The 57,671-nt window shown below is 52.9% G+C and carries 51 protein-coding genes, 1 pseudogene and 1 riboswitch (2 of these 53 running past the window's edge); of the genes and pseudogenes, 8 read left to right on the forward strand and 44 right to left on the reverse strand.

Annotated elements, in window-relative coordinates; all coding sequences use genetic code 11:
* From purD to ACFQ0N_RS08220, 19 genes are all read right to left on the reverse strand, one after another.
* On the reverse strand, positions 1-255 hold the beginning of the coding sequence (gene purD / locus ACFQ0N_RS08130) for a phosphoribosylamine--glycine ligase (protein ID WP_379324694.1). Its footprint begins 1,011 nt before the window's first position; only the first 255 of its 1,266 coding nucleotides appear in the window; its start codon is at positions 253-255; the stop codon falls past the left edge of the window.
* 39 nt (positions 256-294) lie between these two features.
* On the reverse strand, positions 295-1,842 hold the full coding sequence (gene purH / locus ACFQ0N_RS08135) for a bifunctional phosphoribosylaminoimidazolecarboxamide formyltransferase/IMP cyclohydrolase (protein WP_379324696.1): 1,548 nt from the start codon (positions 1,840-1,842) through the stop codon (positions 295-297).
* Complete coding sequence (gene purN / locus ACFQ0N_RS08140; RefSeq protein WP_379324699.1) at positions 1,842-2,465, reverse strand: phosphoribosylglycinamide formyltransferase; 624 nt, start codon at positions 2,463-2,465, stop codon at positions 1,842-1,844. The genes purH and purN overlap by 1 nt, the downstream gene beginning before the upstream one ends.
* Complete coding sequence (gene purM, locus ACFQ0N_RS08145; RefSeq protein WP_379324701.1) at positions 2,465-3,508, reverse strand: phosphoribosylformylglycinamidine cyclo-ligase; 1,044 nt, start codon at positions 3,506-3,508, stop codon at positions 2,465-2,467. The genes purN and purM overlap by 1 nt, the downstream gene beginning before the upstream one ends.
* 27 nt (positions 3,509-3,535) lie before the next feature.
* Positions 3,536-5,002, reverse strand: a complete 1,467-nt coding sequence (purF, locus tag ACFQ0N_RS08150) for an amidophosphoribosyltransferase (RefSeq protein ID WP_379324703.1) — start codon at positions 5,000-5,002, stop codon at positions 3,536-3,538.
* Positions 4,987-7,230, reverse strand: a complete 2,244-nt coding sequence (gene purL, locus ACFQ0N_RS08155; protein WP_379324705.1) for a phosphoribosylformylglycinamidine synthase subunit PurL — start codon at positions 7,228-7,230, stop codon at positions 4,987-4,989. Before purL ends, purF begins: the two co-directional genes overlap by 16 nt.
* Complete coding sequence (gene purQ, locus ACFQ0N_RS08160; RefSeq protein WP_379324707.1) at positions 7,208-7,903, reverse strand: phosphoribosylformylglycinamidine synthase subunit PurQ; 696 nt, start codon at positions 7,901-7,903, stop codon at positions 7,208-7,210. The genes purL and purQ overlap by 23 nt, the downstream gene beginning before the upstream one ends.
* A gap of 3 nt (positions 7,904-7,906) precedes the next feature.
* Positions 7,907-8,149 carry a phosphoribosylformylglycinamidine synthase subunit PurS gene (gene purS / locus ACFQ0N_RS08165; protein WP_379324709.1) on the reverse strand — a complete coding sequence of 81 codons (243 nt, stop codon included), beginning with the start codon at positions 8,147-8,149 and terminating at the stop codon, positions 7,907-7,909.
* Between the two features lie 162 nt (positions 8,150-8,311).
* Positions 8,312-9,562, reverse strand: coding sequence for a 5-(carboxyamino)imidazole ribonucleotide synthase (gene purK / locus ACFQ0N_RS08170; RefSeq protein ID WP_379324711.1), 1,251 nt, complete (start codon positions 9,560-9,562; stop codon positions 8,312-8,314).
* Positions 9,559-10,044, reverse strand: a complete 486-nt coding sequence (gene purE / locus ACFQ0N_RS08175) for a 5-(carboxyamino)imidazole ribonucleotide mutase (protein WP_379324713.1) — start codon at positions 10,042-10,044, stop codon at positions 9,559-9,561. The genes purK and purE overlap by 4 nt, the downstream gene beginning before the upstream one ends.
* Positions 10,045-10,773: 729 nt before the next feature.
* Complete coding sequence (locus tag ACFQ0N_RS08180; RefSeq protein ID WP_379324715.1) at positions 10,774-12,153, reverse strand: NCS2 family permease; 1,380 nt, start codon at positions 12,151-12,153, stop codon at positions 10,774-10,776.
* 133 nt (positions 12,154-12,286) lie between these two features.
* A riboswitch (purine riboswitch) is annotated at positions 12,287-12,387 on the reverse strand.
* 121 nt (positions 12,388-12,508) lie between these two features.
* Positions 12,509-14,047: a glutamine-hydrolyzing GMP synthase gene (gene guaA / locus ACFQ0N_RS08185; protein WP_379324717.1), complete on the reverse strand. Its 1,539-nt coding sequence runs from the start codon at positions 14,045-14,047 to the stop codon at positions 12,509-12,511.
* A gap of 153 nt (positions 14,048-14,200) precedes the next feature.
* Positions 14,201-16,714 (reverse strand): transglutaminase-like domain-containing protein, encoded by a 2,514-nt coding sequence (locus ACFQ0N_RS08190; RefSeq protein ID WP_379324719.1) that lies wholly within the window; start codon positions 16,712-16,714, stop codon positions 14,201-14,203.
* Positions 16,650-17,999 carry a DUF58 domain-containing protein gene (locus ACFQ0N_RS08195; RefSeq protein ID WP_379324721.1) on the reverse strand — a complete coding sequence of 450 codons (1,350 nt, stop codon included), beginning with the start codon at positions 17,997-17,999 and terminating at the stop codon, positions 16,650-16,652. The genes ACFQ0N_RS08190 and ACFQ0N_RS08195 overlap by 65 nt, the downstream gene beginning before the upstream one ends.
* Before the next feature lie 46 nt (positions 18,000-18,045).
* Positions 18,046-18,966 carry an AAA family ATPase gene (locus tag ACFQ0N_RS08200; RefSeq protein ID WP_483874987.1) on the reverse strand — a complete coding sequence of 307 codons (921 nt, stop codon included), beginning with the start codon at positions 18,964-18,966 and terminating at the stop codon, positions 18,046-18,048.
* A gap of 262 nt (positions 18,967-19,228) precedes the next feature.
* Positions 19,229-19,699 (reverse strand): thioredoxin-dependent thiol peroxidase, encoded by a 471-nt coding sequence (gene bcp / locus ACFQ0N_RS08205; protein ID WP_379324726.1) that lies wholly within the window; start codon positions 19,697-19,699, stop codon positions 19,229-19,231.
* Between the two features lie 69 nt (positions 19,700-19,768).
* Entirely contained in the window at positions 19,769-20,563 is a 795-nt protein-coding gene (locus ACFQ0N_RS08210) for an ABC transporter permease (RefSeq protein WP_379324728.1), read from the reverse strand.
* 6 nt (positions 20,564-20,569) lie between these two features.
* Positions 20,570-21,364, reverse strand: a complete 795-nt coding sequence (locus ACFQ0N_RS08215) for an ABC transporter permease (RefSeq protein WP_379324730.1) — start codon at positions 21,362-21,364, stop codon at positions 20,570-20,572.
* On the reverse strand, positions 21,357-22,409 hold the full coding sequence (locus ACFQ0N_RS08220; protein ID WP_379324732.1) for an ABC transporter ATP-binding protein: 1,053 nt from the start codon (positions 22,407-22,409) through the stop codon (positions 21,357-21,359). The genes ACFQ0N_RS08215 and ACFQ0N_RS08220 overlap by 8 nt, the downstream gene beginning before the upstream one ends.
* 213 nt (positions 22,410-22,622) lie before the next feature.
* Here ACFQ0N_RS08220 and ACFQ0N_RS08225 point away from each other — a divergent pair, with 213 nt between their 5' ends.
* Positions 22,623-23,699, forward strand: a complete 1,077-nt coding sequence (locus tag ACFQ0N_RS08225; RefSeq protein WP_379324734.1) for an LCP family protein — start codon at positions 22,623-22,625, stop codon at positions 23,697-23,699.
* A 99-nt stretch (positions 23,700-23,798) separates the two neighbouring features.
* Complete coding sequence (locus tag ACFQ0N_RS08230) at positions 23,799-25,124, forward strand: glutamate-1-semialdehyde 2,1-aminomutase (RefSeq protein ID WP_379324736.1); 1,326 nt, start codon at positions 23,799-23,801, stop codon at positions 25,122-25,124.
* Between the two features lie 285 nt (positions 25,125-25,409).
* Here ACFQ0N_RS08230 and ACFQ0N_RS08235 read toward each other — a convergent pair whose 3' ends face one another.
* From ACFQ0N_RS08235 to ACFQ0N_RS08250, 4 genes are all read right to left on the reverse strand, one after another.
* On the reverse strand, positions 25,410-26,264 hold the full coding sequence (locus ACFQ0N_RS08235; protein ID WP_379324738.1) for an inositol monophosphatase family protein: 855 nt from the start codon (positions 26,262-26,264) through the stop codon (positions 25,410-25,412).
* Between the two features lie 244 nt (positions 26,265-26,508).
* Positions 26,509-26,820: a hypothetical protein gene (locus ACFQ0N_RS08240; RefSeq protein WP_379325383.1), complete on the reverse strand. Its 312-nt coding sequence runs from the start codon at positions 26,818-26,820 to the stop codon at positions 26,509-26,511.
* Positions 26,821-26,894: 74 nt separating this feature from the next.
* The gene (locus ACFQ0N_RS08245) at positions 26,895-27,992 is read right to left on the reverse strand and encodes a D-alanine--D-alanine ligase (RefSeq protein ID WP_379324740.1); all 1,098 of its coding nucleotides are present in this window, start codon (positions 27,990-27,992) and stop codon (positions 26,895-26,897) included.
* Between the two features lie 52 nt (positions 27,993-28,044).
* Complete coding sequence (locus ACFQ0N_RS08250) at positions 28,045-29,232, reverse strand: amidase domain-containing protein (protein ID WP_379324742.1); 1,188 nt, start codon at positions 29,230-29,232, stop codon at positions 28,045-28,047.
* Between the two features lie 214 nt (positions 29,233-29,446).
* On the opposite strand from ACFQ0N_RS08250, the gene acnA reads away from it, so the two are divergent.
* Complete coding sequence (gene acnA, locus ACFQ0N_RS08255; RefSeq protein WP_379324744.1) at positions 29,447-32,164, forward strand: aconitate hydratase AcnA; 2,718 nt, start codon at positions 29,447-29,449, stop codon at positions 32,162-32,164.
* A gap of 68 nt (positions 32,165-32,232) precedes the next feature.
* Here acnA and ACFQ0N_RS08260 read toward each other — a convergent pair whose 3' ends face one another.
* The gene (locus ACFQ0N_RS08260) at positions 32,233-33,210 is read right to left on the reverse strand and encodes a BadF/BadG/BcrA/BcrD ATPase family protein (protein ID WP_379324746.1); all 978 of its coding nucleotides are present in this window, start codon (positions 33,208-33,210) and stop codon (positions 32,233-32,235) included.
* A 40-nt stretch (positions 33,211-33,250) separates the two neighbouring features.
* Entirely contained in the window at positions 33,251-34,012 is a 762-nt protein-coding gene (locus tag ACFQ0N_RS08265; protein WP_379324748.1) for an IclR family transcriptional regulator, read from the reverse strand.
* Between the two features lie 234 nt (positions 34,013-34,246).
* On the opposite strand from ACFQ0N_RS08265, the gene ACFQ0N_RS08270 reads away from it, so the two are divergent.
* Entirely contained in the window at positions 34,247-35,395 is a 1,149-nt protein-coding gene (locus ACFQ0N_RS08270) for an alpha/beta hydrolase (RefSeq protein ID WP_379324750.1), read from the forward strand.
* 70 nt (positions 35,396-35,465) lie between these two features.
* Here the strand turns inward: ACFQ0N_RS08270 and folE are convergent, their stop codons facing one another.
* The 6 genes from folE to ACFQ0N_RS08300 form a co-directional block, all read right to left on the reverse strand.
* Positions 35,466-36,059 carry a GTP cyclohydrolase I FolE gene (gene folE / locus ACFQ0N_RS08275; protein WP_379324752.1) on the reverse strand — a complete coding sequence of 198 codons (594 nt, stop codon included), beginning with the start codon at positions 36,057-36,059 and terminating at the stop codon, positions 35,466-35,468.
* A 46-nt stretch (positions 36,060-36,105) separates the two neighbouring features.
* A complete protein-coding gene (locus tag ACFQ0N_RS08280) occupies positions 36,106-36,324 on the reverse strand; it encodes a YneF family protein (RefSeq protein WP_379324754.1) in 219 nt (72 codons plus the stop codon).
* Positions 36,325-36,406: 82 nt separating this feature from the next.
* Positions 36,407-37,582 (reverse strand): tRNA epoxyqueuosine(34) reductase QueG, encoded by a 1,176-nt coding sequence (gene queG / locus ACFQ0N_RS08285; RefSeq protein ID WP_379324756.1) that lies wholly within the window; start codon positions 37,580-37,582, stop codon positions 36,407-36,409.
* Positions 37,583-37,603: 21 nt separating this feature from the next.
* Complete coding sequence (rnhA, locus tag ACFQ0N_RS08290) at positions 37,604-38,038, reverse strand: ribonuclease HI (protein WP_379324758.1); 435 nt, start codon at positions 38,036-38,038, stop codon at positions 37,604-37,606.
* A gap of 30 nt (positions 38,039-38,068) precedes the next feature.
* On the reverse strand, positions 38,069-38,644 hold the full coding sequence (gene lepB / locus ACFQ0N_RS08295) for a signal peptidase I (protein WP_379324760.1): 576 nt from the start codon (positions 38,642-38,644) through the stop codon (positions 38,069-38,071).
* 175 nt (positions 38,645-38,819) lie between these two features.
* A complete protein-coding gene (locus ACFQ0N_RS08300) occupies positions 38,820-39,242 on the reverse strand; it encodes a GNAT family N-acetyltransferase (protein ID WP_379324762.1) in 423 nt (140 codons plus the stop codon).
* Between the two features lie 345 nt (positions 39,243-39,587).
* On the opposite strand from ACFQ0N_RS08300, the gene ACFQ0N_RS08305 reads away from it, so the two are divergent.
* Positions 39,588-40,199: a superoxide dismutase gene (locus ACFQ0N_RS08305; protein ID WP_379324764.1), complete on the forward strand. Its 612-nt coding sequence runs from the start codon at positions 39,588-39,590 to the stop codon at positions 40,197-40,199.
* An 87-nt stretch (positions 40,200-40,286) separates the two neighbouring features.
* On the opposite strand, the gene galU is transcribed toward ACFQ0N_RS08305, so the two are convergent.
* From galU to pyk, 3 genes and pseudogenes are all read right to left on the reverse strand, one after another.
* A complete protein-coding gene (galU, locus tag ACFQ0N_RS08310) occupies positions 40,287-41,156 on the reverse strand; it encodes a UTP--glucose-1-phosphate uridylyltransferase GalU (protein WP_379324766.1) in 870 nt (289 codons plus the stop codon).
* Between the two features lie 121 nt (positions 41,157-41,277).
* The gene (locus tag ACFQ0N_RS08315; RefSeq protein WP_379324768.1) at positions 41,278-43,209 is read right to left on the reverse strand and encodes an ABC-F family ATP-binding cassette domain-containing protein; all 1,932 of its coding nucleotides are present in this window, start codon (positions 43,207-43,209) and stop codon (positions 41,278-41,280) included.
* A 132-nt stretch (positions 43,210-43,341) separates the two neighbouring features.
* A pseudogene (pyk, locus tag ACFQ0N_RS08320) lies at positions 43,342-44,346 on the reverse strand (pyruvate kinase); the annotation flags it as partial.
* Between the two features lie 127 nt (positions 44,347-44,473).
* On the opposite strand from pyk, the gene ACFQ0N_RS08325 reads away from it, so the two are divergent.
* Both ACFQ0N_RS08325 and ACFQ0N_RS08330 read left to right on the forward strand, forming a co-directional pair.
* Entirely contained in the window at positions 44,474-45,262 is a 789-nt protein-coding gene (locus ACFQ0N_RS08325) for a helix-turn-helix transcriptional regulator (RefSeq protein ID WP_379324770.1), read from the forward strand.
* Positions 45,263-45,296: 34 nt separating this feature from the next.
* Positions 45,297-45,578: a hypothetical protein gene (locus tag ACFQ0N_RS08330; RefSeq protein WP_379324772.1), complete on the forward strand. Its 282-nt coding sequence runs from the start codon at positions 45,297-45,299 to the stop codon at positions 45,576-45,578.
* A gap of 117 nt (positions 45,579-45,695) precedes the next feature.
* On the opposite strand, the gene ACFQ0N_RS08335 is transcribed toward ACFQ0N_RS08330, so the two are convergent.
* From ACFQ0N_RS08335 to ACFQ0N_RS08355, 5 genes are all read right to left on the reverse strand, one after another.
* Positions 45,696-46,349, reverse strand: coding sequence for an SOS response-associated peptidase (locus tag ACFQ0N_RS08335; RefSeq protein WP_379324774.1), 654 nt, complete (start codon positions 46,347-46,349; stop codon positions 45,696-45,698).
* Positions 46,350-46,418: 69 nt separating this feature from the next.
* Complete coding sequence (locus ACFQ0N_RS08340; protein WP_379324776.1) at positions 46,419-47,285, reverse strand: YitT family protein; 867 nt, start codon at positions 47,283-47,285, stop codon at positions 46,419-46,421.
* A 33-nt stretch (positions 47,286-47,318) separates the two neighbouring features.
* A complete protein-coding gene (locus ACFQ0N_RS08345) occupies positions 47,319-48,551 on the reverse strand; it encodes a cation:proton antiporter (RefSeq protein ID WP_379324778.1) in 1,233 nt (410 codons plus the stop codon).
* Entirely contained in the window at positions 48,551-49,048 is a 498-nt protein-coding gene (locus ACFQ0N_RS08350; RefSeq protein ID WP_379324780.1) for a cation:proton antiporter regulatory subunit, read from the reverse strand. Before ACFQ0N_RS08350 ends, ACFQ0N_RS08345 begins: the two co-directional genes overlap by 1 nt.
* Before the next feature lie 251 nt (positions 49,049-49,299).
* Positions 49,300-49,653 (reverse strand): hypothetical protein, encoded by a 354-nt coding sequence (locus ACFQ0N_RS08355; protein WP_379324782.1) that lies wholly within the window; start codon positions 49,651-49,653, stop codon positions 49,300-49,302.
* Between the two features lie 206 nt (positions 49,654-49,859).
* Between ACFQ0N_RS08355 and ACFQ0N_RS08360 the strand changes: the two genes are divergently transcribed.
* The gene (locus ACFQ0N_RS08360; protein ID WP_379324784.1) at positions 49,860-50,429 is read left to right on the forward strand and encodes a GNAT family N-acetyltransferase; all 570 of its coding nucleotides are present in this window, start codon (positions 49,860-49,862) and stop codon (positions 50,427-50,429) included.
* Positions 50,430-50,630: 201 nt separating this feature from the next.
* Here the strand turns inward: ACFQ0N_RS08360 and ACFQ0N_RS08365 are convergent, their stop codons facing one another.
* The 5 genes from ACFQ0N_RS08365 to ACFQ0N_RS08385 form a co-directional block, all read right to left on the reverse strand.
* Positions 50,631-52,583 carry a beta-N-acetylhexosaminidase gene (locus tag ACFQ0N_RS08365; protein ID WP_379324786.1) on the reverse strand — a complete coding sequence of 651 codons (1,953 nt, stop codon included), beginning with the start codon at positions 52,581-52,583 and terminating at the stop codon, positions 50,631-50,633.
* Between the two features lie 13 nt (positions 52,584-52,596).
* Positions 52,597-54,531 (reverse strand): hypothetical protein, encoded by a 1,935-nt coding sequence (locus ACFQ0N_RS08370; RefSeq protein ID WP_379324788.1) that lies wholly within the window; start codon positions 54,529-54,531, stop codon positions 52,597-52,599.
* Between the two features lie 17 nt (positions 54,532-54,548).
* A complete protein-coding gene (locus tag ACFQ0N_RS08375) occupies positions 54,549-56,201 on the reverse strand; it encodes an extracellular solute-binding protein (RefSeq protein ID WP_379324790.1) in 1,653 nt (550 codons plus the stop codon).
* Between the two features lie 70 nt (positions 56,202-56,271).
* Positions 56,272-57,162 (reverse strand): carbohydrate ABC transporter permease, encoded by an 891-nt coding sequence (locus ACFQ0N_RS08380; RefSeq protein ID WP_379324792.1) that lies wholly within the window; start codon positions 57,160-57,162, stop codon positions 56,272-56,274.
* Between the two features lie 20 nt (positions 57,163-57,182).
* A protein-coding gene (locus ACFQ0N_RS08385) for an ABC transporter permease (protein WP_379324794.1) crosses the window boundary here: on the reverse strand, positions 57,183-57,671 show its 3' portion. The gene runs 414 nt beyond the window's last position; the window shows 489 of its 903 coding nt (coding positions 415-903); its start codon lies beyond the right edge, outside the window — the gene reads right to left on this strand; the stop codon is at positions 57,183-57,185.

Consider the following 57,671-nt stretch of genomic DNA (forward strand, 5'->3'; position numbering starts at 1 on the left):
CTTCGCCTCGAATGCGTCGACAATGCCGTCAGCCAGCGGATCGTCCGGTCCAACGACAACCAGATCGATCGCATGATCCAGCGCAAACGTGGTCAGCTCATCAAATTGACTGACCGCAATCGGCACACATTCCGCCAGCTCGGCAATGCCGGCGTTGCCGGGTGCGCAATACAGCTGCTTGACCTTCTCGCTGTTTGCCAATGCCCATACAATGGCATGCTCGCGGCCGCCGCCGCCAATGACCAAAATCCGCATCGTAATTCCTCCTCCGCATTTGAAAAGATGAAGCTGATATTAATGTTTGAAATGACGCACGCCGGTAACGACCATGGCGATATTGTTGGCATTCGCTACTGCGATCGACTCTGCGTCTCTAACTGATCCGCCCGGCTGAATAACGGCTGTGATGCCGGCTTTCGCTGCCAGCTCCAGCGTATCGCCCATCGGGAAGAAGGCATCCGAAGCGAGCACTGCGCCTTTCGCTTTTTCACCGGCTTGCTCAATCGCAATGCGCGCAGCGCCGACGCGGTTCATTTGACCGGCGCCTACGCCTACGGTCATATTGTCGGCCGCCAGCAAAATCGCGTTCGATTTCACATGCTTCACGACCTTCCAGCCGAACAGCAGCTGCTTCAGCTCTTCTTCAGTCGGCTGGCGGTCGGTAACGACAGTCAGATCCTCGGCAGTCAGGCTGTGCACGTCGCTTTCCTGTACAACCATGCCGCCCTCGATGCCCGTCACGAGCCATTCCGGCTGACGCTCGCGCGCCGCTTGGAATTCGCCCAGCTTCAGCAGGCGGATATTCTTTTTCTTCGTCAAAATTTCCAGCGCTTCCGGCGTAAAGTCAGGCGCCAGAACGATTTCCAGGAAAATCTCGGAAAGCAATTGGGCGGTATCCGCACCGATTGTGCGGTTGGCCGCCACGATGCCGCCGAAAATTGAAGTTTGGTCAGCATTATACGCTTTCTCGTATGCTTCATGGATCGTAGCGCCAATGCCGACGCCGCAAGGGTTCATATGTTTAACGGCAACGACAGCAGGCTCATCGAATTCCTTCACGATCGCCAGTGCGGCGTTTGCATCGTTAATGTTGTTGTACGACAACTCCTTGCCGTGCAGCTGCTCGGCTGTCGTAATGTTGCCTTCCGCAGCCAGCGGCTTGCGGTAGAAGGCTGCTTTCTGATGCGGATTTTCGCCATAACGCAAGTCCTGCACCTTTTCGTAAGTTACCGTTAAGCGCTCAGGCAGCGGGTCGCCCTGCAGCTTGGACAAGTAATCGGAAATCAGCGCATCATAAGCGCCGGTATGACGGAATACTTTGGCCGCCAGACGTTTGCGCGTCTCAAGCGACGTGTCGCCGCCTGCCTTCACTTCTTCGATAATGCCGGCATAATCGGCGGAATCGACGACAACCGTTACAAACGCATGGTTTTTTGCCGCCGAGCGCAGCATCGTAGGGCCGCCGATATCGATATTTTCGATCGCATCCTCATACGTTACATCCGGCTTGGCAATTGTCGCCGCGAACGGATACAGGTTAACGACGACCAGATCGATATAATCCAGTCCCAGCTCTTTCATCGCTTGCTGATGACCGGCATTGTCACGTATTGCGAGCAGGCCGCTATGAACGGCTGGATGCAGCGTTTTGACACGACCGTCCAAAATTTCCGGAAAGCCGGTTACATCGGAAATGCCGATTACCGGCACGCCTTCCTTCTCCAGCAGGCTGGCTGTACCGCCCGTCGAAATAATTTGCACGCCAAGTGCTGCAAGCTCGCGGGAAAACTCAACAATGCCCGTTTTGTCCGATACACTGATTAACGCTCTGCGAATCGCCATTACATTTCCTCCTTAGTAATCGTTACATGCTTGCCTTGCAAAGTTACCGCCCCGGCAGCAATCCGTCTAACCACCCATGGCAGCAGCTGCTGCTCCGCCGCGTGAATGCGCAGCGCCAGCGTTTCTTCCGTATCATCATCTTCCACTTCAACCGTACGCTGAGCTATGATTGGCCCGGTATCCATGCCGCCATCGACAAAATGAACCGTTACCCCCGTCACCTTAACGCCATAGTCGAGCGCTTGCCCGATGCCGTTGATGCCTGGAAAAGAAGGCAGCAGCGCCGGATGGATATTAATCATACGACCGGCATAAGGCTCGACGAGCACGGAAGTAATAATCCGCATATAGCCGGCCAATACAATAAGCCCGATCCCGCGCCGTTCAAGCTCTGCGCGAATTTCTGTTTCATAGGCCTCGCGGGATTCATAGTCGCGGGGGCGGAACAGGAAGGTGTCGATGCCCGCCCGTTTGGCCCGCTCTACTACCGGCGCCTCCGGCTTGTCACAAACAAGAAGCTCGAGGCTTGCGCCCTCGAGCTGATCTTGGCTGGCTGCATGGACCACAGCTTGGAAATTGGTGCCTTGCCCGGATGCAAATACAGCAATGCGCAACCTCGCCATTACACGTTAGCCCCTGTAAATGTAACGATACCGCTGCCCGTTGTGACTGTGCCGATCCGGTATGCGTCCTCACCCAGCTCGCGGGCTGCACGCAGCGCTTCTTCCGCTTGATCCGCAGGAACCACGATCACCATGCCAATCCCCATATTGAAAGTTGTAAACATATCGCGATTCGTAATGGCGCCCTTCTCCTGCATCAGATTGAAAATCGGCTGAATCGGCCAGGAGCCGTACTCGATATCGACATTAACGCCTTCAGGCAGGACGCGCGGAATATTCTCGATAAAGCCGCCGCCTGTAATGTGCGCCATACCTTTAACCTCAACTCGCTTGATCAATTCAAGCACTGCCTTTACATAAATACGCGTAGGCTCAAGCACGACCTCGCCCAGTTGCTTGCCGTCAAGCTCCGGAAGCGTATCCTGCAGGCTGTATCCGGATTGCTCAAGCAGCAGCCTGCGGACAAGCGAGAAGCCGTTGCTGTGAATGCCGCTCGATGCCAAGCCGATGACGGCATCGCCTGCCGCAATCGATTTGCCGTCGATCATTTTTTTCTTATCTACGATCCCTACCGTAAATCCGGCGATATCATATTCTTCGCTGTCATACATGCCGGGCATTTCTGCCGTTTCGCCGCCGATCAAGGCGCAGCCGGACTGCACGCAGCCGTCGGAGATGCCTTTGACGATCGCTTCGATTTTCTCCGGCACGACTTTGCCGCATGCCAGATAATCGAGGAAGAAGAGCGGCTCCGCCCCTTGGACAATAATGTCATTCACGCACATCGCTACCGCGTCGATGCCGATGGTATCGTGCTTATCCATGGCAAAGGCGATTTTCAGCTTTGTGCCGACACCGTCAGTGCCGGAAACCAGAACCGGCTCCTCATACTTATCCTTGTTCAGGCCGAACAAGCCGCCAAAGCCGCCGAGATCGGTCAGCACCTCAGGACGGAACGTCTTTTTGACGTGCTTTTTCATCCGTTCAACCGCTTCGTTGCCAGCCGCGATATCGACACCAGCTTGTTTGTACGCTTCTGCCACAGTGGTCACTCCCTCTGAATATAGAAATCAGTTATCGTTGTCTTCGACAACGGTTGGATAATTATTATCGAAACAAGCCATACACATGCCGCGATTGATTTCGCCTTCACCGCCGCCAACCGCATCGATCAGCCCTTGATGGGACAAGAAGGCCAATGAATCGGCATTGATAGCCTGCCGAATTTCTTCGATCGATTTTTGCGCAGCGATCAGTTCCTTGCGGCTCGGTGTATCGATGCCGTAGTAGCATGGGTTCATGAACGGCGGTGATGTAATGCGCACATGGACCTCCGTCGCCCCTGCCTCTCGCAGCAAATTGACGATGCGCAGCGATGTCGTGCCGCGGACAATCGAATCGTCGATCATAACGACCCGCTTGCCTTCCACAACCTTGCGCACGGCGGACAGCTTCATTTTAACCCCTTTTTCCCGCAATTCCTGGGAAGGCTGAATGAAGGTGCGCCCTGTATATTTGTTTTTGATCAAACCAAGCTCATACGGGATGCCGGTTTGCTCGGCATAGCCAATCGCCGCCGAAATGCTGGAATCCGGCACCCCGGTAACGACATCGGCATCCACGAACGATTCGATCGCCATATTCCGCCCCATCCGTTTGCGCGAGGCATGCAAGTTGATGCCGTTAATATCGCTGTCCGGACGCGCGAAATAAATAAACTCCATCGAGCAGATGGCCCGGCGCGTCAGCTCGGCGAAGCGAATGCTTTCCAGGCCATGCTCGTCGATAATGACCATTTCTCCCGGCTGCATATCGCGCTCGAAAGAAGCGCCTACTGTTTCAAATGCACAAGTCTCTGAAGCAAACACATACCCTTCGCCCAGCCGGCCCATTGCCAGCGGCCGCAAGCCATGGGCGTCCGAAGCTGCAATCAATTTGTCATTCGTCATAATGAGAATCGCGAAGCCGCCTGTCAACCGCTGCAGAGCATTCTTAACAGCTGTAACAAAATCTTCGCTGGAGCGCGCAATCAGATGGGCAATAGCTTCCATATCGCTGGTCGTCTGGAAGATCGAGCCCGATGCCTCCAATTCCGCCCTGATCTCGGGCGCATTGACAATGCTGCCGTTGGTCGCAATCGCCAGATCGCCATCGCGATATTTGAAGATCAGCGGCTGTGCATTGGCCAAATTGTTGGCACTCGCATTCGAATAGCGAACATGGCCGATTCCCCGGTTGCCCGTCAAAGCGTTCAGCTTATCCTGGTCAAACACTTCTTTGACAAGCCCCAGATCGCGGCAATAATTGAACGCATAATTTTGCTCCGGATCGACCGTGCAAATCCCCGCGCTCTCTTCGCCGCGGTGCTGCAGGGCGTGCAGACCGTAGTACGTAAGAGAAGAAGCGTTCGGGATGTTCCACACCCCGAATACGCCGCATTCTTCACGCAATTTATCAAAAATATCGTCGCGGCCATTGCCCTCATTATAGTGAGAACCTGTCCACAGCTTCGGTGTTTGTGTTACTTCATAAGACATGGAATCGCATCCTTCCAAGCCCGCTCCAACTGTTCGACCGGTGAAGCGATAGCAGGTTTGCCGTTCACATCAACTTTCAGTTCTTTTCCTTCAACAACGCCAATTTCTACGTTTGGCACACCATAATCAGCCAAGACAGCCTTCAGCTGCGCTGCCTTCTCAGGCTTCACCGACAAGAGGATGCGCGATTGCGACTCACTGAACAATGCCGCATCGGCACGCAATTCAGTTTGTACATTCACGTTTGCGCCAAGGCCGCCGCTAATGGCCGACTCAGCAAGCGCAGCCGCCAATCCGCCTTCAGACAAGTCATGCGCCGATGCTACCAGCCCTTGCTGAATTGCTGCCAGCACGCCGTCAAGCAGGTTTTTCTCGGCTGCCAGATCGATTTGCGGCGGGCGCCCTTCTGTTTTGCCATGCACCACATATTGCAGTTCGCTGCCGCCGAATTCATGCTTCGTCTCGCCAAGCAGCACAATAATATCGCCTTCGGCTTTGAAGTTTTGCGTCGTAATATGGTCAACATCATGAACGAGGCCTACCATGCCGATTACCGGCGTCGGGTAGATCGCACCTTTGGCATTTTCATTGTACAAGCTGACATTGCCGCCAATAACCGGTGTATTTAACACGCGGCAAGCTTCCGACATGCCGTCGGCCGATTTCTCGATCTGCCAGAATACGTCCGGCTTCTCCGGATTGCCGAAGTTAAGGTTATCGGTAATGGCCAGCGGCTCTGCACCCGAGCATACGATATTGCGCGCTGCCTCAGCTACCGCGATTCGGCCGCCCACTTCCGGATCAAGATAAACATAGCGGCCGTTGCAGTCCGTCGTCATCGCCAGCGCCTTGCGCGTGCCGCGGATCGTTACGACAGCGGCATCGGAGCCCGGCTGAACAGCTGTGCTCGTACGCACCATGTAGTCATACTGGTTGTAGACCCATTCCTTGCTCGCCACAGTCGGCGATGCCAGCACTTGCTTGAGCGCAGCGGTCAAATCGGCCACTTCTTCATAAGCAGTCGTATCGACCGCGCCATTCTCTGCGTAGTAAGCCGGTTCTTCCGACGGCTTATTATATACCGGACACTCGTCTACTAACGCTTTGACCGGCATATCTGCCACTTGCTCCCCTTTATGGAACAGTCGCAAACGGCCGTCGTCCGTTACTTTGCCAACCTTGGCGCAGATAATGCCCCAGCGCTCGAAAATTTCTTTCGCCTGCTCCTCATGCTGCGGCTCAACGACGAACAGCATGCGTTCCTGCGATTCGGAAAGCATCATTTCATAAGGCGTCATGCCTTCTTCCCGCTGCGGCACTTCATCCAGATACAGTTCCAGGCCGTTGCCCGCTTTCGAAGCCATCTCGGCGCTCGAACAAGTGAGGCCGGCAGCGCCCATATCTTGAATGCCAAGCACGATGCCGGAGTCGATCAGTTCAAGGGTAGCTTCCATAACCAGCTTCTCCATGAACGGATCACCGACTTGAACAGCGGTACGCTTCTCTTCCGATTCCTCGGACAGTTCGACCGAGGCGAAGGTTGCGCCGTGAATACCGTCGCGGCCGGTAGCCGGACCGACGTAAAATACCGGGTTGCCGACACCTTTAGCAACGCCGCGCTGAATTTTATCATGATCGATAAGGCCTACGCACATCGCATTAACGAGCGGGTTGCCCTCGTAGCTTTCATCAAACATAACTTCGCCGGCAACGGTTGGAACACCGATACAGTTGCCATAGCCGGCAATACCGGCAACGACATTTTCGAACAAATATTTAACGCGCGGATTGTCCAGCTTGCCGAAGCGCAAGCTGTTCAGCAGCGCAACCGGGCGGGCGCCCATCGAGAAGATGTCGCGCAGAATACCGCCGACACCGGTTGCCGCACCTTGGTAAGGCTCAACCGCAGATGGATGGTTATGAGATTCAATTTTAAAGACGACCGCCTGATTGTCGCCAATATCGACGATCCCGGCGCCTTCACCCGGTCCCATCAATACTTTTGGCCCGTCAACCGGGAACTTTTTCAAAATCGGTTTGGAGTTTTTGTAGGAGCAATGCTCCGACCACATAACGCTGAATACGCCAATCTCCGTATAGTTCGGCTTGCGGCCGAGAAATCCGCAAATCAGCTCATATTCGTAATCTGTCACACCAAACTGCGTATAAATGCGCTGATCCGCGATTTGTTCCGCTGTCGGTTCCTTAGCCGTTAACTGCTGCGCCATGTTTTTCCCTCCATGCATTCAAAATCGATGTAAACATCCGTTTGCCGTCCTCAGAGCCGAGCAATTGATCCACTGCGCGCTCCGGATGCGGCATCATGCCGACAACGTTGCCCTGCTTGTTGCTGATCCCTGCAATATCTTCAACCGATCCATTCGGATTCGCGCCTGCTTTATAACGGAAAACAATTTGGTTGTTCGCTTTCAGTTCAGCCAACGTCGCCTCATCGCAGTAGTAATTGCCTTCACCATGAGCGATCGGAATATTGATTAATTCGCCTTCACTGTATTGGCGCGTGAAGTCCGTATTCGCATTAACCACTTCCAGCAGCGTGCTGTGGCAGCGGAATTTCAACTTGTTGTTGCGCAGCAAAACGCCTGGCAGCAGCCCTGCCTCGGTCAAAATTTGGAATCCGTTGCAAATGCCCAGCACATACTTGCCTTGCTCGGCTGCTTTGACAACTTCGCTCATAACCGGCGCAAAGCGGGCAATCGCTCCGCAGCGCAGGTAATCGCCGTAAGAAAATCCGCCTGGAACAAGAATGGCATCATATTCGGACAAATCCGTCGCCGTATGCCATACATAGTCAACCGGTTGGCCAATCGTATCCTCTACCGCCTTATAGCAGTCGATATCACAGTTGGAGCCGGGAAATACGATTACTGCAAATTTCATCGGTTACCCCTCCAGTTCAAAACGATAGTCTTCAACAACCGTGTTAGCAAGCAGCTTCTCACACATCGCTTTCAAACGCGCTTCCGCCTCTGCACGGTCTGTCGTATCCAGCTCAAGCTCCAAATATTTGCCAATGCGCACTTTACCTACTTCTTCGAAGCCCATCGAATGCAGCGCGCCTTGAACGGCACTGCCTTGCGGATCAAGAACGTTCTGTTTAATAGTTACATATACCGTCGCTTTCATGAGTAAGTCGCCTCCTAATAATTGTAACAAGTGCTTAAGCTTATTTTAGACAATCTATCTTTAAACAAGTTCCGGCCTGCCGCTCCCCACACACTCAGCATCAAGTCTGTACCGCGCCGAATCGGCGCTCTTAAGCAACGTGCAGGAGCGGCCATCAGCCGTTCAGTCGATATTCCATATTCCAGCAGCTTCTATCCAGTCAAGCGCATCCTCTACGCGGGAAGCAAGCACATTGACGTGTCCCATTTTGCGCTTGTGCTTGGCCTCGGCCTTGCCATACAGATGAAGCTTCGGCGTTACCCCATAGCGGGCAGCCTCTGCATCAGGTCTGGCCATACGTTCAAGCAGCGGCTCCATATGCTCGCCCAGCACATTGACCATGACGACCGGCGTCATTAACGCCGTATCCCCCAGCGGCAGACCGCATACAGCCCGGACATGCTGCTCAAATTGTGACGTCCGGCATGCCTCCATCGTGTAATGGCCGCTGTTATGCGGTCTTGGCGCCAGCTCATTCACATACAAATTGCCATCCGGCGTCAAAAACAGCTCTACGGCGATCAACCCGACAACACCTAGCCCTTCGGCGATGCGCGCTGCCAGCTTTTCCGCTTCCTGCTGAATCTCCTCCCGCACACGTGCAGGAACGATGGACAGATGCAAAATATTGTCCTTATGAATGTTCTCCGCTGCCGGGAACGTTCGGATTTCACCTTGCGGGCTGCGGGCTGCGATGACAGATAATTCCTTCTCAAAATGAATGAATTGCTCAAGCACAAGCTCTGTTCCGGCTTTGCTCAGCTCGGCGTAAGCATCTTCAATTTCCGCTTCGCCGCGAATCACCCATTGCCCCTTGCCGTCATATCCGCCTGTGGCCGTCTTCAGCACGCATGGCGTGCCGAACGCCGCAACCCCTTCGCGCAGTTCCGCTGCGCTGCGTATTTCCCGATACGGGGCCACCTGCACGCCGGCCTCCTCAATCGCGCGCTTCTCGCGCAGCCGGTGCTGAGTCGTATAGAGCAGCCGGCTGCCTTGCGGAACGTAGGACTCATCCATCAGCATTGCCGCGACATCCGCATCTACATTTTCAAATTCGTACGTGATCACCTGCGCGCGCTTGGCCAGCTCGCGAGCAGCCTCGCGATCGTCATAAGCGGCCACAATTTGCTCGGCAACCTGACCGCACGGCGCATCCTCAGTCGGATCAAGCGTTACGAAGCGGTAACCCATCGCACTGCCGGCATTCGCCATCATCCGGCCCAATTGGCCGCCCCCCAGAACGCCAATCGTTGCTCCCGGGAGAATGACCTTCGCCGCAGGATCTGCCGCAGCGCCATCTGCTGCAATTGCGCGGCCATCAGGGCTGCATTGCCCGTCTGCCAGGCCGCCTGTCGCCTTCTCCAGTTCGCTCATAACGTCTCACTGCTTTCCAGCACTTCGCTCTGAATGCGGTCGCGCCGCGCCTGCACGCGCGCCTGCACGTCAGGCTCAAAAGCGCCGATGATTTGCGCTGCCAGCAATCCGGCATTCGTCCCCCCGGCATTGCCGATCGCCACTGTCGCAACAGGGATACCGCCAGGCATCTGGACGATCGACAGCAAAGAATCCAGCCCATTCAGATTGGATGACTTCACAGGAACACCAATAACCGGCAATATGGTCTTTGCAGCAACCATGCCGGGCAAATGTGCAGCTCCGCCTGCCCCCGCAATGATGACCTTCAAGCCGCGGGATGCAGCAGTTTCTGCATATTCAAACATCAGATCGGGCGTACGATGCGCCGAGACGACCTTTTTTTCATATGGAATTTGCAGTTCGTCCAGAACGTCGCAGGCTAATTTCATCGTATCCCAATCGGATTTGCTGCCCATAATGACGCCCACTTTCGCTGACATGCGCCAAACCTACTTTCTATATAAAATTAGTTAACAGCCCACTGAAATCAGACTCTATCACAGTCTTTCTCAACATGTTCTAGTTTAACGAATCGTTCCAAGCACTGTCAACCTAAATACGAACATTTAATGAAGCAACTTTTGAAAAGGTTCGCTTTTGTGACATTTTCGCAAATCGCGAAAAAACACTTTGTCTGCCGGCTGAAAAAAGGAGTACGGTGGCCCTATCTGGATGGCAATGACGGCGGATGATGACTGCTAACGGCAGGGAGGCAGGCGGCGGGCTTCATGCAAAGGTTTAGCGATCGATCAAGCGGATCTACGATCCGCTTCCCCCGCGCTCACGATGCCCACAAAGAATCGACAGTCTCCCACGGTCCGGCAAAGACGTGAATTTTCTGGCCGTATCCTAATAGTCGGAGAACGGGACATTGACAGACAGTAACTTGGCCGACTAAAGGGAATTTTTACATTTAGTTTCTTGTTTTTTCGCGGAGATCGCCTGACTAAATGTAAAAACTGCAGCTAGAAATGAAGATAGTGATGGATGGGTTCATTTTGTTCCGAACTAGCTGCATCATTTCCAGTTAGATAGCAAAAAAACGTCTGTTTTTGCTTATTTACCTACATAAAATCCAGTTAGTTCTGAATAGGCAACATTGCGCCCCTCGGCGCCCCGAGAAATAAAAAACAGCGCCGGTCCAGCGCTGTTTTTTATTTTGTCTCCTGTTAGCTCGCACCGATAATACCGTAACGAAGTACAATCAAAATGGCGAGAATCCACATTAGCCAGTGTACTTTATACTTGCCTTTGCCAGAGATATTGCCAATTGTCGCCAAAATAACGTAAGAGACAATACCGGCCGAAATACCGTTGGCAATGTTGTACGTAAACGGCATGAAAGCAAAGGTCAGAAACGCCGGAATTGCGTAGACCATGTCGGCGAAGTCGATTTCCTTAACCGATTGCATCATCAGCACACCGACGACAATCAGAGCCGCTGCAGTAGCTGAGCCCGGAATAAGCGAAATGACCGGCCACAGGAACAATGCGGCAATGAAGCCAAGGCCTGTCGTCACAGCCGTCAAGCCTGTGCGTCCGCCCTGCGCAATGCCGGCGGAGCTCTCAACGAATGCCGTTACTGTACTTGTACCGAGCATCGCACCGCCGCTGACGCCGATCGCGTCCACGAACATCGCTTTGCCGATTTTCTTTTTCCCTTTCTCAGGATCTTTCATATAGCCGGCGCGCGTTGCCGTTCCCACCAATGTACCGAACGTATCGAACAGCTCAACGAATGTGAACGTCAGAACGACGGAGATCAGACCAACTTCGAATACGCCGGAGAAATCAAAATCCCAGAAGTTCAGCTTCGAGAAATCAGGCGCCCACGATTGGCCGGACAAGCCTGCGCTAACATTGACATCGCCAGTCAAAATGGCGATAATCGTCGTTCCGACAATACCGAACAAAATTGCGCCAGGAACGCGCAGCACCATCAATACCGAGATCAGCAGCAAGCCGACAAGCGTCAAATATACACTTGGATCGCTCATGCTGCCCATGTGGAACACCGTTTCAAATCCGAGCAGATTTGTAAATTGGCCCGCCGGAACATCGGCAAGCGACTCAACCGCAACGGTCATAATGCCGCTGTTTTTCAGTCCGATAATGGTAATAAACAGCCCGATCCCGACAGTAATCGCATGCTTCAAGCTGTCCGGAATAGCGGTAATCAGCATTTGCCGCACTTGCGTAACCGTCAAAATGATAAATATAATCCCCGAAATAAATACGGCTGTGAGAGCGATCGACGGGGTAATCTTGCCATTCGACGACAATACAGTTGCTGCGAAATATGCGTTCAATCCCATTCCCGGCGCAAGCGCGACTGGAAAGTTGACAAACAATCCCATGGCGATCGTGAAAATGCCGGCGGCCAGCGCGGTGGCCAAAAAGACGGAATAAACGTCAAGCAATCCATCTCCGCCAAGCAAGCTGGGATTAACCGCCAAAATGTACGCCATCGTCATGAAAGTTGTGAGGCCTGCCATAATTTCTGTTCTTACATTTGTTCCATGTTCCTTCAAGCGAAAGAAACCGTCCATTTTTGTAATAACCCTCCCCAAAAAATGTACAGAACAAACAAAAAACCTAAGAAAAATATGCCGCAATACGTACGCGCATGTTCTCTTAGGTTCCCCGCAAAACAGGAAAAATACTCACAGCGGACCGGTGCTGCGGACTTCTCCTGCTTTTCGTAGTAAGATCATTTACGGTGACCTCGTAGAGACTCCCGGGCCTATTCTCGGGATTATACGAAAAGGTATGCAATTCTGTTCTAATCAATAATCCTATTAAAAGGGATGTTGCCTGGCCTGTCAACAGAAAAATTCGCATCTTTCGGCAAAAAAGCGCCTCTTCTCTCAAATTTTGAGATAAAGAGACGCTCTGTCCTTTACTTTATTCCCACTCGATCGTTGCCGGCGGCTTCGAGGTTACATCATAAACAATGCGGTTGACATTGTCGACCTCGTTCACGATCCGCACCGAAATCTTCTCCAGCACATCCCATGGAATGCGCGCCCAGTCAGCTGTCATACCGTCGATCGATGTCACGGCGCGAATGCCGACCGTGTACGAGTAAGTGCGCACATCGCCCATAACGCCGACGCTTTTCATATTCGGCAGAGCGGTGAAATATTGCCAAATTTCCCGTCCCAAACCGGCTTTAATAATTTCTTCACGCAAAATCGCGTCCGATTCGCGGACAATATGCAGCTTCTCCTCGGTAACCTCGCCAAGCACGCGAATCGCCAAACCAGGACCCGGGAATGGCTGACGCCATACGATCTCTTCAGGCAATCCGCACTCTTCGCCCACTTTGCGCACTTCGTCCTTGAACAAAGCCTTCAGCGGCTCAACGAGCTTGAATTTAATATCTTCAGGCAGCCCGCCGACATTATGGTGCGATTTGATCGTTTGGGCAGTAGCCGTACCGCTCTCTACGATATCTGTATAAAGCGTTCCTTGCGCCAAAAATTCGAAGTCGTCGAATTTGGCCGACTCTTCCTGGAACACATAAATAAACTCATTGCCGATAATTTTCCGTTTTTTCTCAGGGTCTTCGACGCCTTTCAGCTTGCTGAGGAAACGCTCGCGGGCATCGATTTTGACCACCTTCATATCGAATTTGCCGACAAATGTCTCCATTACTCCGTCGGCCTCGCCTTTGCGCAGCAGACCGTGATCGATAAACATACAAGTCAGCTGGTCGCCGATTGCACGGTGAATCAGCATGGCCACGACAGAAGAATCTACGCCGCCGGAAAGCGCGCACAGCACTTTCTTGTCGCCCACTTGATTGCGAATATCGCGCACCGCTTCATCGATGAAGGCGCCCATGCTCCAAGTGCCGGCGCAACCGCATACTTGGTACAGGAAGTTGTGGATGATCTCATTGCCCTTTACAGAATGCCGGACTTCCGGATGGAATTGTACCGCATAAAATTGGCGATCAGCATTGCTCATCGCGGCAATCGGCGCATGCTCCGTGGAGGCGTCGACGCTAAAGCCCGCCGGCGGCTCAATAACCAGATCGCTATGGCTCATCCATACCGTCTGCCGGCTGTCCAGACCATGAGCAAGCTTGCAGCCAGAGACAAAATCTACTTCCGCTTTGCCATACTCGCGCTTGCCGGCGCGCTCAACCTTGCCCTGCAGTTGATGGGACATCATCTGCATGCCGTAGCAAATGCCGAGAATTGGCAATCCCAGCTCATAAATAGCCGGGTCTACGAGTGGCGAATTTTCTTCGTACACACTTGCCGGACCTCCCGAGAACACAATGCCTTTCGGCTGCAGTTCGCGGATCCGCTCTACCGACGTGTTGTACGGCAGCAGTTCGCTGTATACGCCCAAATCCCTGATGCGTCTTGCGATTAACTGGTTGTATTGTCCGCCAAAATCAAGGACAACAATCATTTCACTTGGATTTTCCATTGTATGGCCGAGCCTCCCTCAAATCAATGGATTCATTATATAAAACGTGATTCGGGGCAGTCAAGGCGAATCGCATAAGATCGTGAAGAAGTCATGCGGAAAGTTCGGCCGCATGCCGCGGCTGCTGCCGCAAAAATGCCATTCGGCCCGCCTCTACAGCCGGCGGACCAAATGATAAATGCGCGCGATTTGCACCGCGGCCGGCCTGCGCTCCGCCCGCAGCTCCCAGTCTGCGCTGTAGCGCGCCAGCTCATCCCAGGCCACGAACGCGGCCACGGATGCAGCCTCCTGCGGCGGCAGCTCGAGCGCCGCCGCATACTCGCGTGCGGTGCGCCCCGGCCCTGGCGCGCCGCACCGCCGATACAGCTCGCGCCAGACGCCGGCCGCGAGCTGCTCCCACTGCGCGCGGGCCGCTGCGCCCCGGCTCGCGCGCACCGCGCTGCCGTACCGGCGCAGCGCGATTGCGAACGCTCCGCGTTCGCTCCTGCGCCACAGCGCCGCCCATACGGCGGCGGCGCCTGTGGCGGCCGCAGCCAGCCCGGCCCCGAGCCATCGGCCGGCTGCGGCTGCATCGGCGCCAGCGGCGCTGCGCATCAGCGCATGCGCGCCGCGCGCGCCCTGCCAGGCGGCCTGCAGCGCTGCCGCCTGGAGCTTGCCGGCGGCGTCGCGGAATGCCGCAGCTGCAGCCGCCGCTGCGCGCATGCCCGCGCGGGCAGCAGGCTGCTCCGGCAGCGGCGCAGCTGCGCTGGCGCGGGCGTCGGCAGGGCCAGCGGGGCGCGGCCCGGCAAAGCCCGGGGTCGGCTCAAACGCAACCCAGCCGGTCCCGGGAAAATACACCTCCGCCCAAGCATGAGCGTCGCTGGCGCGCAGCGTGAAGCGGCTGATCCCGTCGGCCTGCGGCTCGCCTTCGCCGGGAGCGAAGCCCTTCACATACCGCGCAGGTATGCCCTGCGTTCGCAAAAGCACAACCATCGCCGTGGCAAAATGAACACAATAGCCGCTGCGCTGTTCGAACAAAAAGTGATCGACAAAATCTTGTCCCGCCGGCGGCACTTGAGAATGCTGCAGATCATAAGGATAGGCGGACTTCAAATAAGCCTCAATCGCGACCGCCGTCTCATAACGGTCCCCGCCCGCCTTGGCCGCCAGCTCATCCGCCAGCTGCCGCACCCTTGCCGGCAAGCCGGCAGGCAGCTGCGTATTTAAGCGCACAATATCGGCAGGATCGCCCGCTTCTGCTCCTTGCGCTTCTCCTGCTTGCGCACCGCCGCTTGCCTGTTTGGCCAGACCGAAACGGTCAGAAGCCGCGCTGACAATCTTATATTCCCGCGCCCGCTCCGCCGCATCAGACATATAGAGCGTGCCAGTAACATCGTCCTTCCGGTATTGGGCCCTCCGCTTCTGCCCGCTTTCAAGCGCCAACTCGTATACTTTCGCCTCCGCACCGGAGTCCGCCGTCAACAGCGGCCAACCCGCTTTGGGATGCAATGCCGTAATCGAGTACATTAAGCGGGTACCGCCAGCATCCTGCGGCTCCAGATTGAGATCATAAAGCGAATAGTTGGACATGCTTTGCGCATACTGCCGCCAGCCGCGCCCGTCGTAATAGTCCTTGCTCTCGGCCCGCCAATAATGCGGCTGCTCGCTGCGGGCAACAAAAAGCGGATCATTGCGCAGCGTGACCGGCCCTCCCAGCGCGCGGTCATCGGCACCATAACCCATGCCTTCTTGCCGGGTAAAAGCTTCAGCGTCTCTTTTGCCCGCTCCTTGCAGCGACAGCGCCGCCTGGGCGAATAAAGCATTTTTGGCCCAGTTTACCGTCCTCGCCGCCCATGGCGAAGGCTGTCCCGCTTCCTCCGCTACGCCTGCTGCCGATATTAGCACCCCAGCAAATAGCAGCAGCGCCGTCAGCCACGCGGCGCCTTTCCACCAATGTACCGGCCAGCCGGCCAGCTTGCTGCGCTCTCCCCCGGTGCTGCCGCAATCGTCAAAGCCGGCGTCAGCATCCGCAGTAGCATCGGCAGCCGTATACAATCTATGCAGACGAGGCAGCAGCAGCAGCATGTTAAGCAGCAGCCCTTCCGCCAAAGCTCGTACCAGTCCGGCATAGACCTGCAAACCGAGGAAGCTGTGCAGCAGAAGCAAATAAAGCGCCGTCAGCCCTGCAAGTCCAAGCCCCCACTGACGCAGCCACATTAAAGCCTGCATCGATACTGCGATCATCCCGACCCCGGCAATGAGGAGCAAGGTTCTTGTCTCGCCGCCCAAGGCGAAGTCGCCCGACAGCAGTTTCAGCGCATCGCCGCTAAACACTTTCACTGCATGGCTTGCTCCAATAAGGGGATTGATCTCTTCACTATAGAAAACCCCGATTGAGCCGAAGCAAATCGCGCCATTCAGCAGCACGACCGCCCATGGCGGCAATGCCAATAAGCCAATGAACAAAAAACAACCTACGGCAGCAATAACCGGGCTTAAGCGGTTCAGCTCCGTATATGCCGCCAGCTGCTGCAGCGGCAGCAGCCATTCCACAAAAATGCCGAACAGCAGCAGACTGGCTACAAAGCGGCAGGAAAATCCTTGAAAAAAGGAAGGCTCCGGGTTAGGAGCCTTTTCCGGCTGCCGCAACTGCCCGGACTGTCCCGCTTTGACTGTGCTGGTCTCCATGGAGCAGACTCCCCCCTTTCACCACAGCTGTCCGCTTGTATTCAGCCGGCAGCGGCAGCACTGCCGCATACCGCCGCCCGAATGCCGGAAGCTGGCTGAGCTGCCTTGCAGCCTTGAGCCCCTCCGCTTCGCGATCGGCAATCAGCAGCAATTGAAAGCGCCCCCTTCGCCGCTCGACCGCCTTCACCATTGCAGCCAAGCAAGGCTGCGCCTCGTGCGCGAGCCAATCGGTCTGCGCCGATACATAGACTGCCTTCATTCCTGCAGACAGCTCTGCAAGCGCCCGTCTGACTCCTTCAGCTTTGTCCGCGTTTTTGTTCCCGCGGCGGAGCAATGCCAATTTTTCTTCCAGCTTATGAAGGGCTGCTTTATCTTTGGGGCGAATCAGATGCCGCAGATCGCTGTTGATACCGATTACAACAATGCTGTATCCATCGTCAAAGCCCTGTCTCGCCAGCCTGGCCGCTTTTCCGGCCACAGCATCGAACAGCCAGTCCGCAGCCTGCCCGTCCGCTGCCGATGCATCGTCCAGTACAATCAGCATTTGCCGCGGCGCTTCCTCCGTGTCCACATGCGTATGCATCCCCCGCCCTCTGGCCATCGCCTTCCAGTTGACGCGGCGCAGAGGATCTCCGGGCACGTAAACCCGCGATTCCGGGCCAGTCCCGGGACGCGGAGCTGACCGCCGGGCTCCGCTCGCTGCGCCAGCAGCAGAAGGATGGGCAGCCGCGCTGCTGCAGGGCAGCTCATCATGGCGGCGATAATGCCCTGCAGGCTCCGGCCATTTTCGCGCCGTTTCGGCCGACAAGCCGCCCGCCATAACCAGAACGGGCTTCCCGTCCCCGGTCGCCAAACGTCGCGAACGGACGGTCAGCCCGAGCATATCGCCCACCTCGATACAGACTGGCTGAAAACTCCATGCTCCGCGCCGCAAATGGGCAACCGAATAAGATATTGTACGAGTACGATTCAGCCAGGGGATATACAGATATCGATAGGATGTTTTATTAGCCGACGAAGTAGTTAGATTGTTAAGCTCGTCCTTTACGGACACCCACATAAACAATAAAGGCAGCCGGCTGTGCAGCGTAAGCTCGACATATAGCTCTGTATGGTGCTCATATACCCGCTGAATCGTGATGCCGCGTGCAACCGCGTACGGATAGATCCAGCCGCACAGCAATATGCATGAAGCAACAGACAGCAGCAATATTTCTGAAGAATCCCCCTGTGCGGTGGCAGCTCCTGCCAGCAGCAGCATGGCAAGAAGGACCAGCATGCGCATAACAGGTCTGCCTCCAGGTCGACGATAGAGCGGACTATTCATTAGCTTAGCCCTCTGCCGTTAGCGCTGTTTGCGTCAGCAGCTTGCGCAGCAGCCCAGTTGGCGCAGCTCCATCTAAAAGAGCCTCGTCGCGCATTAGGAGCCGGTGAATCAGTACAGCCTCGGCTGTCCCCTTGAGATCATCCGGCACAACGTAATCCCGGCCGTCCAGGTAGGCCATCGCTTTCGCCGCCTTAATCCAGTCGCGCGTAGCGCGCGGGCTGGCGCCCAGCTCAAGCTCTGCCGCCGTCCGGGTAGCGCATACGACATTCACCGCATATTCCAGCAGCCGCTCATTGATATAAATCCGCCCTACATCGCGCTGCATGCGGAGCCATTCTTCGGGAATGATGATAGGGCGCAGCTGATCAGGGTGGACAGGCTTACGCTCTTCGCCGGCATTGCTCAACATTTGCACCTCATACTCCGGAGCAGGGTATCCGATTGATAAGCGCATAATAAACCGGTCCAGCTGCGCTTCCGGCAGCGGATATGTCCCCTCGTCGCGCAGCGGGTTTTGGGTAGCGAGCAGCATAAAAGGAAGGGGCAAAAGCATCGTTTCCCCGTCTGCAGTTACACTGCGCTCCTCCATCGCCTCCAATAAAGCCGATTGCGTGCGCGGCGGAGTCCGGTTGATTTCATCCGCCAGCACAATATTAGCCATCAACGGACCCGGGCGAAACACAAGCTCGCCGCGCCCCGCATCCCACATCATCCCGCCCGAGACATCCGCAGGCAGCATGTCGGCGGTAAATTGAATGCGCCGGAACTGGCCGCCCATTACCCGCGCAATTGCCCGTGCCAGCTGCGTCTTGCCGACACCGGGCACGTCCTCAAGCAGCACATGTCCACCAGCCAGCAATGCTGCAAACGTCAGCTTAACGACGTCCGGCTTGCCCAGCAGCACACGATTGACCTTGCCCAGCATCAGCTTCAGCAATTGCTGCGAAGCAGCCGACCATGCCGCCTCCTCTTCATCGGCAGCCCCTCCTGCCTGCCGAACCTCCTCATTTTCTCTCATCCATATTTGCGGAATCATCGCATCCAGCTCCCTTATCGATCGTCTCTATCAGCTTCGCCATAAATAGCGATATTTACACTTGCCGGCTGCTAGATTTGCGCTGGAGACATGCGAAAGGGCTACCCCGATAGTAGAAATGCTCTACTTCAAGATAGCCCCTGCCATTATACTAATTCGTTTCACTGACCGCAGCCAGCACGGCCTGCACATGCCCTTTTACGCGTATATTGCGCCATTCCCGCACGAGCACCCCTTGCTCATCGATCAAAAAGGTCGAGCGAACCAGCCCCATATATTCCCGGCCGTACAGCTTTTTCAACTGCCAGACGCCATACAGCTCGCATACTTTATGATCGGGATCGGAGAGCAGCTCGAACGGCAAACCATACTTGGCGATAAACCGGTCATGCGTCGCCGCCTTGTCGATGCTGATCCCCAGTATAATCGCGTTGTAATTATTAAAATCCGCATTTGCATCGCGAAAATCACAAGACTGCTGCGTGCATGCCGGCGTTAAATCCTTTGGATAAAAATATAACACGACCTTGCGCCCCGCATAATCGCCGAGTGAAATTTCTTTTCCGCCGGACGCGGGCAGCGTAAACAGCGGCGCCTTCTGCCCGACTATTGCTTTCGCCATTACACCTCACCCCTTCCGTCAGTATCCCTCTAGTTTGAGCGAAATAACCGGCAGGGTCAAGCCCGGGCTCTAGGAACCGGCGCCGCGATAACGTTTAATGCCGCGATTCCAGACGAACAAGCCGATCGCCAGCACGGCGAGGCCTACAAGCGGAGTTAACAAAGCAAGCGAAGCGAGCTCGTCTTCCTTGCGTTCCAAAAAGTACGAAGCCGGAATGACGCCGACAAAGGCAAACGGCAAAACCCAGGTCAGCAGGAAACGAATCGTCTTATTGTAAATACTGACCGGATAGCGCCCATAGTTCTGTACATTGTACATCAGCGGCAGTATGCCTGTCGGCGCGTCGGAATAAAAAGAAATGGCCGTCAGCGCAGTATACAGCCCTGCATATACAAGCACTGCGCCTATCACGAAAACAACAAGCATCAAAATATCGAGCGGCACAAACGGCAAGCCAAGCTCGCCCCAGCTGACCGCCATAATGATGACGCCAACCAGAGAGCCGAACAGCGAAGGCGGGTCCATATTTTCCAGCAAAATTTGATAGAGATTGTACGCCGGCCTCGTCAGGACGCGGTCCATTTCGCCCTTCACAATGTACCGCTCACTGAAATTCCACAAGTTAAAAAACGTTCCGAAAATGCCATAAGGAACCATAAAGAAACCGTAAACGAACACGACTTCGGCTTCCGACCAGCCGCCAAGCGAAGGCGTATGCTGAAAAACAATGAGGATAAAGATCAAATTCAAGCCCTGAAAAAGCAAGTCGGATAAAACTTCGATCCAAAAATCAGCACGGTAAGTCAATCTGGTCTTCGCATAATTTTTCAGATATTCCCAACACAGCCCTAAATAAAATAGCATTTTGTTCTAGCCTCCTTGCACAAACAGCCGCGTGCGGGCCCGCCGCCATATCAGCAAAATCGGAATGATAAGCACGGCGAACCAGACAATCTGCAGGCCTAGTACATGAAGCGCTTCTCCCTCTGCTGTACGGCCTGTAAATACCGAGCTCGGCAAATAGGTAATCGCCTGGAAGGGAAACCATTTCATCACTGCAGCAAGCCAGCCGGGGAAAAAGGAGATCGGAATAATCACGCCGGAAAACAAATCGACGAGCACCCTTTTCATCCGCAGCATGCCTTCATTATTTTCTACAAAGAACGCGAACAAACCGGTCAGCATATTGAGCTGTGTATTGATCAGAAAGCTGAACAGCAGCATAACCAAATAAATAAGCCATATTGCCGGATCGGTCGGCAGCTTCACCGGAAACAGCAGGCAGACGATGACCAGCCCCGGCACCATAAACAGCAGAAGGCGGAAAATGCCTTCGCCAAAGCCCTGCATTAGCTTCACTATCAAATAAGAGTAAGGCCGGATAAATTGAATGGCTACACTGCCGTCACGAATTTCATTCGCGATTTCCCGGTCGAGATTGTTGAAGTAAAAGGCCCGCGCCATCCAGGACACGGCAACGTACGTCGTCATCTGTGCCAGTGTAAACCCGCCCAGTTGCTCCTGCTCGCCATAGATTGCAGCCCACAGAAAATAATAAGCGCCAATGTTAATGGCATAAATAACTATACCGCTATAATAATTAACCCGATAAGCGAGCATCATCAGGAAACGGATGCGAATCAGGTCCAAATACGCACTAGCCATGCAGCACCGGCTCCTTCTGAGCCAGCTTTTCTGTCGCTTCGCGCGAGGCAGTGCCGGACTGATAAATTTCACGGACGATTTCATCTGTATTGGTCTCTACAATTTTGATGTCGCGAATGTTCGCTCCGCCGCCAACCACGCGCGCCAGCGCCTCGGACACATTGACCGCATGCGGCAGCCACATCTTGGCTGTCATTTCCTCCGCCGTCCAGACGACTTCAGGCAGCCCTTCCGTCAGGCGGCGCAGCTCCAGCAGCTTCGGTACCTGGGCAAATTGAAAATGAATTTCCCGTCCTCTGCTCCAGCGCGTCTTCAGCTCGTCCAAACCGCCGTCATAAATAATGCGCCCATCGTCCAGCATAATGACGCGCGAGCATAAAGCATCGATATCCTGCAAATCATGGGTCGTCAGCAGAATCGTCGTTCCGTACTCGCGATTAATTTTTTGCAAAAATTCGCGAATTTCGGTCTTTACCATAATATCAAGCCCGATCGTCGGCTCGTCCAAAAACAATATCGACGGATTATGCAGCAAGGAGGCGACAAGCTCGCAGCGCATCCGCTGGCCGAGACTCAGCTTGCGCACAGGCCGGTTAAGCAGCTCCACCAGCTGCAGCCGCTCTACCAGCTCATCCAGCCGCTTGCGGAAGTCCTCCTCCGGCACTCTATACACCTTGCGCAGCAGCTGAAACGATTCTATTACCCCAATATCCCACCATAGCTGGCTGCGTTGCCCGAACACAACGCCTATGCCGCGTACAAATTTTTCCCGCTCTTTATATGGAACGTAGCCATTGACCCGCAAATGGCCGGAGGTCGGCACAAGGATGCCTGTCAGCATCTTGATCGTGGTCGATTTTCCCGCTCCGTTTTCACCGATATAACCGCATATTTCCCCTTGCGGAATTTGGAAGGAAATATCCTTTACCGCTGTAATTTCATTGTACTCCCGTTTGAACAGATCCTTTAAAGCGCCTCCCAGGCCGGAACGGTTCTTCTGCACCCGGAATTGCTTGCGCAAATCTTTGACATCAATAGCCAGCATTAGATTTTCCTATACTCCTTCCGCTCGACATTTCCTGGGAAATGTCGGTCTTATTCGATTTCTTATATTTCCTGAAAAACTTGCGTCACTATGACTTGCATTCTATAATTTTATGATACGTTATAATACAGCAGTTCCTGCTTGACGTAAATGCCGCTTCCTGCATCCAGCATTACAGGACTTCAATCCTGCACGATTGAATGGAGGTTCGCCATGTCCAGGATAGAAAAGTACAAGCAACAGAAGGCAGCCAACAAGCTGAAATTAAAAAAGCCATGGCTGTATACATTAATCGGCGCAGGCGTACTATTGCTTGCTGTTCTTATTTTTGCCGGTTATCAATTATTAGGCACTTATAACGCCTTGGACAGTCTCAATCAGCCAAAAGAAAACATTCCGATCGGGCATCATGAAGAAGACGAGACGATGAAGCCTAATGAATGGAATGGTACGGAACGGGTCAATATTTTATTGCTTGGCGGCGACAATCGCGGAGTTCAGCAGGGTGACAAGGCACGCTCAGACTCCATGCTTGTCTTATCCTTGGATCCGGCAACGAAAAAAATTCATCTGCTCTCTGTGCTGCGCGATTCGTATATTCCGATTGAAGGCTATGGCGACAGAAAGGCCAATGAGGCATTAGCCCTGGGCGGCCCTAATCTCGCAATGAGAACGATCGGAAACATGCTCGGCCTCGACATTCAATATTATGTCTACACCGACTTTGAAGGCTTCAAATCACTTATCGACGCTATTGGCGGCATTGACTTCTATGTCGAAAAAAACATGAAATATACCGACAACGCAGACGGCAATCGCTATGACATCAATTTGCAAAAAGGACAGCAGCTGCTTAATGGCGACATGGCGCTGCAATATGTCCGCTTCCGCCATGACAAGCTCAGCGATTTCACGCGCACCGAGCGGCAGCGCAATCTGCTCTCTGCTGTAGCCGATAAGCTGAAATCTGGCTGGAGCCTGCTGCAGATGAAGGAAATTACCGAAAGCATCGCTCCCTATATCCAATCTAATCTCGAGCCTTCCGATATGCTGGAGCTGGCCAAGCTCGGCATACAAAGCCAGATGGCCGGCTCGCTGCAGGTTCCGCCAATGAACATGATCAGCGACCAAAGAGTTGGTCAGCAGGCCGTGCTTATGATCAGCAATGCTGACAAGCTGCGCGAATTTGTCGCCGAAGCGCTGACTTCAGCAAGCTCCGGCACAATGGAGGATCAAGGCAGCGATGGCGGCTCCATTTCTGTCAATAGCGGCAAGGCTGAGGGCCCATAGTTTCTGAGGCGAGGCTTTTGATCTGTCTGATCAACCGGCTTCGCCTCTCCCTTATTTCTAACTATAGCACATACGTTCGCTAATGAGGAGGATTTTTTTATGACTCAAGCTCAATCGCGCCCGCGTTCTGCACAGCTTTATGCTGAAGCGCTCGAGCATATTGTCGGCGGCGTCAACAGCCCGTCCCGCTCATTCAAAGCGGTCGGCGGCGGTGCCCCAGTATTTATGGAGCGCGCGGCAGGTGCTTATTTTTATGATGTGGATGGCAACCGCTACATCGACTACTTGTGCGCCTATGGCCCGATCATCACAGGCCATGCTCATCCGCATATTACGGCAGCCATCACCAAAGCCGCGCAAAACGGCACCCTTTACGGCACACCGACCGAATTGGAAATTACGCTGGCCCGGATGCTCAAAGCCGCGATTCCGTCAATGGATAAAGTGCGGTTCGTCAACTCCGGCACCGAAGCGGTCATGACAACCATTCGCGTCGCCCGCGCCTATACAAACCGCACCAAAATTGTAAAATTCGCCGGCTGCTACCACGGCCATTCCGATCTGGTGCTCGTCGCTGCTGGTTCCGGCCCCTCGACGCTTGGCATACCTGACAGCGCAGGCATCCCGGCCAGCATTGCCCAAGAGGTCATCACCGTCCCATTCAACAGCATTGAAGGGCTGCGGCAGGCGCTGGAACGCTGGGGCGACGATGTGGCGGCCGTTATGGTCGAGCCGATCGTCGGCAACTTCGGCATGGTGATGCCTGAGCCGGGCTTCCTCGAGCAATTGTGCAAGCTGACTCGCGATGCAGGGGCACTCGTTATTTATGACGAAGTGATTAGCGCTTTTCGCTTCCATTACGGCGCTGCCCAAACCTTCCACACTTTTCCGGATCAGCAAGCGATCGAGCCGGATTTGACCGCACTCGGAAAAATTATCGGCGGCGGTCTGCCGATCGGCGCTTATGGCGGCCGAAAACAAATAATGGAGCAGGTGGCGCCGCTTGGCCCTGCCTATCAAGCGGGCACGATGGCCGGCAATCCCGCCTCGATCGCCGCTGGCATCTCTTGTCTGGAAGTACTGCAGCAGCCCGGCGTTTATGAAGAGATGGACCGTTTGGCACAGCAATTGAGCGATGGTCTTGCCGCAGCGGCAGCCCGTTGGAGCATCCCGCTTACAATCAACCGCATTCGCGGCTCGCTGTCGACGCATTTTTGCAATCATCCCGTCACGAACTACGATGAAGCATTAGATACAGACGGCGAACAGTTCGCCCGCTTTTTCCGGCTTATGCTGGATCAAGGCATCTGTCTGGCACCTTCAAAGTATGAAGCCTGGTTCCTTACAACCGCTCATACCGAGGCTGATATCGCCGAAACTGTCGCCGCGGCGGATCATGCGTTCCGGATGATGAGCCAAGCTTAAGCGGCCTACTTGGAGGCATGCGGACGGACACACGATCCGTTATTTACTCCAAAAACAGGCCATTGGAGGGGTTCGCGGACAGAGGATCCGTTATTTGCATCATTGGCCTGATTTTCGCGGTGATTTGAGGGAAATTACGGAACCAGGGTCCGCCGCCCTCCCATTTTGGCACGTTTGTTCACAGATAACGGATCTACGGTCCGCTCAGGTCCGATCGGGGCCGCTCGGCAGCCCAAAAAAAAGCTTGAACAGAAGCATTTCTTCTGCTCAAGCTTTTTTCCATAACTAATTTGCCGCACCGGCCTTATTCAACTGCTCCAGCATCGCATCGTGGATATGGCCATTGGTCGCCAGAACATTGCGAACGCCCAGATGATAGCTCGTCCCCGAAGTGTCGGTTACTTTGCCTCCGGATTCGGCAACCAGCAGCGCTCCTGCCGATAAATCCCAGGCGTTCAGGCCGATTTCCCAGAATCCACTCAAGCGTCCCGCAGCTACATAGGCAAGATGCAGCGCCGCCGAGCCGCCGGAGCGAATATTGCGCACTTGCGGCACGAGCGCCTGCAGCCCCTTCATATTGAGCGGCTGTGCATAGTGCGGGTCCGGCGGAAAGCCGGTCGCGATCAAGCTCTCGCCTAATGCCGCCTCGTCGGATACGCTCATTTTTCGTCCATGCACATAGGCGCCCTTGCCCTTCTCGGCGACGAACAGCTCGTCCCGCATCGGATCATAAACAACGCCTACTAATACTTCGCCGCGGTGAGCCAGTGCGATTGATACAGAGAAGAACGGGAAGCCATGCACGAAATTTGTCGTACCGTCAACAGGATCGACAATCCACAAATAATCCGCATCTTTCACATTATGCAGCGCCTTCGTCGACGCCTCCGGCCCCGGCTCCACCCCTTCCTCGCCGAGAAAAGAATGGTCGGGAAAATGGGTCATAATCAAATTGCGGATCATTGCTTCTGATCCTTTATCGACTTCTGTCACAAGGTCTTGTCCAGAATATTTCATCTTTAATGTTGTATAGTTGCCCAGCTTTGTTTTAATCCATTCGCCTGCTTTAGCCGCGCAATTAATCGCTACAGCGGTAAAGCTCTTACTTCCTACCGCAAAGCTTTGTTGCTGATCACTCACGGTTTATCACACTACTTTCCTATGAGTTCAGTTTTTTCATACTTTCTACTATACGTAGTCTATTCTTCAAAGTTTCGCCCAAATATATGGATCGATAGCTTTCTAGCGCGTATCGTATAATGCTAACCAGTATTGCCAATATTACAGCTGATATCCTGCTGCTCGCAAATGAAGCAACCGCTCGCCTGAAATCAGGGAGCGGTCAAGGAAATTGCAGCTTGTCCTAAGTTAGACGCCGACAATGTTAATCACCAAAGTAAAGCTCATGTGCCAGCGCTGTCAGCATCTTGGCCTCTTCGTCATTCAGCTTGCGGACAAGATCCATCTCCACGGCCGTCACTTCTTCACCTTGAAAATTAATTTCCGCGATTGAAGCAGAAATGCGCACAATGGCGATTGCTTCGTCTTCCGGGGTGTATGCTACAACCTTCTGGCCTGTCGGATAGACACGGAAGCCGCTTTTCACCATTTTGCACTTGCCGTACTCCAACAGCTCGTACAATTCTTGACCATTCTTAAACTTGCAAACAGAATTAAATTCGGTTGCGAATCCCATCGCTCCTGCCTCCGTTCTCAGTCCAATTTTTAGGAGCGGAGCTTGGCCGGCAAGCTCCGCCGCTCTCTCCATCATCAGGCATTATCGCCGCAGTAGTCAAGGCGCTGTTTGTCTTCGTATCTGGCAATAGCAAGTTCGATCAAAGTATCCAGCAGTTCAGCATAGGATACGCCCGACTCCTTCCACATAAGCGGATACATGCTGATCGGAGTAAAGCCGGGCATCGTATTCACTTCATTAATATAAATCCGGCCGTCGGTCTTGTGCAAAAAGAAATCAACACGCGACAGCCCGGAGCCGTCAATGGCCTGAAAAGCGCGTACGGCCAACTCCCGTATTTCCTCCGCCGTCCCCTCCGGCAGACTCGCCGGAATATGCAGCTGCGACTTGCCGTCGATATATTTGGCCTTATAGTCGTAGAAGTCGTTGGAAGGAGATATTTCTCCAGGAACTGAAGCCTGCGGCTCATCGTTGCCAAGCACGCTTACTTCAATTTCCCGGGCATCGATAAACTCTTCGACAATAACCTTGCGATCGAAGCGGAGAGCGTAATTAATTGCCGCAATCAGCTCCTCCCGGTCGCGAGCCTTCGATATGCCGACACTCGAACCAAGATTCGCCGGTTTAATAAAGCAAGGATAGCCGAGAGCGATTTCGATTTCCATAATGAAAAAGGCCGGGTCCTTCTCCCACTGCAGCCGGTTAAAGTACCGATATAAACATTGCGGCAAGCCTTCGTGGGCAAATACCTTTTTCATAAGCACCTTATCCATTCCTACAGCAGAAGCCAGCACGCCGGCACCTACATATGGAATGTCCGCCATTTCCAGCATGCCTTGAATCGTGCCATCTTCTCCAAATGTACCGTGCAGCAGCGGAAATACCAAATCGACTGCCTTTTGCTGATTCGCCAGCCCGCTGAAAAGCGGCAATATGGCGTCAGTGCCTTGAAGAGCAGCTTCATCCGCCAGATGCAATTCCTGCAGCTCTTGCGGCGGTGCGGCAAGAAACCCGCCTGCGCGCCATTCTCCGGATTTTGTAATATAGAAAGGCTTGATGACATACTTGTCGTAGTTAAATGCTTTCATTACCGCTAATGCGGTCTGCAGCGACACTTCATGTTCGCCTGAGCGTCCCCCGTAAATCAGGCCAACGCGAACCTTTTCCCCCATGATTAATCCTCCGGTTGCAAATAATCTCCATGAACAGCCTTCCGCACATTATTTATAATTCATCAGCAATATGAAAGAAGCGGTAGCGCGTCTGTTCCGTCCAGGCATAGGAATCTCGGTAGTCCCAATAACGGTGACGGCTCGCAACAGTATTCGCATTAACAAGCGGCATGCCGCTGGAATCAAATGCAGTCACAATTGTACTATGCTGGTAACGGCCATCGCCGCTCCAATCATAAATAATGACATCGCCAAGTGACAGCAGATCGGGCGATTCTACTGCAACTGCCCGGAGTCCTGTTTCCCTCGCTGCGGACAAAAATTGCTGCAGCGATCCGGCTACTGCCCAGCTGTATGACCACATCTCCCGCTTGCCGCTATAGCCGCGATACCACCATCCCGATTCCCTTTTACCAGTATAGTTCATTGGCGCTTGCCCTGCAAAGAGGCATTGGGACACATAATTTGTGCAGTTCACTTCAAAATTTTCATAATCAGGGTTCGGTTTATTCCACCATTGGTCCGCATAAGCTGCAGCTAAATCACGCCGGTAAAAAACACTATTTCTTCCTTGTTTGAAATTCGCCAATATGTCGTAATTTAAGTATGGGATTGAACCGATGTTACGCAAAACCTCCAGCGTTTCATCTTCCTCCAATTCCTTGCTTTGCCTAGAACTGTAACGCGGTCTGCGCTCCAGCACGAGCGGCTCGATTCGAATTATGCTGTAGCCGCCGCTTTCGTCAATCGCAAGCCACAGCCGTTCTCGCTCGTATCGTTCTTCAGCATAGCTGCGCCCGTATTGCTCGATCGTTCGCGCAATGTGCAGCTCAAGCAATAAAGTTACTTCACCTCCCCGCAGCGGCTCGTTTACCCGCTGCAGACTGGCATGCGTCTCGCTTCTTCTCGGGACGACATGGCGCCGCATCTCCGATTCTTTTAGACGGTCTAGACGGCGGTTCAGACGCTGCATATGATCACTGTCATTTACCAGCCGGCTGTACTTTGACGAATCCCGGTCAATCTCCATCTGGTTGTACAGTGTTACATACTCCTGAACAGCTGTTTTCCATTCTTTATGAATCGTAATCGACGGTTTCGGTAATGCGGCGTCGCCGTCTTGTGCAGTGGCAGCCGCCCTCAGCTCATCTTTTACCGATGAAATAACAGCCTTTTTCTGGTTTGCGGCCGGCTGCTTAGGCGTCTTCATTCTTTTCGTTTTGGTTCCCGTACGCCCCATGACCATTCCTCCCTGCAAAACTTTTGGACTGGCAAGTTGGTTCATTATATGAGAGCATGGGCAAATTCATGAGGATTGTGCAAAAACGACGAATGCATCTTTACGAAAGCACCGAAAAAGAGCTATACTAAGGATAGTTGTATTTTTGAAATTGTGTTTCACACTATGAAACACCCTCTCCGACACATTAATGATCTAGGAGGCGTTATTAACTATGGCAAAACAAAACGAATACAATGTCCGTACGTCCCTTGAAGTCGGCGGCAAGCAGTACGCTTATTACAGCCTGCAAGGACTTGAGGAGCAAGGCATTGGCAGCATCTCGAAGCTCCCTTTCTCCATTAAGGTTCTGCTTGAAGCCGCTATTCGCCAATTCGACGGCCGCGCCATTACGAAAGACCATGTCAAGCAATTGGCTACTTGGGCTGATGGCCGCGAGGACAAAGAGATTCCTTTCATTCCTGCCCGTATCGTATTGCAGGACTTTACCGGCGTACCGGTCGTTGTCGATTTGGCAGCGATGCGCGACACTGTAAAAAAAGCCGGTGGAGATCCTAAACAAATCAACCCGCTCGTTCCAGTTGATCTCGTAATTGACCACTCCGTTATGGTTGATGCTTTCGGCTCGCCAGAAGCGCTTGAGTACAACATGAACGTAGAGTTCGAACGCAATGAAGAGCGCTACCGCTTCTTGCGCTGGGCGCAAACGGCATTCGATAATTTCCGTGCCGTTCCTCCGGCGACTGGTATCGTTCACCAAGTTAACCTTGAGTATCTGGCATCTGTTGCCGCTACAAAAACCGTTGACGGCGAAACTGTCGTTTATCCGGATTCTCTGGTAGGTACTGACTCCCATACGACTATGATCAACGGTCTTGGCGTTGTCGGCTGGGGCGTAGGCGGTATCGAGGCAGAAGCAGGCATGCTTGGTCAGCCGTTGTACTTCGTTACACCGGAAGTTATCGGCTTCCGTCTGACTGGCAGCCTGGCAGAAGGCGCTACAGCTACTGACCTGGCGCTTACAGTTACTCAAATTTTGCGTAAAAAAGGCGTTGTCGGCAAGTTTGTCGAGTTCTTCGGCCCTGGCCTGTCCAACATCAGCCTTGAAGACCGTGCAACAGTAGCCAACATGGCTCCAGAGTACGGCGCTACAATCGGTTTCTTCCCGGTAGACGCCGAGTCGCTTGACTTCCTGCGCGCTACTGGCCGCAACGAAGAGCAAATCGCACTGGTAGAAGCTTATTACAAAGCGCAAGGCATGTTCCGCACGGACGACACGCCAGAGCCAGTGTTCACAGATATTGTAGAGCTTGACCTGTCGACGATCGTTCCGTCGCTTGCCGGCCCTAAACGTCCACAAGACCGTGTAGAGCTGACTGCGATGAAGCAATCTTTCAATGAAATTATCCGCACGCCGATCGACAAAGGCGGCTACGGCTTGTCCGATAGCAAAATCGGGCAAGTGGTTGACGTTAAGCATCCGAACGGCGCCGAAAGCAAAATGGGCACCGGCGCGGTTGTTATCGCGGCCATCACAAGCTGCACGAATACATCCAACCCAAGCGTTATGCTCGGAGCTGGTCTCGTAGCGAAAAAGGCAGTAGAGCGCGGCCTGACAAAACCGGCCTACGTCAAAAGCTCGCTGACACCGGGATCGCTGGTCGTTACCGAATACTTGAAAAAAGCCGGTCTGCTTCAGTCGCTAGAAGCACTTGGCTTCCACGTAGCGGGCTACGGCTGTGCAACTTGTATCGGCAACTCCGGTCCGCTGCCGGATGAAGTAAGCCAAGCAATCGCCGACAACGACATGACGGTAGCAGCTGTACTGTCCGGTAACCGCAACTTCGAAGGCCGCGTCCATGCGCAGGTTAAAGCCAACTACCTGGCATCTCCGCCGCTTGTCGTTGCTTACGCGCTGGCTGGCACAGTGAACATCGACCTGGCTAATGATCCGATCGGTTATGACCAGAACAATGCGCCGGTGTACCTGAAGGACATCTGGCCAACGAACCAGGAAATTCGCGATGCTGTCCGCGAGGCTGTTAACGCTGATATGTTCCGGGACAAATACGCCAATGTATTTACGCAAAACGAGCGCTGGAATGCAATCGATGTTCCGCAAGGCGAAAGCTACGAGTGGGATGCGAAATCGACTTACATTCAAAACCCGCCGTTCTTCGAAAATATCGGCGCAGGCATCAGCGATATGGCTGATATTACAGGCGCTAATGTACTGGCGCTGATGGGCGATTCCGTCACAACGGACCATATCTCCCCAGCCGGCAACATTAAGACGGACAGCCCTGCAGGCGAATACCTGACAAGCCACAACGTCGCTAAGAAAGACTTCAACTCTTACGGCTCCCGCCGCGGCAACCATGAAGTTATGATGCGCGGCACATTCGCCAACATCCGGATCCGCAACCAGGTTGCTCCTGGCACGGAAGGTGGCGTAACGAAGTATTTGCCAACGGACGAAGTGATGTCGATCTACGACGCTTCGATGAAATATCAAAACGAAAACAAAAACCTTGTCGTTATCGCCGGCAAAGAGTACGGTACAGGCAGCTCCCGCGACTGGGCGGCCAAAGGTACTTACTTGCTTGGCGTCAAAGCGGTTATCGCCGAAAGCTTCGAGCGTATCCACCGCTCCAACCTGGTAGGCATGGGCGTTCTGCCGCTGCAATTTGTAGACGGCCAAAGCTGGAACTCCCTTGGTATCACCGGCCGCGAGAAATTCGATATTGTTGGTCTCACTAACGATATTCAGCCTGGCGACACCGTGAAGGTGAACGCAACTCGCGAAGACGGCAGCACGTTCGAATTCCCTGTGCGCGTTCGTCTGGACTCCACCGTCGATATCGAGTACTATCGCAACGGCGGCATCCTGCAAACTGTATTGCGTCAAATGATTGCCGCTAACGCGAAGTAACAAAATAAAACCGAGTCAGAGTGCAAATTATCGCTCCCTGGCTCGGCTTTTTATTTATATGTATGACATTACCCCGCAGATTTCACATGCTTAAGCAGGTTAACTACAATTTCATCGCGAGCAGAAACGCCAACCTTCTCCAGGGCCATCAGAACGGCTCCAGCTACTGGTGAAAGCACAGGCTCCATTATGGTGTATTGCTTATCTGTAGCGGATTCGCATTCTTCCCGGAAACGCTCCTTCATATAGGGGCTATTGATGACACTTCCGATGCATGCAACCTGTATAGAATCGGAGCTGAAGCAGGCTCCAAGCATATGCACGCCGACGACGGCTTCATGAATTTTAAGGTTACAGACAGAACGCGCAAGCTCGCTTCCTTTCGCAGCGGCGGAGGTCACAATCGGAGCCATCCGCCCGAACCGCAAATTCCGCTCCTGCGGATCGGCCACAAATCCCTGCAAGGCTAAATGAAGGAGCTCCCGCATATCGCCGGCCTTCCAGTATTCGAGTATCTGCCTGACAAGCTCCGCATCAGACGCCCTGGTATGCCCCGCTAATATTTCATAAGTCGCCTCATAGGCGAGAAAACGTGCGGCGCTCGACGCATAATGATGCATATCGTCATTAAAGTGCTGTGATCCGTCTTCCGTTACCGCAAAAACAATGGAGCCGGTCCCCGAGATAAGCATAATTCCCGGCTTGGACATAAAAGCGCCGGCATGCGCAACTACAGCGTCATTAACATGCCACCGCGGACAAGTTAAACCCGGTACGGCCGTTAATTCCTCCACCCAAACCAAATCCTGATCGGAAGCCAGACCCGCTACTCCCGCCAGCAGCCCTGCTACTTGTTCAGGACTTCTGCCCGCTTTGGCCAGCGCATCGGCGATTCCTGCACGGACATTGCTCACCGCATTGGCATCCTTACGGATCGAAGCGGCACCGTGCTCGGCATAAGCCAGCACATTACCATACAGATCTGTCACCATAATCCGCGTATTGCTGCCTCCGCCGTCAATCCCAAGTACACAACGTTGTCCCATGCCTTCCTCCCATCAATTAACCTGTAATATTTATACAAATTTATCGAAACATCGTGCTCAGCCGACGGGCGCTCTCCATAATTGCTGGCACATGCTCACGCATGACCTCTGATGTCAGCCTGTTAGCTGGCCCTGAGACCGACAGCGCTGCCATCAGCTTATGTGAGGAGCGGCTGAACACCGGAGCAGCGACAGCTGCAGCGCCGCTCTCCCGCTCCTCAAAGCTCGTAGCAAAGCCGACTCGGCGTATATCCGCCAATTGCTCCCGGAAGAAAGCAGGATCGATCGTATCCGGCCATGACTCCTCAGCGAGCAATCTGGCCAGCAGCTCCGCCTGCACAGCCTGCTCTTCAAAGGCGATCAGCACTTTACTCGAAGCTCCCACATAAAGCGGCAGCCGCGCGCCTACCGGTGCAACGCGCCGTACAGCCTGGTTGCTCTGCACAGCCTGAATCCGAATCCGCTCAGCGCCATCCCGTATATATAAGCTGACGGTTTCTCCCAGCGTATCGCGCAGCCGCTCCATCTCCGGCAATGCCAGCACGGCCGGATCGTCCGCTCCGGACATGCTGGCCGACAGCTCCCATATCCGCAAGCCGAGGCGATACCGCTCCGAGAAACGATCTCTCGTTACAAAGCCTTTCTCTTCCAGCGTGGCCAGCATGCGGTGTACTGTACTTTTGTGCAGGCCTACCTTCTCCGCAAGCTCTGTCATTGCCCACTCATCTCTGACTGTAAAGCAAAGCAGCAGATCCAATGCCCGTTCTACTGCACGCACAGTCGTTTTTCCATCCTCGCCCATGCCTAGCCACCACCTTCGGATTCAGTTTCACGCTATGAAACCTTGTTACACCTAGTATACCTGATGAGAACTATTCTCGTAAAGATCAGATTACAACATATTGCTTATTTTACAGTCAGATTACAAGCGTTTAACATTATGTCGACATGCATTGACATAGAAGGCAGCAAGGACATAGGATAGGAGTATAGGACTATATGAAGCGCTTACAATTTTATAAGGAGGGGTTCTACCATGAGTTCTACTATTGCATCTTTGTTGCCTGCCGAAGGGAGCCTGATTCCCGGTCTGCCACCCTCTCCTGAACCTGTTTTGCAGCCTGTCGGCAAAGGCCAGCGCACACGCCGCAAACACTTTGCAATCGCTGCTTTATCGTCATTGGCCGCGCTGCTGTTTTTTGCTTTTATCGCCTTTCACGGCTATGTGGCTTGGATCATCGCCCATCCTTACGTAGCGCCGCTTACTTCCAATCCTAAGCTGGCCAAAGGACTGGCCTATAGCGATATATCATTTCCCAGCAAGAGCGGCCGCACGACCGTGCATGGCTGGTACATTCCGGCTAGCGCCGCCCGTAATCCGGGAGCCTTTCAGGTCGTGTCCGGCACAGGTACTCCCGCCGCGGATCGACAGCAATCGACAAATACTGCCGCGGTTATAACTGAGCCATCAGCAAGAACGGTCATCTTTAGTCATGGCTATGGCGCCAACCGCGAGGAAACATGGGTGCCGATGTACGAACTGGCTGCGCTGATGAATCGCCTGCACTACAATGTCATCATGTTTGACTATGGCTACGCCTCCTCTGTCGACCGTTCGCCGGCTACCGGCGGATATGAAGAGTCGCAGCAATTACTGGCCGCTATTGATTATGCCCGTGCACAAGGGACCAAAGAGCTTATCGTATGGGGCTTCTCCATGGGAGCAGGCACAGCGCTGCAAGCCGCGCTGCAAACGGATCAAATCGATGCCATGATTCTTGATAGCCTCTTTCTCCCGACGCCGGAATCGCTCTACGGCAATGTCACGCAATATCTTGAGCTGCCGAAGTTCCCTTCTTTGCCGCTTATTGAATGGATGCTCCCGTTCTGGACAGGAACCAATTTCAATCATATTCCTGCCGAGCATGTTATGAATAACGCTTATTCAATGCCGATCTTCATTATGCATGGCACGCAGGATGCCAAAGCTCCTGTCGATACAGCGAAGCAGATTGCCCATAGCCAGCACAACCCGTTATCGCAGCAATGGATCGTTGAGGGCGGCAAGCACGAGCTGCTGTTCCAGACCCGCCCGCGCGAATACATTCAGCGTGCAGCGCTGTTTTTAAGCCAAGTCAGCACTTCCGCCGAGTCAAGTGCTGCGAGTAAGAAAGAAGACATATAAACCGAAATATACAAAGCACCGCCTGCTGTTTGTTCAATCAACCTGCAGCAAGCGGTGCTTATTTCAATGCTTATTGTTTCAAGAGGGATAAGAATTCGGAACGAAGTGCAGGGTTCGCACGAAACTCGCCGCGCACCGCCGAAGTGACGGTCTTGCTGCCCGGCTTCTTCACACCGCGCGCGCACATGCATAGATGCTCCCCTTCCACAACGACCATAACGCCATGCGGCAGCAGCACTTCTTCAAGAATATCGGCAATTTGCGATGTAATCCGCTCCTGCACCTGCAGTCGGCGCGTAATCGCCTCTACCAGCCGTGCAAGCTTGCTAAGACCAGCAATTTTACCGCTTGGAATATAGCCGATATGCGCTTTTCCAAAAAATGGAGCCATATGATGCTCGCATTGACTGTAATAGACAATGTCCCGCACAATAACCAGCTCTTCATGCTGCTCATCAAAGGTCACGCCCAACACTTCGCGCGGGTCTACATCATAGCCGGCAAAAATCTCTTCATACATTCGCGTTACGCGAGCCGGTGTCTCAATCAAGCCTTCACGCTCAACATCTTCCCCGATCAGACGTAAAATTTCTTTCACATGATGCTCAATTTGCTCGCGATTGTCCGAAACGAGAGAATTGACGTAATCTTTCTTTCCCGCCATTTCATTCGCCCCTTCCTTGTATATATTACGGAGCTTGTCCGTATAATCAGCGGCGGCCGCCCTTATGATTCTTCATCATATTTTGCGCTTTTTGCAGCTGCTGTTTGTTCATATTGTAACCCATCTGCTTCGCCATCTTCTGCAGCATTTCCGGATTGCTCTGCATCCGCTCAAGCTGCTTGCGCAAATAGATAACGCCGATGAAGAAGCCGCCTACAGCGCCTAAAATAAGCGTTATAACCGCAACAATGATTGTCGTCCACATCCTAATCACCATACCCTACTAAATTTGTTCAAACTTGCACCTAATCATAGCATGTCACGCCTTTGGGAGCAACGATTTCGCATCATTCCGTTGCCGGTTTCTCGCCCGCCGCCTCGCCTGCTATCGCTGCAAGCGCCACTTCGATGGCCTTCAGCACCTGTTCATCCCGTTCAGCGCCTTGTGCAGCCTTAAGCGCCGCTTCCGCTTCCTCGCCGCCAATTCTCCCCAACGCCCATGCGGCCGTAGCCCGCAGCTCAAAGCGCGGATCGTCCTTCAATACCCCGGCTACATCCGGGACCGCGCTGCGTTCTTTAAAATTGCCCAGCGCGATCAGCGCATTCCGCTGAATTGGCTTGCGGCCGCGCCAGGCGGAAGACGTCATGCCGTACGTTTCTTTAAATTCCCGATTGCCCATCGTGAGTAACGGCACGAGCAACGGCTTTGCTTTCTCATTGTCCGGCTGCAGCTCCGGCTGATGCGTCCAATTTTTGCCGCGGTTCACCGGACAGACGACCTGGCAAGTATCGCAGCCATACAGCCGGTTGCCAATTTTACGCATAAACTCATCAGAGACCATCCCTTTTGTCTGCGTCACAAATGAGATACAGCGTTTGGCGTCGAGCTGTCCAGGGCCTACCAGCGCTCCCGTCGGACACGCATCAATGCAGGCCGTACAGTCGCCACAGCTATCTGTAATCGGTTTGTCCGGGGGAAGCGGCAAATTGGTAATCATCTCGCCTAGATAGACCCAGGAGCCAAATTCGGGCGTAATAATGGCGCAATTTTTGGCGCTCCAGCCTAGGCCTGCCCGCTCTGCAACAGCCCGATCCACCAGGGCGCCGGTATCCACCATACTTTCGGCCCGCAAGCCAGGCACACGCTCACGCAGCCAATTTTCCAGCTTGGCAAGCCGGTCGCGCAGCACAACATGATAATCTTGTCCCCATGCCGAGCGCGCCATAATGCCGCGCCTTGCCCCTGGTTGCGATTTGGGGGCGTCAATCAGCTTGGAAGGGTAAGCGATCGCAATCGCAATGATCGATTGCGGGTCGTCAAACAACAGGGACGGATCTGTCCGCTTATCAATATCCGGTTCTTCAAAGCCCGATTCCCTTCCCAGCTCCCGATGCCGCAGCAGCCGCTGCTTCATTTCAGTAAAAGGGGCCGCCGAAGCGACCCCGATTTTATCGATGCCCAAACTTGCCGCCGCTGCCTTCATTTCTGCTTTCAAACGATCCCAGGTCGTTTCGCTCTGCATCCAGCGTCACCTACCTTCCCTTTAGAGCTGCTTGATCGCTGCCCGGGCCAACTCGTCACAGCGGTTGTTCCACTTATTGTCGCTGTGGCCTTTCACCTTAATATACGTTACCTGATGCTGCTGCATCAGCGACCAGAGCATCTGCCATAAATCCCGGTTTTCCACCGGCTGCCCCTTGCTGTTCACCCAGCCGTTGCGCAGCCAGCCCTTCAGCCAGTTTTTGTGAAAACAATTCACGACATAAGCGGAATCGCTGTACACTTTAGCTTTGCACGGCTCCTTTAATAGCTTTAGCGCCTCGATTACAGCCCGGATTTCCATTCGATTGTTCGTCGAATCCTTCTCGCCGCCTGATATTTCTTTCATATGCTTTCCATAAAACAATACGGCGCCGTAACCGCCCGGCCCTGGATTGCCCGAGCAGGCACCGTCTGTGTAAATTTCCACTTCTTTCAATCTTCCCACTCCCAGCGAAACATAGTCATCCTATAATCCACCTATTTTCGCAATTGGCCATAATACAAAATCAGCCCGCCCCTTAATATGATCCCGGCTAACGGTTCCAAAGGAACGGCTGTCCAGACTGGCACGCGCATGCCGATTGTCACCCATTACAAAATATTTGTCAGGCTCCACTACAACGGGGCCAAAATCGATATCTTCAATCTCTGAATCGGTATAACGCTCGACGATCAATTCACCATTACGGTACAGCTGCCCTTCCCGAACTTCGATCGCGTCTCCCTGCACACCTACAATTCGTTTCACTAAAAATTCCTTCTTCTCCGGGCGGTCGGACGGATCTTCCAAGATGACAATATCTCCAAGTGCAGGCTTCCCTATGAAATAAGAAATCTTATTCACAAAGAGCCATTCCTTCTCCGTCAAGGTCGGCTCCATCGATTGCCCTTCCACTGTAGACAAATTGAAGACAAAGTAATGAAGCAGCATGACGACTACGAGCGCGATTGCCAGCGTCCGCGTCCAGTCCCACAGTTCCTTCCTCCATTTAGCTCCAGACTTGTCCGCCTTTGCGGCGGCTTGTCCTGCAGACCGACGCATTGGCACGGCTTCCTGCTTGCTTGGCTCACTATTATGCACAGTCTCACACCCGCCCATCTGTTAGTGAATAAGCTCTCCCATACAAATTTTCCTCATATCTAAAGAAAAGCACATCTGCCCGCCAAAATCAATGGCGAATCCAGACATGCTTTTATTCAAACGGGTTTATATCGTATTACCCCGCGATAATGCTAAGTTTTTGAAAGGAACGAAAGAAATCGTTGGCTGCAAAACCAAGCGATTCGTAAAGCGGCAAGATCGGCTCGTTATGCTCGTCCGCCGTGATCATAATTTTTGTTACATTCCGCTGCTCGAAACGCTGCCTTAAGGAGCGAATTAATGCCTTGCCAATTCCTTGCCGCTGATACCCTGAACGGACCGCGACCCGATAATAATAACCTTTGTTCTGATCGATTGTACCGATAATAATGCCAGCTATCTCGTCTTCTACAGAAGCAACCAGCACCAGCTCGCTGTCCCAGGACAACTGGCGGGCAAATGCTTCCATCGTCTCCTCATAGCATTCAGCCGATAAAACCGTTTCTAAAAGCTGCGTTACAGGCCGGTAGTCGGACAGTTGGAAGGAACGAACATGCATAGATTCAAACCCCTCAATCGCATCAATATTTTTAGATAAAGTAAATAATACGACAAAATCAGCCGAATTCCTTCTTAAATCTTAAAATAAGCTTAAAAAATCGGGTAAATCTCCTGATTTCTTTTGAAAACGCTTAATATTAAGCGCTTCCATGTCGATTATTATTCGGTTTTTCTATTTTCTCTGTCGAATCAAGTAAATGCTGGATGAATAAATTGTATTAAGCTGGATATTCTAGAGCAGTAGCGCTTGCTACTTTCGAAACATAAATGTTGATTTATTATCGTAAATCAGTAATAATTAAAAATGAAGATTCTACATAACCCATTTAGGAGGTTGTTATTCATGGCACATCAATTGCCTGCTTTGCCTTATGCCAACAATGCGCTTGAGCCGCATATCGATGCGATGACGATGGAGATCCACCATGATCGCCACCACAACACGTATGTTACCAATTTGAATGCTGCATTGGAGTCCGCTCCTGAGCTGCAAAGCAAATCCGTAGAAGAGCTGATCGCTGATCTGAACAGTGTTCCGGAAGCAATTCGCACAGCTGTTCGCAACAACGGCGGCGGCCACGCTAACCACAGCCTGTTCTGGGAAACAATCGGCCCTAACGGCGGCGGCGCTCCTAGCGGCGCACTTGCTGATGCCATCCAAAATGAGCTTGGCGGCTTCGACAAGTTCAAAGAAGACTTCGCTAAAGCGGCTACTACCCGTTTTGGCAGCGGCTGGGCTTTCCTGGCGCTGAGCAATGACGGCCAACTGAAAGTATACAGCTTGCCTAACCAAGACAACCCAATCATGGAAGGCGACACGCCTCTGCTTGGCCTGGACGTATGGGAGCATGCTTACTATTTGAAATATCAAAACAAACGCCCTGACTACATTGCAGCTTTCTGGAATGTTGTTAACTGGGCTGAAGTCGGCAAACGTTACGACGCTGCGAAGTAATTACATCTGCGCTTGCATTGAAGAACCCCATCGGAGCATTCCGATGGGGTCTTTTGCATCTTTTTATAGACTTCTTTTGCATACGATTTATTTTTGAAGCCGTTCGGTCATATATTGACGCACGTCGTCAGCCAGATCGGGGCGCTGCAGCGCCAGATCGATCGTCGCCTGCACGAAGCCGAGCTTATCGCCGACATCATAGCGCCGGCCGTCAAACCGGTATGCCCGCAATGGCGAATGCAGGTTCAGCCGCTGCAGACTGTCGGTCAGCTGAATCTCCCCGCCCTTGCCCGGTTCTGCTTGCTCCAATAGATCAAAGATTGCCGGATCGAGCACATAGCGGCCAACAACAGCGAGATTCGTCGGCGCTTCGCCCGGAGCAGGCTTCTCTACCAGATCGCGAACCCGCCCGCTCCTTTCATCTTCATCCAAATCTACGATACCGTATTTGTGCGTCTGATCCCAAGGCACCTTCATGACTGCAACGACAGACGATTGCTCCGCCTCGTAAACATCTATCATTTGCTTCAAGCATGGAGGATCGGACATTAAGATGTCGTCACCCAGCAATACGGCAAATGGCTCATCCTGAACAAAGCTGCGCGCGCTAAGTACGGCGTGCCCGAGTCCGAGCGGCTCGCGCTGCCGCGTATAGCATATGTCCGCCATAAAAGAGATATTCCGTACAATGTCCAGCATTTCCGCTTTGCCGTGAGCTTCCAGCTCGGCCTCCAGCTCGTATGATTTATCAAAATGATCCTCAATCGCCCGCTTGTTTCGTCCCGTCACGATCATAATGCTCTCAATGCCGGAAGCTACCGCTTCCTCTACGATGTACTGAATGGCAGGCTTATCAATTAAAGGCAGCATCTCCTTCGGCTGCGCCTTGGTAGCCGGCAAAAAGCGCGTGCCGAGCCCTCCCGCCGGAATAATTGCTTTACGTACCCGTCGTGTCACCAATAATTACTCCTTCCTAAAGGCCGTTATACTCCATCTTTAGCATGCCCATTTTTACCTCATCCTACCATAACATTAAGCAGCATTTTTTTCTAGTTGACGAGGGTGACGAGGGTCCGTGTTATCCTTTCTTGCTCGCAATTTGCTCCGCCAGCTCATTAAGATATGTCCAGCGCTCCATCAGCTGCTCCAGCTTCTCCTCCAGCTGCTGCTGCTCTGCCAGCAGCTCTTGCAGCAGCGCGGAATCGCTCACTGCAGCTTCCATCCGTTCGCCGATTTTCTGCAGCGCTTCCTCCGCCTTGGCAATATCATCATCGATCGTCTCGAATTCCTTCTGCTCCTTATAGGACATTTTTAGAGCGCGCTGCTTTTCATTAGCCGCTGGCGCCGTTTGGGCCGCTTTCGCTTCCGGCCTCGCGCTGCCGCCTGTCTCGTTTCGCTCCGTCCCGGCTGCCGTCTTAGCGGCCTGCTCTGCAAAATCGGAAAAATTGCCTACATGCTGCGTAATGACCCCGTTTCCTTCAAAGGCAAATATTCTTTCCGATGTACGATCCAGAAAATAACGATCGTGGGACACTGTAAAGACGACGCCAGGAAAGTCATCCAGATAGTCTTCCAGCACTGTCAGAGTTGCAATATCCAAGTCATTGGTGGGCTCATCGAGCAGCAATACGTTCGGAGCTTCCATCAGTACGCGCAGCAGTTGCACGCGCCGCTTCTCGCCGCCGGACAGCTTCGCGATCGGCGACCATTGCTGCTCCGGCGGGAACAGAAACCGCTCCAGCATTTGTGATGCTGAAATACGCGTTCCGTCCGCCGTTTTCACCTGATCCGCGCCTTCCCGAATATATTCGATAACCCTTAATGTATCGTCCATTTCTTCCCGTTCCTGCGAGAATACCCCGAGACGGACTGTCGGCCCAAGGATAACCTCCCCTTCGTCAGGCTGTATGGAGCTGGCAATAAGCTTCAGCAAGGTCGACTTGCCCAGACCATTTCGGCCAACGATACCGACCCGGTCGCCGGGAACAGCGATATAGTTAAAATCACGGATTAATGTTTTACCCGCATAGCCTTTGCTTAGACCTGTCATTTCCACGATTTTTTTGCCAAGACGCGAGGAGGCGACCGACACATCAAGCTTGCCGGACGACTTGTCCGGAGCTGCAGCCTGCAGCTGCTCAAAACGCTCTATGCGAGCCTTCTGCTTCGTCGTGCGCGCTCGTGCGCCGCGGCGCATCCATTCCAGCTCATTGCGCAGCAAATTTTTGCGCTTCGCCTCCGATGCCGCTTCCCTTTCCTCTCGCTCCAGCTTCAGCTCCACAAACCGGCTGTAGTTGGCTGTATAGAAGTAAGCCCGGCCTTTATCCAGCTCAAGCGTGCGATTGCTGACCCGGTCAAGAAAATAGCGGTCATGCGTAATCATCAGCAGCGCGCCTTTGCGCTTCTGCAGCATTTGCTCCAGCCAGGCCACTGACTCATTGTCAATATGGTTCGTAGGCTCGTCAAGCAGCAGCACATCAGCTGGATGCACAAGAGCAGCCGCCATCGCCACCCGCTTCCGCTGCCCGCCGGACAAGGTGCCCAGCTTGGCGTCAAAGTCGTGAATGCCCAATTTGGAAAGGGCTGTCTTCGCTTCACTTTCAAGCCGCCAAGCATCCAGCTCATCCATGCGCTGATTTGCCCGTACCAGCTTCTCCTGAAGCGCGGCATCCCCCGGCAGCAGCTCCAACGCCGTTAGCGCCTCGGAATAAGCCTGCAGCGCGCGCATTTGCTCCGAATCGCCTCCAAGCACATGCTCCAGCACCGTCTCCTCCGGTTCAAAGACAGGATCCTGCGCCAGCATCTGTACAGTCACGCCATTCCCGGTAATGATCGATCCTGAATCCGGCGGCTCCAGTCCGGCAATCACCTTCAAAAAGGTAGATTTCCCTGTGCCGTTAATGCCGTTAATGCCGATTTTGTCTCCTTCCTCAACCCCGAAATTGACATCCTCAAACAGCTTCTTCTCGCCGTAGCTTTTCGTTATATGATCAACCGTCAATACGTGCATCCTTTTTGCTCCCGCCTTTCATGAAAAAAGCGCGAATGCGCAGCGGCTTCCCTATCGGTCAGCCTCCACGCAATCGCGCTCTGCTCTATTAACTTTAAACCACTATTACGCTTCAATCAAATCTTTCTTGAACGCCTGCTCCGCTCTGCCAGCAATCGCGGCCATCGCGCGCACCGCTTCCAGCGGGTAAGCGCCTGATGCCGTCTCGCCGGACAGCATCACCGCATCGGTTCCATCCCATACCGCATTTGCGACATCGCTCGCTTCTGCCCGTGTCGGGCGGGGCTGCTGCTGCATCGATTCCAGCATTTGTGTAGCTGTAATGACATATTTGCCCGCTTTATTGCATGCAGCGATCATTTTCTTCTGGGCAATCGGCACATCTTCAATCGGAATCTCCACTCCCAGATCGCCGCGCGCCACCATAATGCCATCCGATGCTGCAATAATGGCATCCAGCTCATCCATGCCTTCCTGATTCTCAATCTTGGAGATTACTTTAATATGCGCTGCCCCTTTTGCCGCCAGCATCTGCTTAACTTCTTCCACATCTTCGGCATTCCGGACAAAGGACATGGCAATCATGTCCACGCCATTTTCAATACCGAACTGGATATGCAGCTTATCCTTCTCCGTCACGCCCGGCAGCGAGGTACGGATTCCCGGCAAGTTGACACCCTTTCTCGATTTGATGACACCGCCATTTTTAATAACACAGACCGTTTCCGTTCCTTCAATGCGAACAACCTGCAATTCAATTAATCCGTCATCAATCATAATCGAAGATCCGATCTTCACATCGCGCGTTAGGTCATAAGAGACCGATATACGCTTGTCCGTGCCGATGATTTGCTCGGTCGTCAGCGTCAAATATTGTCCGCTTTTCAGTGTGTATGCCGACTCCTGCAGCAGTCCTGTGCGGATTTCCGGTCCTTTTATATCGAGCATGATTTCCACCGCAGCATTCATCTTCCGCGCTGCTTCCCTTACCGCAACGATACGCTGACGATGGTCCTCCAATTCACCATGTGCCAAATTCAAACGCGCTACATTCATTCCTGCTTCAATCATTTCTTCCAGTATGCTTGCCGACAGACAGGCCGGTCCCATCGTGCAGACGATTTGCGTCTTTTTCATCTCTCTCCACTCCTGTCGCTGCTTTGTTTCTCTTTACGTTGTTCATTGTAACGAAGGAGCTATTCAAGATCGATGAAATATAGTACAGTAAATGTACTATAGTAATATAAAAAAAGGGAAGCAACGTATGTTCAGCATTTTTCGCATCACTGAAGAACGGGGTGTGATCCGGCAGGAGCATCGCAGACTGAGCAGTGACAGCTATACCTTCATTTGGGTGCGCTTCGGGCAGAGCGAGTACAACTTTAACGGGATTAAATACAGCTGCCGCCGCAATGAGCTGCTGCTCATTCCTCCTGGCTGCCTGGGCTTCGAGCTGGGGGGCAAGGGCCGTCTTCGCGAGCTGATTACGATCCAATTCAGCCCGTCGGCCTCCGAGATTTCCGGAATGCTGCCCATTCTATCGCGCCGCGCGCCGCTTCATTGGGCGTCCGCCATGCCTGAGCTGATGCTGGAGAAGCTGCTTCGGCTCACCGAGCAGTGGACAGAGCATCAATCCTATTTTACGATGATGTGTGCAGCCCTGTTAGCCGAAGTGCTTGTCCTCGTTAGCCGGGAGGTTGACGAAGGGCTGAAGAAGCCCTCCACCATTCAGCACACTGACCGGATGAAAAGGTATATCGAGGATCATTACCGGGAAAAAATTACAAAGCAGGAGCTTGGAGCTGCAACCGGCATTTCACCTAACTATGCAGCGGCAATGTTTCGCAAAGTGACCGGACTGACAATCAGTGAATATGTTCACTTGAAACGTATGAAGACCGCGCAATATTTGCTGCGCCACTCCCAGCTTACAGTCCAGGAAATATCCGAGCAGCTCGGATATGCTGACCCGTCTTATTTTCACCGCACGTTCAAACGTCTGCTCGGCAAGCTGCCATCCGATCTGATGAATGAACGGACAGACCGGGACTAATGATAGAAAGTATAAACAGAAAGGATTCATCGGGATGAACATTAAAATTATAAAGGCTCAATTGCACTATGAAAAAAAGGAAGGCTACACCGGCTTTGTCCATTTCGAGGTCGAGGGGCATAAGGCCGGCTATGAATTGACCTTGATGGGGAAACACCGGGACAACTGGTCCTACAGCCTCAACTTCCTCAACGGGCCAGGCGTGGAAGCGCAGATCAACGAGGTGGAAACACAGATCGAGACAAATGACGAATTGTTCGATCAGCTGGTCGATGCCGCGCTGGACGCACTGGAGCAGCATGAGGAAGAAGCCTAACGGCATCGAAAAGCCCGCTCAAATGTTGCATTCTGTGCAACAATCGCCCTCAGCGCTCAACTGGCTAAAGCCTAAACAAAAGGGGGGTCCGCACTTAAAAGCGGGCCCCCCATTATATTAACCGGCAGTTTCCGGCTGAGGCATTTCAAATGGAACCTTATCCCCTTTCACAGGCAGAAGCGAAGCAGCAACCATCTGGAAGGGATCCATCGGCCGCAGCATCCCGTGCAGCTGAAACATATCGTCAAAGGTGCCGTTTAACCAAGCCTCCACATGCTCTTCCTCCAGTATTGCCGGCATTTGACGCTGATATGGCGACACCAGCGCATTGGCTTGCGTCGTAATCAGTGTACAGGTGCGCGTCTCGCCGCCGCCTGACGGCGAGCGAAAAACATCATATAGTCCAGCAATAGCAAAGCTGCCACTGCGCATCATCAATTTTGCCCGCTGTGTCTCCTTCCCCTCTGTCCGGCTGACAAAAAAGCCATGGCAAGGAATAATGCAGCGCTGCTTTTTAATAATCCGGTCAAAGGACGGTTTCCACAGCATCGTGCGGCTTTCCATTAATATCGAATCCTTCGCCCAAAACGGCATCAAGCCCCAGCGCGATTCACCCAGCAATCGTCCTTCGTAAGGATCGTCAAATATGATAGATAACTGCTCCGTCGGCATAACTTCACGCAGCCCTGACATATGACTGACCACTTTTTCAATCCGAAATCTTGTTGTTAGCTCGTTTGCATCTGCGTTAACAGATAGCGCTTGGCACATGGAGACCACCTCGTTGATTGTTTTGGTTATTATTAACCAAAACTGGCGAAATCATGCACCCGATATTCATTAGTAATTACCGATTCTCTCGCGTTCAATATAGACAGTGGCCTTGGGATCGGCCTCTTTGACAGCTGCAACAATTCTGCTTACCTCCAGCCGGGAGACGGTTAATGCCAATGCCTCGTAATCATGGTTATTCTTCAGCCGGCTTGGATTTGCTTCACGGCCAGCGACTGCCTTGATCGCTTCATTGACTACTCTTCCGTGCAAAGTTTCAATCCGAATAACCCGCTCAAGGTTAGATCCGGTCACGATACGATGAAGCGCCAGCAGCATAATGCCAACCGCCAATGCAGAATGCAAGACCTGCTCCTGCTCATACAACGGCCAGGCGGCTGCGATGACGAGCACGCTAGCGAGAACCGGCAGCGTCCACTGATAACGCCTCCCTTTGCCTTCGTCCTTCATAACTAAACGAATCGCCGCATCCAGCAAGCCGCCGCCGCGGACAACAAGCCCTACTCCGATCCCGAGCGCAGCTCCGCCGACTACAGCAGCAGGCAGGCGATCATCTGTCAAACCGGGAACCGGATGCAGCAATACTGTCGCAAACCCGAACACCGTCATTCCCGTCAACATTAGCCACTGTTGCGAACGCTCTTCCACAGTCCTCCAAATGATGAAGCCGCATAGCGGAATATTCAAGAGCAAAAGGATAAAGCCAAGCCGCCATTCCAGCTCATAGGCGACAATCATCGAAATGCCGGTTACTCCGCCGACAACGAGCTGATGCGGTACGAGAAACAATTCGATTCCTGCCGAGGCCAATACCGCCCCGAATACTACGAGTAAAAGCTCCGCCTTCATTCCTTGCCGAAGCTTGCCTTTTCCCTGTTCTACCCGTTCAGGATACGGGACGTTCGATAATCTCACGTTCGCTCCCTCCCTTTCGATATCAGGCAATAGTTAAAGCTCTTGCGAGACCGACGGCTGTTTGCGTTTGTTATAACGGCGGCTAAATTTAAATATTTTGTCCAACAGACCAAACACCGCCTTCGATTCCTTGGTTAGCAGCGGTCCCAGTACAGCCAGAATAAGCACATACAGTGCTGCAAAAGGCTGAATAGCAGGCAGCAGCCCGCCTGACTTGGCCAAGTTGGCCATAATGATCGAAAACTCGCCGCGGGCGACGATCGTCAACCCGATGTTGGCCGAAGCTTTCGGCGATAATCCGGCAAGGCGCCCAGCCCACATGCCGGCGACAAAATTGCCGAGCAGCGTAATGATGACTGCCCCTACCGCCAGCCAGACCGCTCCGCCAAGCGAATACGGATCAATCGTCAAGCCGAAGCTGAAGAAGAAGATCGCTCCGAAGAAATCACGAAACGGCAAGATCAAATGCTCAATCCGCTTCATATGCTCCGTCTCTGCCAGCACAAGTCCAACCAGCAGCGCTCCGATCGCTTCGGCGACATGAATCGTCTCTGAGAAGCCGGCCACCAGGAATAAAACCGCAAAGATGACGAGCATAAACAATTCATTCGAGCGGATGCGCAGCGCGCGGTTAAGCAGCGGCACGCATTTGCGGCCGATGATCAGAATAAACAGCATAAAGCCGAGCGCAATCAGCGCCGAAGTCAGTACGCCGCCCAGCGAAGTCGATCCGCTGAGCAACAGTCCGGACAAAATCGAAATATAAATCGCCAGGAAAACATCCTCGAACATAATAATGCCCAAAATCATTTCGGTTTCCGAATTTGCCGTCCGCTTCAAATCGACGAGCACCTTGGCTGCGATCGCGCTGGAAGAAATGGTCGTAATCCCTGCGACAATCAGAATTTCCTTGAACGGCATTCCGACCGACCAAGCATACAGCAATCCAAGCGTAAAATTGATCAAAATATAGATCGTCCCGCCGACCGCAATTGAACGCCCTGACTTGATCAGGCGGCTGACTGAAAACTCCAAGCCAAGATAGAATAGCAGAAACAGCACACCGATACGGCCCATAAATTCTATCAAAGGCGCACTTTCAATAAATCGGAAATCAAAATGCCACCATTCGATCGCATGCGGCCCAACGGCCATACCTATCAAAATATAGAAAGGAATAACCGAGAAACGCAGCTTCGCCGACAGCAGCCCTGCAAGCGCAATAAGTGCAATAGCAACCCCCACTTCAAACACGATATGATTCATCAGGAATCACATCCGTCCATCAAGATTTGTTTGAACATTTTTTGCTGGCTGCGATCCCCGGCTACTACGAGCGTCGACTCGGGCGTAAGATCAGCTTCCGGTCCGGGATTGATGCGGTTGTTCTTCTGCGGTCCGATCAAGGCGATTATGGTCGCTCCGGTACGCTGGCGGACATTCAGATCGCCGATCGTTTTTCCCGCAGCATAATAGCCGGATTCAATCCGGTACCACTCAATAACGAGATCGTCCAGCGCCATCTCTACCGATTCCAGCGCCCGCGGGCGGTACGTCACCCCTCCGAGCACAGCGGCAACGACGCGCGCCTCATCGTCATCGAGCGTCACCATCGAAATGCTTTCCTCCAGGTCATCATGATCGTAGTGAAAGCACTCGCGCCTTCCATCATCATGAACGACCAGTACGAGCTTATCTCCGCCTCTCGTATGAAGCTGAAACTTTTTTCCGATGCCAGGCAGATCGCTTTCCCAAATATTCATACGCAGTCCTCCTTTTAGTTCCTTCCCTTTTTGCGCAGCAACAAATAAACCTTTTCCTGTTTGTTTTTTTAAAACAAAGGAACGGCCTACTGATGAACGACAACATGAGAAGAAACGGCTGACGCCGTCCTTGGCGCGAAGCAAGTTTCTTCCCGTAAAAATATAAGCTAGGTATAAGGTAAAACTTATACCTTCTTATATTTCAAATAAACCGGCAATGGCCAGTCATATAAATGGTACTTTGTGGAAATCTACACAAAAAGGGAGGTGAATTTGACAGGAGTCAGCTTTATACGTTTAAGTTGAATGGCAATAATTGGCCGCATTGGGACCAGGGGAACCAGCTTTCGTGCAGAGCTGGAGTACACAAGGGCGATTAAGAAAGAAAAAATGGCAGCAAGCGCAGTCAACCGCATCTGTGCCGAAATAATCGTACCTGTGCGTACATGAGGTTTAACGAAACTCTCGACCGTCGGTGATTCAACCGTGCGGGCCGCTTCGTTAATTACCGTCTCCGGCAGTGGAGTCGGCGTGGAGAAAATCATAAAGAATGCGATGAGAAGCGTAGAAATCCAACGTATTGAAGAGATATTCAAAGATTTCATCGATTCTCACCGCCTTTTTCAATGATTTTAAAGAAATTATACCATAAATCGCCCCAAATCACAAACTTTAAACTTTTGTCAATTCACTTCTTGCCGGCATTTTACTTGCCTCCGGCGCCTGCATGTACCCAAATTAGACTCGATAGAAATTTTCCGCTACACTTGTATGAACAGAACGGATTTACTGCAAAGGAGAGAACTTGAGGATGATAATTCGCAATGCAACCCCTGCCGATGCTGCAACCGCCATCCCTCTGCTATTCGAAGCGATCGGCGATATCAGCTATATTTTGACCGGCACCGGAGATGCTACTGCCGCTGCTGCTGCCATGATTGAACTGTTTCAGCAGCCGGCTAACCGGTTAAGCTACGAGAACTGTACCATTCTTGAAATAGACGGACGCACCGCCGGCGCACTGCTCGCTTATGATGGCAGCCGGCTGGCTGAGCTGGATCAGCCGCTGCTTGACCGCATCTTCTCCGTTACCGGACAACGCCCGGAGTCTTTCCCCCAGGAAGCGCTGCCTGGCGAATACTATCTCGACTCGATTGCCGTCGACCGCACTTATCGCGGACAGGGCTTGGGCAAGCAGCTCATGCGCGCTTTCGAGGAGCAGGCCGCAGCACGCGGCTGCAAGAAGCTGTCGCTTATTGTCGAATTGGCTAATGAGAACGCCAGACAGCTGTACATTGCACAAGGCTATGAGGCCGATGGCTATAAGCTTGAAATTGCCGGCCATCACTATGATCATATGGTTAAGCAGCTTACAAAGTGATGGCCCGCCCTGAATTGGCGAAACATATGGTTATGAGCGACCAACTTTGAGGCATCCGGACCGACGATCCGTTATTTTGTCGAAACCCGGCTAGTCCAGAGATTTCCAATTTCAGCTGGATTTCGCGATTTTGTTGCAAACTACACAAAAAACTCCGCAAATTGCCAACATTCAACATGTCGCAATTTGCGGAGTTCCCTGTTAACGATTATCCCCGGCAGGCTCCAGCAAAGCCGCCAGACGCTCCCGGCATTCGCTTTGCCGTTTCACAATGAATCCGGCACTTTCCTCTAAACCGCTACTCGTACACTGCACATAGCCGTTGCTCCAACGGTTGCGCTGCAGCCACAGCTGCTTGTAAACACTCAATACCCGATCAGCATCAGCAATCCACTCTTCCAGCAAAGCAGCCGCCGTCTCCTTCTGCCCGCCGGAAGTGTCAAGTTCTTTCAAGACGCACTTCACTCTGCCCAGCTTGCCGGCGAGCAGCAGCAGCTCGGTCGCATTGTAAAACTCTTCGTCCAGCAAAGCAGCCTCCGAACACCGCATATCCGCTTGCGCCAGCTTCTCCTGCTGCTGCCGCACATAGTCCTCCACACGCTCGAAATCGGCCGCTGTCAGCTCCTTCAGCACCGCCATCTCATCCAGCTTTTTATGGAAAATACGTCCCAGCACACTACTGTCATGAACACAGCAGCCCTCTTGCTTATAGGCATTTCCCAAATCGAGCACAAAGTCGCCCATAACGGCATTCCGATCCTCAAAGATAAAGCGATTTAAATAGTCAGCGATCGCAATATCGCGATTGTTGTCCACATCCCAGCTTACTGCTGCGCCATAGGCGAGACCAGCGTACAGCAGCGGAAAATGATGCAGGCTGATCACATCGTACCAATGCGTATTCAAATAACCGCTTGCCCCGTACTGCTTGCCGGCCAGCGCCGCACCAAGCAAATTCCCCCGCATATTGTCCGTACGGCCGACGATGGAATTCCAGCAGCTTGTTCCCGGGCAAACATAGAAAGGCATCCCGGCAGCATGCAGCTTCCCGGCATGATCATTAAACGGATGATCAGCTTCATAGCCCCATTCCATTGCGACTGCATCCTTCGGCAATTCGCTCAGCAGCTCTGGATATTGAATGACGATATCGCCCCAGAACATCATTTTTTTGCCCCGCATTTTGACGGATTCCTGCACCTTCAACAAGAAATCCAAATAAATCCGGCCTGTGCCGATCCGATCAGCAGCCTCTTTATTTTTGCCTTTTCCGAGCTCATAGGTTTCATCAAACCCGGCATTATACCAAACAGAAGAGAAGTATGGCAGCAAATCGTCCTGCATATTTTCGACCAATTCCATCGTACGGGGATCGGCCGGATCGAGTGTGCCCGCCTGCAAATAAATCTCTTCATTGAACGGGAAGCCGCCAGGACACTCAGCCAAATCGGCGAACTCCTTGCGGGCAAGCCAGGCGTCCATATGGCCAAAGCTGTTCTGATTCGGCACCAGTTCGATAAACCGCTCCCGGCAGTAGCGATCTACCGCCATAATCTCCTCCCCTGTCATCGGAGTTCCCGTCTCCCACACATAAGGGTATGTGTCATACGCGAAGGAAAAGCCTTCAATATACAATTGCAGCTGATTCAATTTCATGTCTGCCATCGTATCAATCACGCTAAAAAGCGTATCCATCGTCGGCACCTTATTGCGGCTGACGTCAAACATAAATCCCCGCGCCGCGAAGTCGGGGGCATCTTCAATGGTCATGCACGGAATCCTTTTGCCATATTGAACGAGCAGTTGCTTCAATGTACTAACAGCATGAAACGCTCCCGCCGGTCCGCCATAATGAATGCGAATCGCTGACGGTTCAATTTGCAGTTGGTAGCCTTCTTCTCCCGGCGCAGCGGCCGCAGGCGCGAAGAAGATGTCAGGCGTTAGCGGACCGCGCGCTCCAAGAACAATTGTTGCTTGAACCTGAGAAGTACTCGCTATAGTCTGCTGCAATCGCTGCGCTGTAAAGTACAGCTGCTCCTTGTGAGCTTCCGGAACAGAAATTTTAACCTGTCTCCCGATATCAAAAAAGCTATCGCTCCGCTTGACATGCTTCGGATATGGAACGAGCAGCAGCTGTTCTTCCGCGTTTTTCATCGTCGATTCCCCTTTAACGGTTTGCTGCCCGGTCACTAAAATATGGAGCCAGACGCTCGGCCAGCAAGCCGGTCATTAGCCCGGAAGCAATCTCGGCCACGGTCCAGCCGGACTCAATCGCCCACGGCCCCCAGCTATTGTCGGCCGGCGAGCCGAAAACTTCCATTTTATCCGGGTCAAACGCTCTCGCCCAGCCGCCGTCGATCTTAACATAGTCACTGTGCAATTGCGCATTAATAATAAACTTCGCCGTATCCTGCCACTGCTCCATAAAATAAGCGTCTCCCGTGACAAAATAAGCTTGTATCCAGCCGAATGGCAGCCAGTTATTCGTGTAGAGCAAATCTGCGACACAGTCTCCATTGCAGCCGAGCAATGAATTTTCATCCTCGCCGATTTTGCGGCGCATCATCGCTGTATAGCCTTCATCCCACTCCAGATAAGCACCGGAGGGATGCTTGTATTGCTGCATATCATGCGCTACCCGGTATAGCCATTCTCTATGCTCATCTTCGCCTGTCACCCAGTACAGCCAGCTAAGCGGATAGAGCAGCCGGCTGTACTCCTGCGTCTGACTAAGCACGCGGAAGGTATTCGGGTAAGCTTGCATAATCGTCGTCAGTCCGCGAACGGCAACGTCCCGGTACTGCTCTTTGCCGGATATTTTGTAGGCCAGCAGCAATACCGCATGGTAGAAAGCATTGAAATGCGCGCTCGGCATATTGCCCGGCTCGCCCGCCAGCTTGGCAATCTTCTCCGGCGAAAGCAAGCTGTTGTATGTGCAAAAATAACGCGTGCCATCCGTTCCTGTCGTCCTAATTAGAAAATCCAGCGCATCATAGCATTCCTGTAAATGCTCATCACGTCCCAGGTACAGCGCTTTAAGCAGCTCCGGGACAATCGCTCTTGCCACATCATCCTGGTAGCAGACGTCCCACTGCTCATCTGTCCACCGCATCATACCATGCAGATCGCCGCTGTCCTTGTACTGCATCGCATTAAAGACGACATCGGCCAGCGCATTGGAGATGTTGAGACTGCTCTGCTCGCCAGACAGCATATAGTCCATGAAATATGCCATTGCCGTTTCTCCGATACAATCGCTGCGAATCCAGTGGAACATCCGCTGCTCGCCGTTCGGATAAATCTCAGTCGCTACGCCCTCGCCCACGCCATCGCGCCCATTGTTCAACAAAATCCCTGCCTTGACGAACCAATTCATCGCTTTATCGACAGTACGGCGTATTTGCGGCACAAGCGGTTCTTGCGGATCGTACTGCCCGACCGTGTACGCTTGCGGCAGATTGTCCAGCTCAACCCGCTCATCCAGCAGCCAGCTCAAAATAAATTGTACAATCGCTTGCACACGCGGACGGGGAGAAAATCTCGCCCGAATAAAATTGCATAAGCGGAAGGAGCAGACAAGGACGTTGTCCGGCTCCTCAAACCACAGCGCCCGCGCGGTTACTTGCTCCTTCATCTCTTCCGTCAGCTCAACACGATCGTGAACGTTCGCTTTGACATACTGCAGCAGCGGCGCTGTATGTGCACAGGTCGGCTTGTACGGCTTCATCCTCCATCCGCTCTGGTCGTCAATCAGTTCGCCTGGAGACAGCCCCGCAACCGCGATTTCAGCCGTTGCAAATGCCAGCCGTTCATAACGGGTGCTTTCCGGCGCTGTAGTGAACATATGCCCGATGCTGGTGCAGAACTCAGCGAATATTTTGGTGCCGCGACGCACATGCCGCTCAATTAGTACGCGTTCAGCCGGCTTGAAGACAACCGGCTGCTCGCCTGCTCCGCCAAGAATCGCAATCGCAGCGCAGTGCGCAAGGCCCGCGGCTGAAAGCTCCCCCGGCTTCATAACCGTAAGGGACGGCACTCTTGCTTGCAAAATAGTCAGCAAATCCGATTCTTTTTCTGTAATAACAGCCAACGATTTCCCCATGCTTCTCCTCCAGCTTTTTATCCGTTATTGTAGGAGTCCAAGGCAGTCTGGTAGACGCCCAGCACTTTTTCTACGCCCATATCCAGCAGCTTTTGCTGAAATTTATCCCACTCGGCATCAATATCCGCGCCGCCTGTAATCCATTTGGCCATCGTATCATTTGTATATTTCAACAAATCCGTCTCGATAACCGATATTTCTGTCTGCTGCTCCGGCGTCAGCCACAGGTAGCTTAGCGGCTCCTGCTCCTGGCTGACATAAGGCGCGTATGCTTCCGCGATGGCGCCTTTTTTGTAATGCTCTCTAGTACCCGGCTTCAAATAGAGATTGTCGCGCGCTTCCTTCTTCAGATAAGAAGGGAATCCGGAAATAACGCCCCATTTGTCCAGCGATCCTTCTACCGGCGTCAGCACAAATTTCCCCTGCTCATTCCGGGCCCAGCCTTCATTTTCCGGACCGTAGAAATACGGGCTGAGCGATTCTGCCGTTCCCGTAATAAAGAACTCATCCAGCCATCTCAAAATTGCTTCCGGCTGCTCTGCGGCCGAAGTAATGGCAAACATCGAGGTGAAGATTCCCGGGTCGCCGCCCGGCCATACCGGTTTCGTACCGTTGTCCGCTTGCAGCGGCGGCAGAATCTCATAATCTTTCATATGCTCGTCGCCGACGGCGGTATATCCGTCCCAGCTTGACATGACGCCGTAAAGCTCCGGCTCCAGTCTTCCCTTCGCCTCGTACTGCTGCACGTCATGCGTGAATACTTCGGGATCGATCAGCCCTTCGCTCCAAAGCTTGTTGAAGTATTTGAGCGCATCCTTCCATTCCTGATGCTGGGCGGTATATAGCACTTTCTTCCCTTCAATGACCAGATGCTTGTGGGAGTCAATACGCCCGAACCAGCCGAACATGCCGAACTGGTCGTTATTTCCCGAACCGTTAAACATGAACGAAAGCGGCAGTTCATCCTGCTTATTGTTTTGATTCGGGTCTTTCTCCTTGAACGCCTTCAGCACCTCATACAGCTCGTCTGTCGTCGTCGGCTTTGGCAGACCGAGCTGATCGAGCCATTTTTTATTAATATGCATGACAGCTGTCGTGCTTGGTTGCGTATCGACGATCGGCAACGTATAAATATGGCCGTCCGGTGTCGTAAGCGCCTTGCGGACGTCTGGCCGCTCCTCCAGCATTTGCTTAATATTGACCGTATATTTATCAATGAGCTCTTCAAGCGGGATATAGATGCCCTTTGGCCCGCGATTCATGACATCGGCAGCGGACAGCCCCCATCCCGCCACAACATCGGCATAATCGCCGCTGGCAAACATCAGGTTGCGCTTCTCCGCTTGCTGCTCCCAGGCCGGAATGTCCCACTCTACCTTCACATTCGCTTTTTCGTTCAGCTCCTGAAATATTTTCACATCATTCGGATCAATTAGCAGCGCTGGCGCAAACACTTTGAATTTGTACTGCTTCTCAACGACAGGCAGTCCGGTCAAATACAGATTGCCTTCTTTTTGGCGCTCCTCTCCTCCGCCATTGCCGCCTCCCTGGTTGCCGCCCTCTGCCGATGGCGTTGTCCCGCCGCCTTCGCCGCCCGAGCAGCCGGCCAGCCAGGTGGTGCCGGAGAGCGATAAAGCGAGCGCAAGCGATAAATAACCCCTCTTTTTCATCTTTACATCCTCCCATTCTTTCTTGATTGAATTGTATATTATTTGTCTGCTGATCCCGGGCCTCAGCCGCTTATCCTTTCAGCGAACCGATCATAACCCCTTTGACAAAGTACTTTTGCAAAAAGGGATATAACACAAGCACAGGAATGCTGACAAAAATAATAACCGCGTATTTCATTGACTGGGCCAACAACTGCTTTTCCTCAATTAGCTCCCGGTCTTTAATGAGCGACATTTCGACCGTATTTTGCACCAGTATATCTCGCAGGACGAGCTGTACCGGGAATAATGCTTTATCCCGCAAATAAATAAGGGCATTAAAATAAGAGTTCCAGTGCGCAACGCCGTAGAACAGCACCATCACTGCAATCAGCGCGCTCGATACAGGCAGTACTACCGATATAAAAAACCGGGTGTGAGATGCGCCGTCTACAGTCGCCGCCTCCCGCATTTCTTTCGGAATCGTCGATTGGAAGAAGGTGCGGGCAATAATCAGATTCCATACGCTTAATGCGTTGGGAATGACGAGCGCCCAAATCGTGTTGAGCATACCCAGATCTTTCACAATCATGTAGGTCGGGATTAGCCCGCCTTGAAAGAACATGGTAAAAATAAACAAAAAGGTCATAACGCTTCTTCCCTTCAAATGAGGGAGCGACATCGCATACGCGGCCGGCAGCGTCAGGAGCAAATTAATAATCGTCCCCAGCACAACATAAAAGACTGAGTTGCGGAAACCGGTCAGCAGCTGCACATCTTGAAAGACCCCCTTATAGCCCTCAAACGTGATGTCTTTAGGCCACAGAAACACTTGTCCTCCGCTGACGAGCAGCGGATCGCTGAATGAAGCAATTACGATAAAATAAAGCGGATACATCACAATGAGCAGCACGCCGGTCAAAAAGATAAAATTGCCTATATCAAACCAACGATCTGAATTGGATTTCGTTAAAAAGTTCACTGCTTTCCCCCACTTTCGGCTTACCAAAGCGAATGCTCTGAAACTTTTCGGGCCGCTTGATTGACTGCAATGAGCAAAATAAAGTTAACGATATTATTTAGGAGCCCTACCGCTGCCGAGAAGCTGAATTGGCCTCCCTGCAGGCCCACTTTATACACATAGGTCGAAATTATTTCCGATGAAGAAATGTTAAGCGAATTTTGCATCAAATAAATCTTCTCAAAGCCGACGGAGAGTACATTGCCCATGCTGAAAATAAGCAGGATGACGATGGTGGGCGCAATACCCGGCAAATCCACATGCCTGATTCGTTTCATTTTACTTGCGCCGTCCATCATCGCTGCCTCATGCAATTCCGGATTAATGCCGCTTAAGGCCGCCAAATAAATAATGGCCCCCCATCCTGTCGTCTGCCATACTTCAGATAACACATAAACCGTACTAAAAAGCTCCGGTTTGGCCATAAAATGAATCGGATCGCCGCCGAAAAGTTGAATCACATGATTCAC

Source organism: Paenibacillus sp. GCM10027626 (assembly GCF_042676285.1).
In the GTDB taxonomy this organism is placed as follows: domain Bacteria; phylum Bacillota; class Bacilli; order Paenibacillales; family Paenibacillaceae; genus Paenibacillus_Z.

Excerpts from the sequence above, each read along its gene's own strand:
- ACFQ0N_RS08195 (WP_379324721.1), bottom strand. The coding sequence starts at position 17,999 with ATGCGCATGCTGGTCCTTCTTGCCATGCTGCTGCTGGCAGGAGCTGCC.
- ACFQ0N_RS08200 (WP_483874987.1), bottom strand. The coding sequence starts at position 18,966 with ATGCTGGGCAAGGTCAATCGTGTGCTGCTGGGCAAGCCGGACGTCGTT.
- ACFQ0N_RS08245 (WP_379324740.1), bottom strand. The coding sequence starts at position 27,992 with ATGGGGGAAAAGGTTCGCGTTGGCCTGATTTACGGGGGACGCTCAGGC.
- ACFQ0N_RS08190 (WP_379324719.1), bottom strand. The coding sequence starts at position 16,714 with ATGGAGACCAGCACAGTCAAAGCGGGACAGTCCGGGCAGTTGCGGCAG.
- purQ (WP_379324707.1), bottom strand. The coding sequence starts at position 7,903 with ATGAAATTTGCAGTAATCGTATTTCCCGGCTCCAACTGTGATATCGAC.
- ACFQ0N_RS08370 (WP_379324788.1), bottom strand. The coding sequence starts at position 54,531 with ATGGGGAAATCGTTGGCTGTTATTACAGAAAAAGAATCGGATTTGCTG.
- ACFQ0N_RS08345 (WP_379324778.1), bottom strand. The coding sequence starts at position 48,551 with ATGAATCATATCGTGTTTGAAGTGGGGGTTGCTATTGCACTTATTGCG.
- folE (WP_379324752.1), bottom strand. The coding sequence starts at position 36,059 with ATGGCGGGAAAGAAAGATTACGTCAATTCTCTCGTTTCGGACAATCGC.
- lepB (WP_379324760.1), bottom strand. The coding sequence starts at position 38,644 with ATGCGTCGGTCTGCAGGACAAGCCGCCGCAAAGGCGGACAAGTCTGGA.
- ACFQ0N_RS08260 (WP_379324746.1), bottom strand. The coding sequence starts at position 33,210 with ATGGGACAACGTTGTGTACTTGGGATTGACGGCGGAGGCAGCAATACG.
- ACFQ0N_RS08240 (WP_379325383.1), bottom strand. The coding sequence starts at position 26,820 with ATGGGATTCGCAACCGAATTTAATTCTGTTTGCAAGTTTAAGAATGGT.
- ACFQ0N_RS08180 (WP_379324715.1), bottom strand. The coding sequence starts at position 12,153 with ATGGACGGTTTCTTTCGCTTGAAGGAACATGGAACAAATGTAAGAACA.
- ACFQ0N_RS08265 (WP_379324748.1), bottom strand. The coding sequence starts at position 34,012 with ATGGGCGAGGATGGAAAAACGACTGTGCGTGCAGTAGAACGGGCATTG.
- ACFQ0N_RS08270 (WP_379324750.1), top strand. The coding sequence starts at position 34,247 with ATGAGTTCTACTATTGCATCTTTGTTGCCTGCCGAAGGGAGCCTGATT.
- ACFQ0N_RS08250 (WP_379324742.1), bottom strand. The coding sequence starts at position 29,232 with ATGGGGCGTACGGGAACCAAAACGAAAAGAATGAAGACGCCTAAGCAG.
- ACFQ0N_RS08365 (WP_379324786.1), bottom strand. The coding sequence starts at position 52,583 with ATGAAAAACGCGGAAGAACAGCTGCTGCTCGTTCCATATCCGAAGCAT.
- purS (WP_379324709.1), bottom strand. The coding sequence starts at position 8,149 with ATGAAAGCGACGGTATATGTAACTATTAAACAGAACGTTCTTGATCCG.
- purN (WP_379324699.1), bottom strand. The coding sequence starts at position 2,465 with ATGGCGAGGTTGCGCATTGCTGTATTTGCATCCGGGCAAGGCACCAAT.
- purE (WP_379324713.1), bottom strand. The coding sequence starts at position 10,044 with ATGTCAGCGAAAGTGGGCGTCATTATGGGCAGCAAATCCGATTGGGAT.
- bcp (WP_379324726.1), bottom strand. The coding sequence starts at position 19,699 with ATGGCGAAAGCAATAGTCGGGCAGAAGGCGCCGCTGTTTACGCTGCCC.
- purH (WP_379324696.1), bottom strand. The coding sequence starts at position 1,842 with ATGGCGATTCGCAGAGCGTTAATCAGTGTATCGGACAAAACGGGCATT.
- purK (WP_379324711.1), bottom strand. The coding sequence starts at position 9,562 with ATGAGCGAACTGGAGAAGGCGACAGGCGGCCTGGCAGACGGGCAATGC.
- ACFQ0N_RS08335 (WP_379324774.1), bottom strand. The coding sequence starts at position 46,349 with ATGTGCCAAGCGCTATCTGTTAACGCAGATGCAAACGAGCTAACAACA.
- ACFQ0N_RS08355 (WP_379324782.1), bottom strand. The coding sequence starts at position 49,653 with ATGAAATCTTTGAATATCTCTTCAATACGTTGGATTTCTACGCTTCTC.
- ACFQ0N_RS08325 (WP_379324770.1), top strand. The coding sequence starts at position 44,474 with ATGTTCAGCATTTTTCGCATCACTGAAGAACGGGGTGTGATCCGGCAG.
- ACFQ0N_RS08350 (WP_379324780.1), bottom strand. The coding sequence starts at position 49,048 with ATGAATATTTGGGAAAGCGATCTGCCTGGCATCGGAAAAAAGTTTCAG.
- acnA (WP_379324744.1), top strand. The coding sequence starts at position 29,447 with ATGGCAAAACAAAACGAATACAATGTCCGTACGTCCCTTGAAGTCGGC.
- ACFQ0N_RS08230 (WP_379324736.1), top strand. The coding sequence starts at position 23,799 with ATGACTCAAGCTCAATCGCGCCCGCGTTCTGCACAGCTTTATGCTGAA.
- ACFQ0N_RS08225 (WP_379324734.1), top strand. The coding sequence starts at position 22,623 with ATGTCCAGGATAGAAAAGTACAAGCAACAGAAGGCAGCCAACAAGCTG.
- ACFQ0N_RS08210 (WP_379324728.1), bottom strand. The coding sequence starts at position 20,563 with ATGCTATTTTATTTAGGGCTGTGTTGGGAATATCTGAAAAATTATGCG.
- purF (WP_379324703.1), bottom strand. The coding sequence starts at position 5,002 with ATGTCTTATGAAGTAACACAAACACCGAAGCTGTGGACAGGTTCTCAC.
- ACFQ0N_RS08300 (WP_379324762.1), bottom strand. The coding sequence starts at position 39,242 with ATGCATGTTCGTTCCTTCCAACTGTCCGACTACCGGCCTGTAACGCAG.
- ACFQ0N_RS08315 (WP_379324768.1), bottom strand. The coding sequence starts at position 43,209 with ATGCACGTATTGACGGTTGATCATATAACGAAAAGCTACGGCGAGAAG.
- ACFQ0N_RS08330 (WP_379324772.1), top strand. The coding sequence starts at position 45,297 with ATGAACATTAAAATTATAAAGGCTCAATTGCACTATGAAAAAAAGGAA.
- ACFQ0N_RS08360 (WP_379324784.1), top strand. The coding sequence starts at position 49,860 with ATGATAATTCGCAATGCAACCCCTGCCGATGCTGCAACCGCCATCCCT.
- ACFQ0N_RS08375 (WP_379324790.1), bottom strand. The coding sequence starts at position 56,201 with ATGAAAAAGAGGGGTTATTTATCGCTTGCGCTCGCTTTATCGCTCTCC.
- queG (WP_379324756.1), bottom strand. The coding sequence starts at position 37,582 with ATGCAGAGCGAAACGACCTGGGATCGTTTGAAAGCAGAAATGAAGGCA.
- ACFQ0N_RS08280 (WP_379324754.1), bottom strand. The coding sequence starts at position 36,324 with ATGTGGACGACAATCATTGTTGCGGTTATAACGCTTATTTTAGGCGCT.
- guaA (WP_379324717.1), bottom strand. The coding sequence starts at position 14,047 with ATGGAAAATCCAAGTGAAATGATTGTTGTCCTTGATTTTGGCGGACAA.
- ACFQ0N_RS08220 (WP_379324732.1), bottom strand. The coding sequence starts at position 22,409 with ATGCTGGCTATTGATGTCAAAGATTTGCGCAAGCAATTCCGGGTGCAG.
- ACFQ0N_RS08305 (WP_379324764.1), top strand. The coding sequence starts at position 39,588 with ATGGCACATCAATTGCCTGCTTTGCCTTATGCCAACAATGCGCTTGAG.
- purL (WP_379324705.1), bottom strand. The coding sequence starts at position 7,230 with ATGGCGCAGCAGTTAACGGCTAAGGAACCGACAGCGGAACAAATCGCG.
- ACFQ0N_RS08215 (WP_379324730.1), bottom strand. The coding sequence starts at position 21,364 with ATGGCTAGTGCGTATTTGGACCTGATTCGCATCCGTTTCCTGATGATG.